At 37.1% G+C, this 57,671-nt stretch carries 45 protein-coding genes, 1 tRNA gene and 1 pseudogene; 29 read left to right on the top strand and 18 right to left on the bottom strand.

Features of this window, described 5'->3' with window-relative positions:
- Positions 1-51 precede the first annotated feature (51 nt).
- Both VL047_RS09905 and VL047_RS09900 read right to left on the bottom strand, forming a co-directional pair.
- On the bottom strand, positions 52-387 hold the full coding sequence (locus tag VL047_RS09905; protein ID WP_325360144.1) for a carboxymuconolactone decarboxylase family protein: 336 nt from the start codon (positions 385-387) through the stop codon (positions 52-54).
- A gap of 197 nt (positions 388-584) precedes the next feature.
- Complete coding sequence (locus VL047_RS09900; RefSeq protein ID WP_325360143.1) at positions 585-1,082, bottom strand: DinB family protein; 498 nt, start codon at positions 1,080-1,082, stop codon at positions 585-587.
- Between the two features lie 204 nt (positions 1,083-1,286).
- Here VL047_RS09900 and VL047_RS09895 point away from each other — a divergent pair, with 204 nt between their 5' ends.
- Positions 1,287-1,727 (top strand): VOC family protein, encoded by a 441-nt coding sequence (locus tag VL047_RS09895; protein ID WP_325360141.1) that lies wholly within the window; start codon positions 1,287-1,289, stop codon positions 1,725-1,727.
- 87 nt (positions 1,728-1,814) lie between these two features.
- Here VL047_RS09895 and VL047_RS09890 read toward each other — a convergent pair whose 3' ends face one another.
- Positions 1,815-2,294, bottom strand: a complete 480-nt coding sequence (locus tag VL047_RS09890; RefSeq protein WP_325360139.1) for a hypothetical protein — start codon at positions 2,292-2,294, stop codon at positions 1,815-1,817.
- 264 nt (positions 2,295-2,558) lie between these two features.
- Between VL047_RS09890 and VL047_RS09885 the strand changes: the two genes are divergently transcribed.
- Positions 2,559-4,373 (top strand): sensor histidine kinase, encoded by a 1,815-nt coding sequence (locus VL047_RS09885; RefSeq protein WP_325360137.1) that lies wholly within the window; start codon positions 2,559-2,561, stop codon positions 4,371-4,373.
- Positions 4,370-4,999: a response regulator transcription factor gene (locus VL047_RS09880; protein ID WP_325360136.1), complete on the top strand. Its 630-nt coding sequence runs from the start codon at positions 4,370-4,372 to the stop codon at positions 4,997-4,999. Before VL047_RS09885 ends, VL047_RS09880 begins: the two co-directional genes overlap by 4 nt.
- A gap of 87 nt (positions 5,000-5,086) precedes the next feature.
- Here the strand turns inward: VL047_RS09880 and VL047_RS09875 are convergent, their stop codons facing one another.
- The 5 genes from VL047_RS09875 to VL047_RS09855 form a co-directional block, all read right to left on the bottom strand.
- A complete protein-coding gene (locus VL047_RS09875; RefSeq protein ID WP_325360135.1) occupies positions 5,087-5,989 on the bottom strand; it encodes a hypothetical protein in 903 nt (300 codons plus the stop codon).
- A 182-nt stretch (positions 5,990-6,171) separates the two neighbouring features.
- Positions 6,172-7,572, bottom strand: coding sequence for a glucoamylase family protein (locus VL047_RS09870; RefSeq protein ID WP_325360133.1), 1,401 nt, complete (start codon positions 7,570-7,572; stop codon positions 6,172-6,174).
- Between the two features lie 65 nt (positions 7,573-7,637).
- Positions 7,638-8,474, bottom strand: a complete 837-nt coding sequence (locus VL047_RS09865) for a LamG domain-containing protein (protein ID WP_325360132.1) — start codon at positions 8,472-8,474, stop codon at positions 7,638-7,640.
- Positions 8,475-8,497: 23 nt separating this feature from the next.
- Positions 8,498-9,991, bottom strand: a complete 1,494-nt coding sequence (locus VL047_RS09860) for a RagB/SusD family nutrient uptake outer membrane protein (protein ID WP_325360130.1) — start codon at positions 9,989-9,991, stop codon at positions 8,498-8,500.
- Between the two features lie 18 nt (positions 9,992-10,009).
- Complete coding sequence (locus tag VL047_RS09855) at positions 10,010-13,006, bottom strand: TonB-dependent receptor (RefSeq protein WP_325360128.1); 2,997 nt, start codon at positions 13,004-13,006, stop codon at positions 10,010-10,012.
- Positions 13,007-13,256: 250 nt separating this feature from the next.
- On the opposite strand from VL047_RS09855, the gene gntA reads away from it, so the two are divergent.
- Both gntA and VL047_RS09845 read left to right on the top strand, forming a co-directional pair.
- Positions 13,257-13,961 carry a guanitoxin biosynthesis heme-dependent pre-guanitoxin N-hydroxylase GntA gene (gene gntA / locus VL047_RS09850; protein ID WP_325360127.1) on the top strand — a complete coding sequence of 235 codons (705 nt, stop codon included), beginning with the start codon at positions 13,257-13,259 and terminating at the stop codon, positions 13,959-13,961.
- Positions 13,962-14,004: 43 nt separating this feature from the next.
- Positions 14,005-14,592: an urea carboxylase-associated family protein gene (locus VL047_RS09845; RefSeq protein ID WP_325360125.1), complete on the top strand. Its 588-nt coding sequence runs from the start codon at positions 14,005-14,007 to the stop codon at positions 14,590-14,592.
- A 7-nt stretch (positions 14,593-14,599) separates the two neighbouring features.
- Here VL047_RS09845 and VL047_RS09840 read toward each other — a convergent pair whose 3' ends face one another.
- The 3 genes from VL047_RS09840 to VL047_RS09830 all read right to left on the bottom strand — a co-directional run bounded on the left by VL047_RS09840 (position 14,600) and on the right by VL047_RS09830 (position 17,334).
- On the bottom strand, positions 14,600-15,073 hold the full coding sequence (locus tag VL047_RS09840; RefSeq protein WP_325360123.1) for a hypothetical protein: 474 nt from the start codon (positions 15,071-15,073) through the stop codon (positions 14,600-14,602).
- A 15-nt stretch (positions 15,074-15,088) separates the two neighbouring features.
- The gene (locus VL047_RS09835) at positions 15,089-16,228 is read right to left on the bottom strand and encodes a zinc-dependent alcohol dehydrogenase (protein WP_325360121.1); all 1,140 of its coding nucleotides are present in this window, start codon (positions 16,226-16,228) and stop codon (positions 15,089-15,091) included.
- A gap of 338 nt (positions 16,229-16,566) precedes the next feature.
- A complete protein-coding gene (locus VL047_RS09830; protein ID WP_325360119.1) occupies positions 16,567-17,334 on the bottom strand; it encodes an SDR family NAD(P)-dependent oxidoreductase in 768 nt (255 codons plus the stop codon).
- Positions 17,335-17,477: 143 nt separating this feature from the next.
- Between VL047_RS09830 and VL047_RS09825 the strand changes: the two genes are divergently transcribed.
- On the top strand, positions 17,478-17,849 hold the full coding sequence (locus VL047_RS09825; protein ID WP_325360117.1) for a helix-turn-helix domain-containing protein: 372 nt from the start codon (positions 17,478-17,480) through the stop codon (positions 17,847-17,849).
- Between the two features lie 48 nt (positions 17,850-17,897).
- On the opposite strand, the gene VL047_RS09820 is transcribed toward VL047_RS09825, so the two are convergent.
- The 3 genes from VL047_RS09820 to VL047_RS09810 all read right to left on the bottom strand — a co-directional run bounded on the left by VL047_RS09820 (position 17,898) and on the right by VL047_RS09810 (position 20,777).
- Positions 17,898-18,323, bottom strand: a complete 426-nt coding sequence (locus VL047_RS09820; RefSeq protein ID WP_325360115.1) for a VOC family protein — start codon at positions 18,321-18,323, stop codon at positions 17,898-17,900.
- Between the two features lie 257 nt (positions 18,324-18,580).
- Positions 18,581-18,667 (bottom strand) — tRNA-Ser (locus VL047_RS09815).
- A 79-nt stretch (positions 18,668-18,746) separates the two neighbouring features.
- A complete protein-coding gene (locus VL047_RS09810; protein WP_325360201.1) occupies positions 18,747-20,777 on the bottom strand; it encodes an HDIG domain-containing metalloprotein in 2,031 nt (676 codons plus the stop codon).
- Positions 20,778-20,955: 178 nt separating this feature from the next.
- Between VL047_RS09810 and VL047_RS09805 the strand changes: the two genes are divergently transcribed.
- The 6 genes from VL047_RS09805 to VL047_RS09780 all read left to right on the top strand — a co-directional run bounded on the left by VL047_RS09805 (position 20,956) and on the right by VL047_RS09780 (position 29,476).
- Positions 20,956-22,137 carry an acetyl-CoA C-acyltransferase gene (locus VL047_RS09805; protein WP_325360113.1) on the top strand — a complete coding sequence of 394 codons (1,182 nt, stop codon included), beginning with the start codon at positions 20,956-20,958 and terminating at the stop codon, positions 22,135-22,137.
- Positions 22,138-22,164: 27 nt separating this feature from the next.
- Positions 22,165-24,360, top strand: coding sequence for a S9 family peptidase (locus VL047_RS09800; protein ID WP_325360111.1), 2,196 nt, complete (start codon positions 22,165-22,167; stop codon positions 24,358-24,360).
- 125 nt (positions 24,361-24,485) lie between these two features.
- The gene (locus tag VL047_RS09795; RefSeq protein ID WP_325360109.1) at positions 24,486-26,087 is read left to right on the top strand and encodes a peptide MFS transporter; all 1,602 of its coding nucleotides are present in this window, start codon (positions 24,486-24,488) and stop codon (positions 26,085-26,087) included.
- An 18-nt stretch (positions 26,088-26,105) separates the two neighbouring features.
- On the top strand, positions 26,106-26,837 hold the full coding sequence (locus VL047_RS09790) for a polyprenol monophosphomannose synthase (RefSeq protein WP_325360107.1): 732 nt from the start codon (positions 26,106-26,108) through the stop codon (positions 26,835-26,837).
- A 54-nt stretch (positions 26,838-26,891) separates the two neighbouring features.
- Positions 26,892-27,911 (top strand): Holliday junction branch migration DNA helicase RuvB, encoded by a 1,020-nt coding sequence (gene ruvB / locus VL047_RS09785; protein ID WP_325360105.1) that lies wholly within the window; start codon positions 26,892-26,894, stop codon positions 27,909-27,911.
- Positions 27,912-27,961: 50 nt separating this feature from the next.
- The gene (locus VL047_RS09780) at positions 27,962-29,476 is read left to right on the top strand and encodes a bifunctional GNAT family N-acetyltransferase/carbon-nitrogen hydrolase family protein (RefSeq protein ID WP_325360103.1); all 1,515 of its coding nucleotides are present in this window, start codon (positions 27,962-27,964) and stop codon (positions 29,474-29,476) included.
- A 2-nt stretch (positions 29,477-29,478) separates the two neighbouring features.
- Here the strand turns inward: VL047_RS09780 and VL047_RS09775 are convergent, their stop codons facing one another.
- On the bottom strand, positions 29,479-30,717 hold the full coding sequence (locus tag VL047_RS09775; RefSeq protein WP_325360101.1) for a PDZ domain-containing protein: 1,239 nt from the start codon (positions 30,715-30,717) through the stop codon (positions 29,479-29,481).
- A gap of 159 nt (positions 30,718-30,876) precedes the next feature.
- Here VL047_RS09775 and VL047_RS09770 point away from each other — a divergent pair, with 159 nt between their 5' ends.
- The 8 genes from VL047_RS09770 (at position 30,877) to VL047_RS09735 (ending at position 38,398) form a co-directional block, all read left to right on the top strand.
- Positions 30,877-32,502: an ABC-F family ATP-binding cassette domain-containing protein gene (locus VL047_RS09770; RefSeq protein ID WP_325360099.1), complete on the top strand. Its 1,626-nt coding sequence runs from the start codon at positions 30,877-30,879 to the stop codon at positions 32,500-32,502.
- A gap of 126 nt (positions 32,503-32,628) precedes the next feature.
- The gene (locus VL047_RS09765) at positions 32,629-33,237 is read left to right on the top strand and encodes an FMN-binding negative transcriptional regulator (protein ID WP_325360097.1); all 609 of its coding nucleotides are present in this window, start codon (positions 32,629-32,631) and stop codon (positions 33,235-33,237) included.
- Between the two features lie 63 nt (positions 33,238-33,300).
- Positions 33,301-33,921 carry a dihydrofolate reductase family protein gene (locus VL047_RS09760; RefSeq protein ID WP_325360095.1) on the top strand — a complete coding sequence of 207 codons (621 nt, stop codon included), beginning with the start codon at positions 33,301-33,303 and terminating at the stop codon, positions 33,919-33,921.
- 3 nt (positions 33,922-33,924) lie between these two features.
- Complete coding sequence (locus VL047_RS09755) at positions 33,925-34,725, top strand: class I SAM-dependent methyltransferase (protein ID WP_325360093.1); 801 nt, start codon at positions 33,925-33,927, stop codon at positions 34,723-34,725.
- Between the two features lie 78 nt (positions 34,726-34,803).
- Complete coding sequence (locus VL047_RS09750; protein ID WP_325360091.1) at positions 34,804-35,502, top strand: DsbA family oxidoreductase; 699 nt, start codon at positions 34,804-34,806, stop codon at positions 35,500-35,502.
- A 98-nt stretch (positions 35,503-35,600) separates the two neighbouring features.
- Complete coding sequence (locus tag VL047_RS09745) at positions 35,601-37,169, top strand: carboxylesterase/lipase family protein (RefSeq protein WP_325360089.1); 1,569 nt, start codon at positions 35,601-35,603, stop codon at positions 37,167-37,169.
- A 68-nt stretch (positions 37,170-37,237) separates the two neighbouring features.
- Positions 37,238-37,900, top strand: coding sequence for a formylglycine-generating enzyme family protein (locus tag VL047_RS09740; protein WP_325360087.1), 663 nt, complete (start codon positions 37,238-37,240; stop codon positions 37,898-37,900).
- 54 nt (positions 37,901-37,954) lie between these two features.
- Entirely contained in the window at positions 37,955-38,398 is a 444-nt protein-coding gene (locus tag VL047_RS09735) for a DinB family protein (protein ID WP_325360086.1), read from the top strand.
- Between the two features lie 435 nt (positions 38,399-38,833).
- Here VL047_RS09735 and trxA read toward each other — a convergent pair whose 3' ends face one another.
- The gene (gene trxA, locus VL047_RS09730; protein WP_325360085.1) at positions 38,834-39,151 is read right to left on the bottom strand and encodes a thioredoxin; all 318 of its coding nucleotides are present in this window, start codon (positions 39,149-39,151) and stop codon (positions 38,834-38,836) included.
- A gap of 98 nt (positions 39,152-39,249) precedes the next feature.
- The gene (dnaE, locus tag VL047_RS09725) at positions 39,250-42,879 is read right to left on the bottom strand and encodes a DNA polymerase III subunit alpha (RefSeq protein ID WP_325360083.1); all 3,630 of its coding nucleotides are present in this window, start codon (positions 42,877-42,879) and stop codon (positions 39,250-39,252) included.
- A gap of 168 nt (positions 42,880-43,047) precedes the next feature.
- Between dnaE and VL047_RS09720 the strand changes: the two genes are divergently transcribed.
- The 4 genes from VL047_RS09720 to VL047_RS09705 all read left to right on the top strand — a co-directional run bounded on the left by VL047_RS09720 (position 43,048) and on the right by VL047_RS09705 (position 51,933).
- Positions 43,048-48,156 (top strand): translocation/assembly module TamB domain-containing protein, encoded by a 5,109-nt coding sequence (locus VL047_RS09720; RefSeq protein ID WP_325360081.1) that lies wholly within the window; start codon positions 43,048-43,050, stop codon positions 48,154-48,156.
- Complete coding sequence (locus tag VL047_RS09715; protein WP_325360079.1) at positions 48,149-50,458, top strand: BamA/TamA family outer membrane protein; 2,310 nt, start codon at positions 48,149-48,151, stop codon at positions 50,456-50,458. The genes VL047_RS09720 and VL047_RS09715 overlap by 8 nt, the downstream gene beginning before the upstream one ends.
- 95 nt (positions 50,459-50,553) lie before the next feature.
- Positions 50,554-51,492 (top strand): malate dehydrogenase, encoded by a 939-nt coding sequence (locus VL047_RS09710; protein ID WP_325360077.1) that lies wholly within the window; start codon positions 50,554-50,556, stop codon positions 51,490-51,492.
- A 3-nt stretch (positions 51,493-51,495) separates the two neighbouring features.
- On the top strand, positions 51,496-51,933 hold the full coding sequence (locus VL047_RS09705; RefSeq protein ID WP_325360075.1) for a retropepsin-like aspartic protease: 438 nt from the start codon (positions 51,496-51,498) through the stop codon (positions 51,931-51,933).
- Here the strand turns inward: VL047_RS09705 and VL047_RS09700 are convergent.
- Positions 51,928-53,865: a KUP/HAK/KT family potassium transporter gene (locus VL047_RS09700; protein ID WP_325360074.1), complete on the bottom strand. Its 1,938-nt coding sequence runs from the start codon at positions 53,863-53,865 to the stop codon at positions 51,928-51,930. The genes VL047_RS09705 and VL047_RS09700 overlap by 6 nt on opposite strands.
- 186 nt (positions 53,866-54,051) lie before the next feature.
- Between VL047_RS09700 and VL047_RS09695 the strand changes: the two genes are divergently transcribed.
- From VL047_RS09695 to VL047_RS09675, 5 genes and pseudogenes are all read left to right on the top strand, one after another.
- Positions 54,052-54,555, top strand: coding sequence for a T9SS type A sorting domain-containing protein (locus VL047_RS09695; RefSeq protein ID WP_325360072.1), 504 nt, complete (start codon positions 54,052-54,054; stop codon positions 54,553-54,555).
- An 81-nt stretch (positions 54,556-54,636) separates the two neighbouring features.
- A complete protein-coding gene (locus VL047_RS09690) occupies positions 54,637-55,248 on the top strand; it encodes a fumarylacetoacetate hydrolase family protein (protein WP_325360070.1) in 612 nt (203 codons plus the stop codon).
- A 26-nt stretch (positions 55,249-55,274) separates the two neighbouring features.
- A complete protein-coding gene (locus VL047_RS09685) occupies positions 55,275-56,981 on the top strand; it encodes a M23 family metallopeptidase (protein ID WP_325360068.1) in 1,707 nt (568 codons plus the stop codon).
- Between the two features lie 12 nt (positions 56,982-56,993).
- On the top strand, positions 56,994-57,461 hold the full coding sequence (bcp, locus tag VL047_RS09680; protein WP_325360066.1) for a thioredoxin-dependent thiol peroxidase: 468 nt from the start codon (positions 56,994-56,996) through the stop codon (positions 57,459-57,461).
- Positions 57,462-57,523: 62 nt separating this feature from the next.
- Positions 57,524-57,671 (top strand): annotated as a pseudogene (locus VL047_RS09675) (transketolase); the annotation flags it as partial.

The following is a 57,671-nucleotide window of genomic DNA, read 5'->3' as shown; positions in this document are numbered from 1 at the left end:
AGTTTTCATGAATGTCGGACGAGTCCCTTAGCAGGTACGTACTAGTTACCTTTATTTGTCATCTCCCATTTCATCGATGGCTAATGCCGAATGTGCTACGGCAGCTCCCGCGCGCATTTCTGAAGCTACCCAAATGGCTTCCATAATTTCCTGTTGAGTGGCTCCCTTGTTAATGGCTTGCTTCGTATGGCTACGAATGCAATAAGGACATTGGGTTACATGAGCTACAGCAATTGCAATTAACTGCTTTGTTTTTTCTGGAAGGGCTCCTTCTTGAAAAACTGTTCTACTAAAGTTACGCCAGGCTTCCATACTGGCAGGAGCAAGTTCTGCTCTCTTTTCATTGGTCTTTAAACTTGGTGTCGGAAACAATTCATTTTGACTCATGATATCGAGGTTTTTATTTATTGAATACAGACAATTTAATCATTATCAATTATACCATTGGCAGAAATGAAAGAATCGTATATTACTATGACAATTAAGGGAGCATTAGAAAAGAGAAAGTGACTGGCTTGTTATCATTGATGATGCTGCAAAAACTATCCAAATCCAAAAGTATCTGATTCTATATTTACACAACCCTAATCGTCGTATTTCAAAGCCGGATAATCTAACAATCTTCGCCATAAGGCAAGTTGTCCTATGATGCTTGCTTCACGATAGATGGTAAAAGCTATTAACTCATAATATGTCATTTTCATAAAACCCATATCCATTTCGCTATCGAGCTTTTTATCATCAATCATAACAAGTGCTTCCCTGGCTATCGGACTAATCATCCTCCAGTCTTTTAAATACTCAGCAAGAGTTGGATATTTCGCATCGTCTTGAATCCCCTTATTGTCTTTGAATAGTTCATCTCCAGTTTGTTTCAATCCGGGATTGGTTTCTGAGGTCATCAAAAAGCGTTGTTGTACCAATGAACCGCTAAGCCATGCAATATGGTTTGCCTTAGTATTTAAACGCTTATAAGCATCTTCTTCAGTTATTCCATCAATAGCTCTTTCAAAAAAGGTTGTCTGCATATCAAACAATGTCAATAACCCTTCTATTCTACTACTAGCTGTCTTCGTTTCCATAATTTTATAATTTTAAACACCCCTATTCTAATTAGGTTTGCTTAGTAAATTTACATCAATGAATAATTAAAGCAACTGTCTTATTGCGACAATCTAAAGGGGTAATAACGCCAAGATAATATAGTCTGCCAATGGGTATGTTTGCAAAATTTAGTGGAAAGTATTACCTTTTAAAGTCAATTAACTAAACAAAATGATTTACATATGGAACAAAGACTAAGTGTACTATCTATCGGAGCAGACGACCTGGCTTCTATGAGAAATTTCTACGAAGATACTTTGGGGTGGAGACCAATTGCCGAAAATAAAGATATTGTCTTTTATAAAATGAATGGCTTTTTGTTTAGTATCGGCAAAAGAAAGGATTTAGCAAACTTTATAGGCGTTAATCCAGATGGAAGTGGTTTTCGGGGACTTACCTTTGGCTATAATGTTTCGACAGAAAGTGAGGTACGGGAATTATACAAACAGCTTAAAGCTAAAGGAGTGAAACTATTAAACGAACCTACAGCACCACCCTTTGGCGGATTGTTTTTTTACTTTGAGGATGTAGAAGGTAACATCCTTGAAATTGCATGCAATACATTTGTTTCTCTAGATGGAGAGAAGAATGCGGTTGATCATAAATCAATTGATCATCTATAATTCAAACATTCAGAAGTATATATAGCTAAAATGCTGTGAGAATAATAACATCTCACAGCATTCTTGCACTATGGCCTTTTGTAGATACTATTTAAAGACAAATCGCAAACCAATTCCAAAACGCCCGGGCATAAATTCACTGTCACCGTCGTAGAATATCATTCTTGGTCGCCAATCAAAAGACAGGGCCAGAGGAGCATTGGTAATTTTATAATCTAAACCCAAGCTGGATACAAGGGATACTTCTGTATCTGAATTCTCGGCAAAAATAAATGAAGGTCCAGCACCAAGATACCATTGCAAACCATCTGCATTAGCAATGCTTTGATGATATTGATATTGAGCCTGCAATACCGTTAAATCACTTCCAAAAAGAAGTGCAGCTTCCCCACCATGATTTGCTGTAAAGAAATTCTTTATATGCGGACCCACAAGTGTTGTACCATCTCCCACATCAATTAAAAGGCCTGCTCCGGTTTTATATTGTGCTTGTGCATTTGTTGAGAACAATAAAATGCTTGAGCAAAATATCGCGGTTAATACATAAGTGAGTTTTAATTTTTTCATGATTAAAATAGTTAAAGTGTTTATTTATTTGTTATCAAAATGTTCTAACAAAATTAACACGAGCTTCGCATCACTACAATCCTCCTAATTAAGGAATTCCTTCTACCGCTTTTAGGGTATTTTTAGTTCTAATGGTACGCTTATTAAAAAACGTTCCTAAATTTACTGGATAAACAGGTTTCTATTTTGACGAGATTTCTTATTTTCATATTCATTTTTAGCTGCTTAAGCGCCGCGGCACAAGAAATTGACAGCCTTCAAAACTTGGCCGCTAAAGAAAAATCTGTCACTAAAAAAGCACGACTGCTGTTTGAGATTAGTGATCATTGGTCTTATACAGATAGCAGCAAGGCGATACAATTCCTAAACGAAGCAAAAGCACTGTCTAATAAAAACGATTTTCTGCAAGCTCTTGCTGTCTATTATGAAGCCGGTATTTACTTTGATCATGATATTGAACGCAGCCAAATGCTCTATATGCAGAGTGTAAGACTATTAGAGCCTTTTAACACTCCTGAAGCGAATGAGTATAAAGCCCGAGTATGGCATAATTATGCTGTACTTGACCAACTGAAAGGAAAGGATAAATCTTTCCTGGATATTACGCTAAAGTACTGCATCCCTTATGCCCAAGAATCGGGTAATAAAGAACTGCTGTCGGCTTACCTTTCCGATGTTGGAATGATTTTCCATAATCATAAAGCATATGATAAATCAATCGACTACTATCAGCAAGCTATTGACGTATTAAGTACTGAAGAAAATAATGGAGAGCATTTAATGAATGCGTACATCAATATGTCGCAATCTCTATTGTACCAGGACGACTTGGTTAAAGCGAAAGAGGCATTGAACAAAGCACAAAGCTTTCTTAAACACTTACCAGAATCGAAATTTGCGGCTTTCTTTTATATAGTTAAATCCATCTATCATCGTGCAGCCAATGAGCCGGACAGTTCGCTGGCGAGCATCAACGAGGGTATTATCCGTGCAACAAAACTAAACGCAGATTACGATCTGCTTAGACTTCACTACGAGAAATATCAGCTATACAAATTACAAGGGAACTTGCAGGCAGCAAAAGAAGAACTGGAAAGCCTTCTCGACAATAAAAAATATGAGGGATTAACTAAAAACCGACTATCTTTTTTAATTGAACTTGCCGATACGCACAATGCCTTGGGTAATTACCAACGAGCGTATGAACTTCTTGAAGAGCATCGGGTATTGAACGATAGCGTATATGCGGAGAATATCAGATCGCAGATTGCTAACATGGAAGCTCAATATAGAATGTCTGAAAAGGAAAAGGAAATATTGAACTTGCAGAACAAGCGAAAAATAGAGTATATGTTGCTTTGGAGCAGTATTGCATTTATTGCTTTATTAAGCTCCATCTTTATTTATGCGCTGAAGCAAAGAAAAAAGAGGAGTCAGCAACAGGTTCTTTCGCTTGAGCAGCAACGAGAAATTGAGGTATCCAAGGCTTTAATGAAAGGTGAGGAACAAGAACGTTTACGCCTCGCCCGCGACCTGCACGATGGTTTGGGAGGCATGATAACCGGCATCAAAATGAAGCTGGATGCCAAAACCCGACTAATGGGCGATGAGGATCTATTGAAGATTGTTGGCCAACTAGACACGGTTCTTACGGAACTAAGGAGGACAGCCCGAAACCTGATTCCGGAAAATTTGATGAAGTATGGCCTGGAAGATGCATTGAGAGATTTCTGCCAGTCGGTTAATACGGATGAAACGCAAATCTCTTTTTATTGCAATGACTTATCCGATATTACGGATAAAAACATTCAGCTTATTTTGTACCATATCATGCTTGAATTGGTGAATAATGCGACCCGTCATGCGGAGGCGACAAATATTTTACTACAATGTACATTGGAAGATGGACTACTCTTAATTGATGTAGAGGATAATGGTAAGGGTTTTGATGTGGATACTACCAAGCGTAATATGGGTCTTAATAACATTGAGATGAGAGTAAAATACCTGGAGGGAAAAATGACTATTGATTCTCGAGCCGGCAAAGGCACGACGATAACCATTGAGTGTGAACTATGAAGAGAATTAGAATCATCATTTGTGACGACCACCCTTTAATTACTGAAGGGATCCATAGTTTCATTACTCAAAAGGAGGATATGGAAGTAGTTGCCACTGCAGGTAGCGCTGCTGAATTGATGGATATTCTACCAGTGACAATGGCTGATGTTTTATTGTTGGACGTAAACCTTCCTGATGAAAATGGCATCGATGTTTGCATGGAGGTAAAGAAGAAATATCCCGACATCAGAATTCTAGGCTTAAGTAACTTTAATGAACGCAGTGTTATTGTAAGAATGCTCAATAATGGTGCTTCCGGTTATCTGGTAAAAAGTGAATCCGTAAACGTTGTAGAACAAGCAATACGTCATATTTATGAAGGGGGACTTTATTTTGGTAAAGAAGCTCAAAGTACGCTTACCTCTCTTACTAAAACAGAATTGATGGAGATTCCACCGATTACTAAAAGGGAAAAGGAGGTTTTGCAATACCTGGATGAAGGATTAACCTCAACCATGGTTGCAGAAAAAATGTTTATCAGTTCTCTAACGGTCGACAGCCATCGTAAAAATCTGTTACGCAAGTTTAATGTCAGCAAAACAATTAATCTTCTGCAAAAAGCAAAAGAATTAGGAATAATATAATTTTCCATCCCTACTCCATGCAGCATCGGTTTCGCGAAAAGCAGAAGCATATATAAATTTTTTCTTTTTCATTCGTTTTTGTTTAAATCAGCGCCAGACCATTCTACCATCACCTGCCTCGGGCTGACTTTTTCCGTTCAATATCAACGGTATAACGCCTTCGCTCTCTGCATCATCATCTACTTGGTATTGCCTACCATCTGCAGGAATTACTTTGAGATAGAAAATACTTCCAAAGGGCCCGGTAATGTGAAAGTCAGTTCCGATCAATAGGTATTTCCCATCAGGGGAAAATTGAGGAGACGTTTCCGCTGTGCTACTTTTGGTCACCTGTTTCAGGTCAGTGCCATCTGCATTCATTAACCATATGTGTTTTGAGGCCGAAAAAGCAATCTTTTTCCCATCTCTGCTTACCGCGGGCGATCCCCAATCCTGAAAATCAAATTCCTTTATAAGACTTACTTGAGTAAAATCAGCATTGCTCTTCAGTAAAAATTGTTTATGTGTAATAAGTAATGTATTGTCAGACATCCACACTGGGTCTTCAGTAATCTTCTCGTTATTTACTGTCAGGATATGTTTCACTTCATTGCCGTCCAGATCGGTGATGACAATACCATCATGGAATGTTGGGTCAATAGCGATGAGCTGCCCGTTGGGTGAAAGGGTTCCTGTGGCGATATCTCCTTCTGAGGCATAATACTTAAATTGTTTGACAATGGTGCCGTCCGATATATTGGAAAGGGTAAATTGACTAGCTTGATAATCACCCTGAACATCCGAACACTCTAAAACATATTTGTTATCAAAACTGATATCCCAATCATTTCGTCGAATTTTGTCCTGTAATAATAAACTCTGGCTGGCTGAAGGTAGATTTAATACGAAAATCCCCTCATCCGCCCATTTATAATAAATATTACCGGGTAATTTCTTCAATTCACTACCCGCTGGACTTCCTAAGTCATCCTTATCTTTGTTACAGGCCATCAATATGATGGATAAACAAAATAGTAGAATAGTTATCTTTTTCATAGTAAATACTTTTGATAGAACAATTGTACTGTAAAGTTACTTCTTCACGATGTAGTGAACAATCCCAGAAAATGGGGATTTTTAGAAGAATGTTATCTATACGGCAGTTTGGAAGGCACAATAAATGAAATTCTTCATCATTGTACTTCCTCTGCGATTGCTTGATTTGCTGTAAGTGTATGTTGTGTACTTGTAAAACCAAGTTTTAAAAGACCGGCTTGTATTTCAGGTGCACTCATAAATAAATTCCATAATAAACCACTCCGATAATTCTCAATCATTACCGGAATGGTTCCCTGGTCAATTGCTAAATAACGTTTTGGAAACCAATTATCAGTTTCACTAAAAGCATCGTAAAAGCCATACTTTCCCCAGAGTTTATCACCCAAATCATTGTATAGATGGCGAATAACCTCCATACTATACTCCGGCGTATATGGGATGGATGAGATGGCAGCTGTAGGAGTTATAACACCCAGATCATTTTTAGGACTGTGAGCTGAATAGCCATCCACAGAATAGCTGGCTGTGAGGCCCCAGGTATTTGCACCATAGCCTTTAAAGTTTTTTGGATTTTCAATGGCATACTCCCGATTAATCAAAGCATGATTTCTATTTAATGTCCAATAATCGGCATAATGATCTTTCAATCCGCGCGGATCAAGAGCTAAATAAGAATATTGCGACCAAAAAAGCGGTCCAACCGTCCCTTCATGTCCATTATGAGCAAGTATTAATTGATATCCGTACTGTTCTGCACTTGATTTTATTGCTCCATTCCTTGCCCAGCCTTCATGATATACTTCGGCAGGCACTCCATGTGTTGGTGAGGAAGCAGCTAATACATAAGTAATTAAACATTCATCGTACCCTCTGATTGGAAAATTAATAGTCCATTCATAATTAGGACTCCAATGCCAATAAAGCACATTTTGATCACCATTACGGTAGAAATTCCAATCAATTCCTTTCCAAAGCTCGTCTGCTTTCTTAGCCAAGCTCTTTTCTTCAATATTACCATCATTAAAATATTGTCGGACGCATAGTAAAGCCTGAGCCATAAATGCCGTTTCTACCAGGTCGCCACCATTATCCTTTTCTCCAAATGGCTTAACTTTTCCAGTCGGGCCATACAACCAATGTGGCCACGCCCCATGAAATCTGTCGGCTTTCCCTAAATAATCCACAATTCTATTCAATCGATTATAACCTTCCGAACGTGTGATAAATCCTCGCTCAATTCCCACCAGAATAGTCATTATACCAAAACCACTTCCTCCGGTTGTGACAACATCCTGATCATTCTGCGGATAGTCTCCATCGATATGAATTCGCTCACGAGCTAGTCCTGATATATTTTCCGCACCTTCCCAGAAGTATTGAAAAGTTTGCTTTTGGGCAAGGGTAAGTAAGGAGTCATCGCTGAGGTTCGTTTGTTCGGCAGGCGGATTAGACTCTGCTGATTTCGGAGTGCTACATCCTGTAATGCCAATAAAACCAACCATCAAAAAAATCTGAACGAAGCTTATATTCGCCATAATCCTCTTTAAATTCAACATATTATAAAGATATCCAATTTTCATTAACCTATTTTTCTATTAGCTTATTCTTTCTTAGTAAATAATGCTTTTACCTCTTCGTCATTTAGAGCCTTTGTATATACCCGAAATTGATCAAGCATACCAGTATAATGCAACATCCAATCTTGAGGATCTCCCTGGATTCCGATATGTTGCTGATAAGCACCGATAGCAAACTGAGATGCATCTTTAAAGCTTAATTTACCCAAAGGCGCATTATCTTTTTTCCGATCACTGATATTTGCCGGTAAATTCATCTTTTCCCCATCTAAGTAGGCAGCGAATTTTGAAGTATTTTCATCGTAGCTAAAAGCCAAATGATGCCACTTACCATACATATCAGGCAGTCGGTCGAGACCATTATTGCCGCTAAATTCAACCCAGTTTCCGGCGAAATTAAATTTAAAAAGCATCGAGTTATCGTCCGGATTGTCGTTCCCTTCAATAATTGCGAATAAGTTTCCCCAGAAATCACTCGTATTGGGCATCATAAATACCGATTGCCCTCCCCCGCTATGCTTTTCTGTATTCATCCAGAAGGCCACTGTAAAGCTGGTCATTTCAGCTAATTTCCCGGCATTGGAATATTGAATTTGTCCGGTAGTTGACCCTTTATATGCTTTACCTTTAATGCCTTCAACATAGCTATTCCCTTTTGCATTACCTTTAGCATCATGTATGCTATCAATTGGACTGTCTTCAAAGGAAAGGAACAATTGAAGCGGACCATTTAATCGCGCAGTATCGTCGGGTATGATATTCATTGCCGGTCTTTCCATTTTCTGACAAGCACTGAAGCTTGCAACAATAAGGAGAATAAAGAGCCCTCCATATATTGATTTTGAAAGTATATTTTTCATCTTTATCAATTTTGATGTCTTAATTAATAATCTGGATTTTGCACTAAAACACCTCCTGCTTTATCTATTTCCGGTTGAGGTATTGGTAGGAAACGATTTTTATGCTGATAACCTGCATCAGCAAGAACATCGTCTGCAATTCCCCAACGAACTAAATCAAAGAATCGTTCATTCTCCATTCCCAATTCCACCTGTCTTTCATGTCGAATGGCTTGGCGAAGTGCTGCCTGATCGGTCGTTGTTACTTCTGGCAATACCGCAGGATTACTTCCCCGGGCTCTGGCGCGTACCATTTCTAAATACTCTAAGGATTTTTCAATATTTGCTGTTCCTCCTAATTCATTTGCTGCTTCTGCTGCCATAAGAATAACATCTGCATACCTAATGATACGCATATTGAACCATTGACCTTGTAAGCTACCGGTTGACCTTCGGATATCTGGATTGGTATATACTTTTTTACTCCAATAAGGTCTTGGAAGACCTGCAGGAAGAAATTCGCCATAAGGAGAGTTTACTTGACCGGTATACAGCAACGTTTCATCCTTTCTCGGGTCGCCGGGTTCAAAAGCATCTGCCATTTTCTGATTCGGTACATTCCATCCCCATCCTAAGTTCCAATCTCCCGATCCTCTTACCCCTTGTCGGCTGGCATAGGTAATACCAACTGAGGTGTTGCTTTGTGAATAAAATGCCTGAATTTCAAAAACAGACTCTTTTCCATTTTCCTGCGACTCCCTGAATATCTGATTATAGGGAGTACTTAAATCATATTCTCCCAACATAATAACCGCTTCGGAAGAAGCCAATGCCCTTGACCACATATTACGCGCTAAAAATGTTTTAGCCTGCAGGGCCAAAGCTGCTCCTTTGGTTACTCTACCAACAAACTGACTGCTCCAGCTTGGAGGTAAGGCAGCTACTGCTTCCTGCAAATCGGCATCAATCAATTGATAGATATCTGCAATCGGAGATTTGGGTACAATGGCCTGCGATGGATCAGTAATTCGAAAATCAATTTTTGGCACCTCTCCGAAAGCTCGTACTAAATTAAAATACGCAAATGCCCGAAAGAACTTAGCTTCACCCAAGTTGATTAAAGTAGTAGGCGTATTCTCAATGGAATCAGCTGCTGAAATCACATTATTAGACAGGTTTATCAGGTTATATTGCCCTGTCCAGTATGAATTTATCAACCAAAAATCCTTAACATATTGAAATTTATCAAAAATATTTGCAGCGTCTTCCCCATCGCCGGGTGCGCTACCTTTATCTGCATCGTCTGCTCGCATATTATGGACAGCTATATAGGGAAGGCCACTAATACCTTCATTTCGAAGTCCGCCACCGTAAATTGCAAACACCTGTCCTTCAAGAGAACCGGGATCTAAATCTTCCTCCGTTAATTGTCCCAGAGGTTTTCTATCCAGAAAATCTTTTTTACATCCTGCGGCGATTATCATCACCATAACCATTAAAGCAGATATTTTAGTATATATATTATTTAAGTTTTTCATAACCGAATTCTTTAACAATTAGAAATTTAAATTCACACCGAATGTATAAATCGCCGGCACCGGATAGGTACCATCATCAACTCCAAAAGAAGTAGCGCTTCCTCCTATCTCTGGAGTGTAGCCTGTACTATTTCGAAGGGTAAATACATTTTGCGCATTCACAAAAATTCGCAGAGATTTTAGATGCAAACGATCTAATATTTTTTGATCAAAATTATATCCTAATTGTAAGTTTCTAAGTCGGAAAAAACTTCCATCTTCAATGTAATAGGTAGATGCTAATCGGTTATTTGCTCTTCCGGAATCCATAATTGGCTCCCAATTGGAAGTTCCTTCACCATGCCATCTTTCGAGCCGATCTTCCAGGAAGTTAAATTGAGCAAAAGCATTTCGATTCCAATTTCTGAAGATCTCATTGCCATATACACCCATAAAATCAGTTCCTATATCAAAGTTCTTATATGTAAAGTTGAGTGAAATACCGTAGGTAAGGTCTGGAGTCGGATTACCGATAATGGTTCGATCGGCATCATTAATTTCACCATTTCCATCTACATCGCGAAATTTAATATCTCCCAATTTTGCACCTGCATGTACGGGTGATACCCGCAGTTCCTCATTTGTTTGATAAATACCATCAGAGATATAACCGTAAAAATAACCAATTGGGTAATCAACACTTGTTCTGGAAACACCATCAACAATATCATAACCTTCATCTAGAAGACGATTTACTTTATTGTCCATCGTAGTAAGATTTCCCCCAATAGTTAAAGACATATCATCGCCGAAAGACTGGTTCCATGAAGTTGACAGTTCAATTCCTTTGTTGCTCACTTCTCCCGGATTGGAAAGTCCTGCTTTTACACCCAATGAGGCAGGAACCGTAACAATGATTCCCTTGGTATCTTTATGATAGTAAACGGCATCAAGAGAAAAACGGTTATCAAATGCATCTAATTCAAAGCCTCCCTCCCAGGCATAAACTCGTTCCCATCTTAAATCACGATAGGGTATATAAGATGGTTCGTAAGCCGGAATAATGTTATCTCCAAAAACAGCTGAATTACCGGCAACTAGCAAAGGATACAGTGGATATTGATTTCCTCCCGTATTTTGGTTTCCTAGTATACCCCATGATCCTTTTAACTTCAATCTGTTGATAGCAGACCGATCTTGCATAAATTCTTCGTCAGAAATTACCCAACCTGCTCCTATTGCACCAAAGTTTTGCCATTGATTTCCGTATTTATAAAAGCCGGAAGTTCCGTCACGTCTGAATGAACCATTCAGTAAATACTTGCCTTTGTAGTTATAAAGTGCACGTGCTAAGAAAGATAAAGTTGTCCGCTCCCAGGCGGATCCGTCTCCTTGCTGAGTATCGGAAGATCCGATTCCTACATACCATTTATCAGGATCGTTTGGAATGGGAGCCCCGCTACCTTGCGTTCTGCTGGCATTTGTTGTTTCATAAGAATTATAATAGGTCGTCCACCCTGCTGTTGCCGTTAGATTATGATCGCCAAAACTGTTTTTATATGTCAGCAACCAGTCTGATTGAACTTTAGTAAAGATATTTTGATTTTGAGAAACCGACGTGATTCTATTCAGTTGATCAATTTTACTCTCACCTTCAATCTCCGGATTATAAACATTGATCAAAGGAGAATAAGATCTTCCTTGATTAAAGCCATAATCTGCCAGGAAGTTAGCTTTGAAAGAAAAATTCTCTAGAAATTTAACTTCACCAAATACACTGGCAACAGCTCTGTATTCGCGGTTAATTGCTGTATTTCTGCGATCATAAATATCAACTAAAGGATTCCATATTTGGGCACGTTGAAAATCTGGAAGAGTATGGTATAATCCATATTCATCATTATATACAGGGGCAATTGGTGCAGCTCTTACGGCAGAAGCTACACTCCTTTCTTGAGGTAACTGAGCTCTGTAACCATTAAAATTCACACCAAACTTTAAATTATCGGTAACTTGAAGTTCATCATTAAGCGATAAAGTGATTTTATTAAGCTTTTCATAATGAATTACGCCTTCTTCCTGCGTATAGCCTAAACCCATGTAGAACTTATTATTTTCTGACGCACCACTTACACTGAGGTTGTTGTAATTTAAGATGCCGCGTTGAAATATTTGATCTTGCCAATCGGTGTTTGCTGTCCAGTTTGTATAGTCGTAAGCAGCAATCCCTTCATTGGCGCGCTGCTCATCGTATAATAGTTTAAATCCGGCAGCATCGGTGAGTTTCATACGATCAGAAACGTCCTTAAATCCGACGGTTGAGTTAAAATTAAAATTCAATTGGCCGGCTTTTGCTTGTTTCGTTGTAATGATAATTACTCCATTGGCTCCTCTAACTCCGAAAATAGCCAAAGACGACGGATCCTTTAACACTTCCATTGTCTCGATGTCGGCCGGATTGATAAAATTGATATTATCATTTAATATCCCATCAACCACATACAATGGTTTTACACTATTAATAGAGTTGGTTCCTCTAATTCGAATATCCGGATCCGCACCCGGTCTTCCTGAATTAACAATTTGCACACCGGCTACTTTTCCTTGGATAGAAGCAACAGGATTAGAAGATGGTTTATCAGCAACTTCACTTCCTTTGACGGTTGATATTGAGCCCGTTAAATCGCGACGAGCAGCAGAACCATACCCAATTACAACAACCTGCTCTAACTCTTGAGTAGAGGTTACTAATTCTACATCTATTTGCTGCTGGTTATTAACCGGGATTTCCTGAGTGCCGTAGCTGATAAAACTAAACACCAAAGTTGCTGTGGGATTTACCTGGATTGAGTAATTCCCATCCATATCTGTTTGAGTTCCTGAAGTAGTTCCCTTAACCTGAACCGTAACTCCCGGAACAGTTTCTCCAGTCTCAGCATCGTGAACAACGCCTTTTACGGTAATGGATTCTTGAGCCAATAAATTGGTTGCGAAAAGAAATAATGATACCGTTAGACAATAGGTAATAATTTTCATACGCTTAATAATTAGATTAACGAATTCGATATAACAAAGTCAACATCTCACATCCATCTTATCGAAGGAATACATTTTTGATAACCATTAAAACAGATTAAAGTTTTTATCTATAGGCATTTGAGTAGAGGAGGTTACTGACTGTCTTAAACAAAACTGAAACTATTCTGTTAGTTCTTATATCGGTTATCATTTGAATCGATATAAAGGGACAAAAAATAGATTTGAGCCAAAAACGAGTTAATTGAACATGGGAGCAAAAAGAATAGAAACATACTTCACACCTGATAAAATAAATTCAGATTTAAACAATCGCGTACTGAAAGTCACTCAAAATTTCATAAAGAAAATAGATGCTGCAGATTATCCCTGTGTAGGTGCAAAATCGGCTATGCATACTGATCAATATAGATTTGGGATCTATGATCAAATGGGCACCAAGGAAACTACCAAAGCATTGGCAAATGACCTGAAAACATATATAAAAGAAACAGTAGATTCGAATAGTCAATATATGTCTATGATTGCAGTGTTTACTGATAAGGTGGAATCGGAGCTTGATTTTGAGAAGCGGCTTTGGCAACAATTACAAAAACTTCATGATAGTGAAGAAGATAAGCCTTGGGACCATGCTGTAGGCAGTAATCCTGAAAAGAAAGATTTTAGTTTCAGTTTTAATGGCACTGCCTTTTTTATAGTTGGCCTACACCCACATGCCAGTAGAAAATCGAGAAGGTTTGGCTATACTGCACTTGCCTTCAACCTTCATCGACAATTTGAACAACTTCGTGATCATGACATCTATGAAAAGATGAAAAACACGATCCGTGACCGGGAAATAAATTATGACGGTTCTATCAATCCGATGCTTAGCGATCATGGAGAAGGTTTAGAGGCTCCTCAATACAGTGGGCGTAAAGTTGATAAAAACTGGAAATGTCCTTTTCATACCTAGTAAGATACTATCAAACAATTATAAATTAGAGTTTAATTAGCAGATGATTAATACAATAGAAAAACAAACAGGTGCAGCTTTTCAATTAAAGGCAGGCGATAAACTGAGAGTAATTGACCCCCAAGGAGAACAAGTAAGCGATATGGTTCTCTTTAATGCGAACGATAAGCGAGAAAAAATTTCTTCAGGAAAAACCCTTGATTTTGAAAATACAATCCTGATTACTAAAGGACACCATTTATGGAGTAATCGGAGTCATAAAATGATGGAAATACTGGAAGACACCAATGGGCGTAACGATTTTCTCCTGGCTCCATGCAGCCCTGAAACATTTCAGATTCTTTATCAGAACCCTGACTATCACCCAAGCTGTTTTGAAAACCTTTATACGAACCTTTCTAACTTTGGAATAGAACCTGATGATATACCAACTGCTTTTAATATTTTTATGAATGTTCAATTTGCACAGGATGGAGAGCTTTCAGTAGATCCACCCCAAAGTAAAGCAGGTGATTATCTTCTTTTCGAAGCAAAAATGGATCTAATTGTTGGCCTTACAGCCTGCTCTGCAGAACAATCAAACAACTATTCGTTTAAGCCTATTCAATACGAGATTCTTACTAGTGGCTAATCTTTGTCTATTTCTTTTTTCCGGATAGCATACTTACAATTGCCAGTGTTACTACTGTGCATATCACAACTTTCTTGACTAATCCTACCGGATTATATTTCAGTTCAGCCTTCCAGCCTTTTTCTGCAAAGATATTAGGTATATGGCCTTGCTTGAAATCGTCTACTATACCTTCAATAACATTAACCCGATCAGCTAAAAGTAAGGGCAGCCAATGGAGATAACTTGACTCGCTGTATTTAAAAGCATACCTACGCAAATTGCCACTCAGCCCCGAGGGAGGTAAAGTTGAGCCAAAGACGGCTGTTAAATTTGGTCTTTCAATTGAATGAAGCACTTCAACTTCTTGCAGCTGTAATGGAGGTCTCTCCCAATTTAACCTATTGTGATCATCGCCTGTATAATTTTTCATAGGGTAGGTAGGCTCATTTCTCGGATCAGCATCTACTCCCCAACCTTTAATATGTGAATAATCTTTCATGGTAACTAGTTAATTCTAAGGAATAAGAATGGGTTTAATACAATTATCTAACTTGGCAGAAAATATATGATACGCATCAGATATTTCTTTTAAAGGTATCCGATGTGTAATAATTTCTTTAGGATTAATGATTCCCGCTTGAACATGATTTATTAACTTAGGAAGAAGTCGTTTTACAGAAGTCTGATTAGCACGAATGGTAATACCTTTATTAACAACATTACCAATCGGTATAAAATTATCTGTTGGACCGTAAACGCCGACAATTGAAACAATCCCTCCTTTTTTAACAGAATTGATCGCCCAATGAAGTGCTGTAGCTGCACCGGCCTGAAGCATTAATTTTTTCCCTGTTATGGTTTGCATGGCACTTCCGGCTGCATCTCCACCTACCGCATCAATACATACATCAGCGCCAAACCATCCTGTTGTTTTCTTAATAAACATTACCGGGTCTTCAAGTGATTTAAAGTTATAGGCCTCACATTGTGCATAATTTCGCACAAATTCAAGACGGTATTCTAAATGATCTATAACGATTACTCTTCCTGCACCAAAAAGCCAGGCACACTTTGCTGCCATAATACCAACTGGCCCTGCTCCAAAAATAACCACAGTATCTCCAGTCTTAATTCCACCCATTTCCGCTGCTTGATATCCGGTAGGAAGAACATCAGTTAAAAGAACTGCATCATCCGGATCCATGTCACTGGGAATTACCGTAGGGCCAACATCAGCATAAGGTACCCGCACATATTCTGCCTGTCCACCATCAAAACCACCCGCAATATGAGAATAACCAAAAATGCCGCCTGCTGCAGTTGCCATAGAATTTGATTCATGACAATTCCCGTATAATTCCTGTTTGCAAAATGCACACTTTCCACAGGCAATATTAAATGGTACTAAAACATGGTCTCCTACTGTTAACCTTTCAACAGAAGGACCAATTTCTTCTACAATACCAACGAATTCATGACCAAATGTTGAACCTACCCGCGTATCAGGCACCAAGCCATGGTAAAGGTGTAAGTCGGATCCGCAAATACAGGATCTTGTTACTCTAACAATAGCATCGTTTGGGTGCTCAATTTCTGGCATAGGCTTGTGGTCAGCTCTGACTCTAAATGGCCCTCTATAATTCATTGCTATCATAGTCCGGTTTTTTATTATTCGTAATTATGTCAACTTTATCCTTGCCATTAATAACTATACTATCAAAATTTGGTTTTCTATTCAATGATTTCAAGTATAATCCTCCTTTTTACAGTTATTTATACGTTGAACATCATTAATTCACTTTTCGATAATTTTAGATGCACCCCTTTTGATCACATTGTATGGAAGTTATTTATACTCAACTTAAAACAAAACACCTGTGCTGCCTTATACTGTTTTTTACAACCGAATTGAATGACACAGTTTATTGCAGCAAAAAATAACCCCTGCTTCCGAAAGGAAACAAGGGTTTAATAAGGCACTACAGATTTCTATTAATTTGGCGACAAATAGGTTAAACCACCATCAACAAGAATCTCAGTACCAAGTATAAAGGAAGAATCATCCGAAGCTAAGAAAACCGCTGTTTTTCCAATATCGGATGGTTGTCCAATTCTACCTATCGGCATCGCATCTGACCAGTATTGTTTTACTGCATCAAGTTGTTCTGCAGGAACAAATCTTTCAAATACTGGTGTATCTGTTGTACCTGGGGATATCACATTCGCTCTGATTTTTCTACTTAAAAGATCGTTTGAAAATCCTTTTGCAAAATGGATCACAGCTGACTTGGTTGCACCATAAAGCGTGAAAGATGCATAGGCACGATGCGCCGCATTTGAACCGATAAGGATAATAGAACCTCCATCATTCATATAAGGTAATCCTTTATGGACAGTGAAATAAACACTCTTTAAGTTTAAAGCTATTGTCTTATCAAAATCGGCTTCACCAATTTCTGCCACAGAACCAAATGTTGATCCGTTAACTGCGCCACCTGCATTGGCCACGATTACATCTATTTTACCAAACTTTTCTGATGTTTCTTTAAACACTCTTTCCAAATCGTCAAGATTAGTTACATCCGCGTTGATAGCTATAAAACCTTCTCCAAGTTGAGCCACAGAACTATCTAAAGTTTCTTGGTTCTTACCAACAATAGCTCCTACTGCACCTTCTTTTTTAAATTCTTGGGCAATACCAAACCCAATTCCACTATTTCCACCTGTAATAACTGTTACTTTGTTCTTTAATCTGCTCATAACTAAGTGTTTTTAATTCATTTTTAAATTTATTTTGCATTTGTTTCACAAAGATATTATCAATAGTTTATATTTGTAACAGTAATAGTCTATTCTGGTTACCAGCGGGTAACTGCAATTTTTACTACTAATTTTTAAATATTATGAGAGACGAAAGATTTTGTAATTCAAATTGCCCCTTTACAAGAGCTATTGGTACAATTAGTAATAAATGGAAACCAATTATCATGAATGTTATGGGTACTCGTACTATTCGTTTTGGTCAATTAGCTTCTATCATACCACTCATTTCAAGAAAGGTACTGACTGAGCAGTTAAAGGAAATGGAAGAAGACGGCATATTGGAAAGAATAGCTTATAAGGAATTACCACCGAGAGTAGATTATAAGTTATCTGAAAAAGGCTTAGCTTTTCTACCGATTCTAGAAAGCATAAAAGAATGGAATATTGAATATGAGGTAGTGTCAATGTCAGAAGATGCTGATATAAAAAGCAGGGTAAAATATGCCGGATAGAAAGCGGCTGTAGGGTAATATCTGGGTTTCTTAGGTTACACTTGTCCGTTAGTTTGGATCATACTCTATAATCCATTCAATACCATATTTATCTCTAAACATTCCGGCGTATGTACCCCAAGGACTTTCGCCCATAGGACCTTCAATATCTCCGCCTGCAGATAGTCCGTCAAATAGTCTATCTGCTTCTTGACGACTGTCTGCACTGATTGATATTTTGGATCGGTTCTCGTTTTCATTTACTCGTCCCATGAACTCAGGGACGTCGTTGGCCTTTAATACGTTGTTTTTGCCAATCGGCAATGCAATGTGCATTATTTTTTGAGCTTCCTTTTCTGCAACCTGAAATTCATCACTCGATAGGTCAACAAAGCGGATGACCTGCCTGAACTCACCACCAAAAACTGATTTGTAAAAAGTAAAAGCTTCCTCAGCATTTCCATTGAAGTTGATCCATGGGTTAATTGCTTTCATAATTTTTATTTTTATGTCTTTATAAGTTAATTCTCCACAAAAAGCTATTTGGAAAACAGATTTAAGATAAAGTTATTTACTTATTATAGCAAGAGGCACTTTTGTTTTTTGTTGAGAGATGTTAGTGATTATACGAGCTCAGAAAAGCAGTATTCAGATTATACTTTGCCGAATTATATTAGCACTAATCTTATGTAAAACGAACGAATTGCCTTTAAAAGAAAAAGAGCGACTTTTTCAAGTCGCTCTTCAGGCTGCGGAGAGAGAGGGATTCGAACCCTCGGTACCGTTTCCAGTACGACAGTTTAGCAAACTGTTCCTTTCGGCCACTCAGGCATCTCTCCTTATTTTGGAATGCAAATATAGCAATTCAATCTACTCCACAAAAATAATTTGAACATTCGTCAGAGTTAATTTTAAGAACTAAATTATCTCGGTTTTTTTCTCTTTCTTAATATCATAATCTACCCTGACATGATAGATACTCATAAGCATGGTCTTAAATATTTCGCGAATAGTTTCGATCTCTTGTAAAGTAATATTACTATTCTTCATCTGATTTTGAGAAAGCTTATAATCAATGATTTTATCAACCAAACCACTTATACTTTCCGCATTAGGCTCTTTAAGACTTCGAGAAGCTGCTTCAACTGAATCGGCAAGCATGAGTACTGCAGTTTCTTTAGAGAAAGGTATTGGACCCGGATAGTGGAAAAGATCTTCATCAACAAACTTTTCGGGGAAAGTTTTGATATAAGACTGGTAAAAATAATCTACACGGGTGGTTCCATGATGTGTTTTAATGAAATCAATAATCTCTTCAGGCAGTCCGGCTTTTCTGGCCATCTCCATACCTTTAGAAACATGGGCAATGATAATTTGTGCGCTTTGCTCAAAGGTAAGTCCATCATGAGGATTGTATCCTTTAGTTTGGTTCTCTATAAAATATTGAGGATTTGTAACCTTCCCAATGTCATGATACAATGCGCCTGCTCTGATTAACAACGTATTCCCTCCTATTTTATACATTGCTGCCTCTGCTAAGTTAGCTACTTGCAGAGAATGCTGAAAGGTACCTGGTGCTTTATATGACATCTCACGCAATAGATGAGAATTTGTATTGGTTAATTCCATCAAGGTTACGTCAGAAGTAATTCCAAAAAAGCGTTCAAATGCATAAATTAATGGATAAGCAAGTAAAGTAAGGAGAACACTTACTGCAAAGGGAACAAAGTCTAACCAGCGCACATCATCCAATGATCCATTTCGTATTAGTACCATACCTAAATAGGCAATAAAATAGGTACCCAAAATAAATATAGATGAGAGCAAAAATTGCTCGCGTTTAACCAATGTTTTGATACTATAAATAGCAACCATACCAGCAGTTAATTGCAGAAAAACAAATTCAAAACTATTAGGCACAAAATAGGCAGCAACCAACACCATTAACAAGTGAATATTAAGTGCCATTCTGGTATCAAACAATACACGGATAATAATGGGAACAATACAAAAAGGTATAAAATACAAGTTAGGAAGCCTAATATTTACCGACCACGATAATAAAACCAACATTGAGGTTACCACAAGCAGTATTAAAGTTAACAAGTGATTATCATCAAAAATATCCTTCCTGAATAAATATAAGAAGGTCATTAAAAGGGTAATAATAAGCCCGACAATTAACACTTGCCCTAATACTACCACTGCAATATCACCACCTATGCGCGCCTCCTCTTCATAGGCTATCCGTAAAGATTCAATTTTCTGATAAGCCTCATTATTAATTGTAGAACCTTGAGCGATAATCAACTCTCCTTTCTGCACCATCCCGCGCGTTGTAGAAATGTTTGCTAAAGCATCAGTTTCAAGCTTATTGGTAAGCTGCTCATTAAAGATATAATTATTCTGTATGTAATCAGGAATAAGCTTCTTTAACCATTCTTTCTCTTCAATCCTATTATTCTCATTGATTGCTTCATCAATATATAGCAATGCTTTTTCCTGTGTAAAAACATCTGCAGTATTCTTAGCAGAAGAAACATTGTCTGTAAGCAAAGTGAAATTATAATTATCGCCCTCAATTTGGAATTTCTTGGTAGGCGCCATCACTCCCTCTGAGTAGATCTTTTGAAGAATATCTGTTGCAAATTTGTTATAAACGGGTTCCAGTTCAGGATCAAAGGTGGTATTCGGCCATTTAGCATCAATATCAGCTTGCATTCTGGCAATCTGATTTTCAGCTACCTGCGATTGAAAATTATAGATCGGGTTGATGGATTGCAAAACATCATCCCGGTCCTTATTAATCTCCTCTTGGGTTTTTAGAATAGCGAAGTTGTACGGTGAAACAAGATCTTCGTGCATCCAAACCTTTCCTTTTTCAAATTCAAAGCGAAACCTTGGGTGTTTAGGCAAGAAAAATGCAATCACGCCAATGCATAGAATCATTAATCCGTACTTGAAAAATTGCGGATATTGGCTAAATAAATTAATTCGATATGTTGATTCAGAACGATTCACAGGCTATTGTTTTCATTCAAAATTAAGATTTCTAAAGAGAATCCACCATTTTCAAAGAAAATAATAGATTTTTGTTAACTTGCTCTTATACCAATTTAATAATAACATGTTGAATCAAGAAGTGTTTATTGTATCTGCTGTACGAACTCCTATTGGGAGTTTTGGTGGAAAGCTCTCTGCTTTATCCGCCACAGAATTAGCAGGCAAAGCAATTGCCGAAGCAGTTAAACGCGCTAATATCAATCAGAACCAAGTCGAGGAAGTTTATTTAGGAAATGTATTATCAGCAAGTTTGGGTCAGGCACCGGCCACACAGGCAGCAAAATTTGCAGGCTTGTCTGATATTCCGGCAACTACCGTAAATAAAGTTTGTGCGTCGGGCATGAAAGCCATTATGTTGGCCGCTCAAAGTATCTCACTTGGATTAAATGATATTGTAGTAGCTGCAGGAGCAGAAAGCATGAGCAATGTTCCTTATTACTTAGATAAGGCGAGAACAGGCTATCGTTTGGGAAATGGGGAATTAATAGACGGATTGGTAAAGGACGGTTTATGGGATGTTTATAACGACTATCACATGGGATCAGCTGCCGAATTGTGTGCAAACGAATGTAGTATATCTCGGGAAGATCAAGATGCCTATGCTATCGAGTCTTATAAACGTGCACAGCATGCTTCCAATAATGGCAGGTTTAAAAATGAAATCATTCCTATTGAAATTGTTGGACGCAAAGGTGAGGTTACTATCATTGATGAGGATGAAGAAATATACAATGTTAACTTTGAAAAGATTCCCGGGCTAAAAACAGTTTTTCAAAAAGAAGGTACTGTTACCGCGGCCAATGCATCGACATTAAATGACGGAGCCGCAGCTTTGATATTAATGAGTAAATCAAAGTTAGAAGAATTAGGTTTAAAGCCTATTGCAAAAATCTTAAGCTATGCAGATGCTCAACAAGCACCGGAATGGTTTACTACTGCACCAGCCAAGGCGATACCGAAAGCATTAGAGTTAGCAAATATTGAGAGTAAAGATGTTGATTATTATGAAATCAACGAAGCTTTCTCTGTGGTTTCTTTAGCTAATAACAAATTGTTAAATTTACCGGCTGAGAAAGTCAATATCAATGGAGGTGCAGTTGCATTGGGGCATCCTTTAGGTGCTTCGGGTGCAAGAATAGTTGTTACATTATTAAATGTACTTGAACAGAATAAAGGCCGAATAGGTGTCGCAGGAATCTGCAATGGTGGCGGTGGTGCCAGCTCAATTGTAATTGAGAAACTATAAAAGATCAATCCTTATATTATTTAATAGATGAATAAACTCATTCTTATTTTCTTCCTATTGGGGAATTATGCATTTGCACAAACACCAGAAAAGACAACTTTGGAAATTTCTAAAAAAATAACCCTTGAGGATATTTACAAAAACAATACGTTTAGAACCAATGCCGTTTCTGGCTTTCGTTCAATGAATGATGGAAAAAGCTATGTATCCATTGAAACCAATCCGGTTAGCAAAGAACGCTCTATAGCAAGAAGGAACTACAGCGATGGCAAAATCTCCGAAGAGCTATTTTCAGAAAGCGATCTCGTTTATAACGACATCAAACTTCCAATCGGAACTGACTTTAGTTCGGATGAGAAAAAAGTATTGATAGCATATCAAAGCGAACCAATCTATCGTCATTCAACCAAAGCATTCTATTATGTATTAGATCTTCAAACAAAGAAGATAAGTCCTGTTTCTGACAAGAAGGAAAAACAAATGTATGCTACTTTCTCACCCGATGGATCAAAGGTGGGTTTCATAAGAGACAACAACCTTTTTTATACGGATCTCAGTTCAGGCGAAGAAGTTCAAGTAACGTACGACGGCAAATACAATCAGATAATTAATGGTGGAACTGATTGGGTATATCAGGAAGAATTCTCCTTTACCAGTGCATTTTTCTGGAGCCCAGACAGTAAGCAAATCGCTTTCTATCGCTTTGATGAAACTGAAGTGAAGGAATTTTCTATGACCATGTTCACAGGCCTCTATCCTACTGAATATAAATTCAAATACCCAAAGGCGGGAGAAAAGAACTCTATTATAAGCATCCATGTTTATACCCTGGCAAATAAAAACACATCAACCGTGGATATCGGACCTGAAAAGGACCAATACATCCCTCGGGTAAAATGGACTCAAGACTCTAATATACTTTCTGTGTTGCGCATGAACAGGCATCAGAATAAACTGGAATACCTGCTTTGGAATGAGAAGACGCAAAGTACAAACACCATATTAACAGAAACTGATCCATACTACATTGATATCAATGATGATTTGACATTCCTAAAAGACAATAAACGCTTTTTAATTACCAGTGAACATAATGGATATAATCATATCTATTTATATAACATCGATGGAAAGCTGATAAGTCAAATAACAAAAGGCAACTGGGAGGTTACAAAGCTATACGGAGTTAATGAAGAAACAGGTAATTTATATTTTCAATCGACAGAAAGTTCTCCCTTACAGCGGGATATTTACTCTATCAACCTTTCAGGTAATAAAAAAGAAAAGATCAGCTTATCGGAAGGTACAAACTCTGCAACTTTCAGCGCAGATTTCAGTTACTACATTCTAAATTATTCAAGTGTAAATACTCCTCCTTATATAACTCTAAACAATAGCAAAGGTATTATACGCGTATTAGAAGACAACCATACAAGCAAAAAAGTTAGCGAAGAATACGGAATATCTCCTCGTGAATTTTTCAATTTTACTACCTCAGAAGGAACTGCCTTAAACGGTTATATGATTAAACCTGCAAACTTTAAAAAAGATACTAAATATCCTGTTTTGATGTTTGTTTATGGTGGGCCCGGAAGCCAAAACGTTGTTAATTCATGGACGCATAATTATTGGTTCGATTATTTAGCCCAAAATGGTTACTTAATAGTTTGCGTTGATAATCGAGGTACAGGTTTCCGTGGTGCTGAATTTAAGAAGATGACCTACCTGGAATTAGGAAAATATGAGACCATTGATCAGATAGAGGCTGCAAAATGGCTTGGCGAACAAAGCTATGTTGATAAAGATCGGATTGGAATATGGGGATGGAGTTATGGAGGCTATATGGCGTCTCTTGCCATCACGAAAGGAGCAGATGTTTTCAAGGCTGCTATTGCTGTCGCCCCTGTAACAAATTGGCGTTTTTACGATAGCATTTATACAGAAAGATATATGCGTACGCCTCAGGAAAATCCAAGTGGCTATGATAATAATTCACCTATAAATTCTGCAGAAAAATTAAAAGGCAGCTTCCTGCTTATCCATGGAACTGCCGACGATAATGTTCATTTTCAAAACAGTGTGATGTTTTCAGAGGCATTAATAAATGCAAACAAACCCTTTGACCAAGCGTATTATCCTAATAAAAATCACAGTATAAATGGTGGAAATACAAGCTTACATCTGTATACAAAGATGTCTGATTTTGTCTTTAACGAGCTCTAGGAATCTATATAAATTGAATATTTCTAAAGCTTCTTTCAGATAATTGTTGCATTTTTGACATTTATATTGTTACTATATTTTATTATTACACTATAAGCAGATATTAATACACTAATTCTATTTATATGAAACCATCTGAACAAGACGAAATTCTATCCACGCATCTCATCAAAAACGGGGTAGATATACACACTACTCTTGGGCATCCAGTAGGGCTGTTTGTCTTATTCTTCACAGAAATGTGGGAACGTTTTAGTTACTATGGAATGCGTGCATTATTAACACTTTTCCTGGTAAGCGAAATATCAAAAAATGGTTGGGCATGGACACGCGAAGAAGCTGCTCAATTATATGCTGTTTATACCTTCTTAGTATATTTAACACCTCTTCTAGGAGGAATAATAGCTGACAAAATAACCGGCTATCGAAAGGCTGTTTTATGGGGTGCCTTAATCATGACGCTAGGACATGTTTCCATGGCCCTTGAAGGTATTGGAGCGAGTTTCTTTTATTTAGGTTTGATTCTTCTTATTCTGGGTAACGGTATGTTTAAACCAAATATATCATCTATTGTAGGTCAATTATATCCGGATAACAGCATTAAAAAAGATTCAGCATTTACCATATTCTATATGGGTATCAATGCCGGTGCATTCTTAGGAATTATGCTTTGTGGATATATAGGTGAGAAAATAGGCTGGCATTGGGGCTTCGGATTAGCAGGTATATTTATGTTTTTCGGCATGCTTCAATTCTATTACGGACAACATATATTTGGAAAATTAGGTGAAACTGTTAAAAAAGCGAAAGAACGCAAAGACACGCTTGAACTTACAAACACTAAACCTACAGATGAAGAAGAGCAACTTCCAAAAAATATTATTAGAGATCGTTTAATAGTTATTGGTATTTTAACCTTCTTCAGTATCTTTTTCTGGATGGCTTTTGAACAGGCAGGGAGTTCCATGACCTTCTTTGCCAATGATTATACACAACGTATTTTAGTCGGAAATCAAGCAATAGCTTTTAAATGGGTTGATGCGGCATTAACTATTTTCCCATTAATATTATTAACATGGGTACTGACTTTACTGGCTAAACAAATCATCAAAAAATATCCTTTAACTATCTTCTTTACTGCTCTAAGTTTCTTCATTATATGGGGAATTGCTATATGGAAAGTTCTTAGAGAATTTAATGCCCTAGAGACAGAAGTTACCGCTTCCTGGTTTCAGATATTAAACTCCTTTTTCATTATAACCCTGGCTACCCTATTTGCAAAAATGTGGGAAAAAGTATTCAACCCAAGCGGGCCGGCCAAATTTGCGATTGGATTGGTTTTATTAGGCATCGGTTTTGGTATATTAGCTTATGGTAGTCGCAGCATTCCACAAGGTGCTCTTACTGCTCAGGTAAGTATGATTTGGTTGATACTGGCCTATCTTTTCCATACAATGGGCGAATTATGCTTGTCACCTGTCGGACTTTCTTATGTAAGTAAGCTATCTCCAAAACATTTGGTTGGATTAATCTTCGGATTCTGGTTCTTATCAAGTGCGGTTGCTAATTTACTTGCCGGACTATCTGCCAGCTACATTGATAAAATAACCGCAGCCTACTCAATCTCAACATTCTTTATGATCTTTACTTTAATACCAATCGTTGCCGGAGTAATCTTATTGGCACTATCGCCTTGGTTAAAGAAAATGATGCATGGAATTCATTAAAAAAAGAATATTTAATTGATGGCCGAAAGTCTGGTTATAATACCCACTTACAATGAAAAGGAAAATATTGAGAAGATAATCCGGAAGGTCTTCTCATTACCACAACCTTTCGATATTTTAATTGTAGATGATGGCTCGCCAGACGGAACTGCACAAATTGTAAAATCTCTTCAAGAAGAGCATTTAGGTGGTTTATATATCGAAGAACGTAAGGGAAAGTTGGGTCTCGGCACGGCATATATTCATGGATTCAACTGGTCATTAGAAAACCAATACGAATTCATTTTTGAAATGGATGCAGACTTCTCTCACAACCCCGAAGATCTGATTCACCTCTTAGATGCTTGTAAGAATGGAGCAGATATGGTTATCGGTTCCCGCTATATTAAAGGTGTCAACGTAGTTAACTGGCCAATGAACAGAGTATTAATGTCGTATTTCGCATCAGGATATGTGCGTCTCGTTACTGGCATTAAGATTCAGGATGCAACTGCAGGCTTTATTTGCTACCGCAGAAAGGTATTAGAAACAATCCCGCTCAATAAAATAAAATTCGTTGGCTATGCATTTCAGATCGAAATGAAATTTACAGCCATTCAATATGGTTTTAAGGTAGTCGAAATACCAATCATATTTACTGACCGTACGGCAGGTGTATCTAAAATGAGTACCCGAATATTTCGTGAGGCTTTTTTCGGCGTCATCCAAATGAAATTAAATAGTCTCTTCAGAAACTATAAGACTTCTTAAACCGGAATTTCTTAATCCTAAAAATCCTATCTTTGTTCATATTTACCTTAAAGAATGAACGAGCATTTAGACCCCAATCAAGATCGGCTAACAGAACCTGAACGAGATATCGAAAGAGTATTGAGGCCTCAGCTTTTCGAAGACTTTACCGGACAGTTTAAAATTCTCGAGAATCTTAAAGTATTTGTAAAGGCCGCAAAACTACGCGGAGAATCATTAGATCATGTTTTACTTCACGGCCCCCCGGGCTTGGGTAAAACAACTCTTTCTCATATTATTGCAAATGAAATGGGAACAGGTATCAAAATAACATCGGGTCCGGTTCTGGACAAAGCAGGTGACTTAGCAGGTTTATTAACTAATCTTGACGAAGGAGATATCCTTTTTATTGATGAAATTCACAGGCTCAGTCCAATTGTTGAAGAGTATCTATACTCAGCAATGGAAGATTTCAAAATTGATATCATGCTGGAAACAGGGCCGAATGCACGGTCTGTACAGATTACTCTAAATCCCTTTACCCTTATTGGTGCAACCACCCGTTCAGGTTTATTAACTGCACCTTTACGTGCGCGATTCGGTATAAACTCCAGATTACAATATTACGATGCCAAACTATTAACAGATATCGTTTTACGTTCTGCACAGATCTTAAATACAGAAATAAGTGAGGAAGGCGCATACGAAATAGCCAGAAGAAGTCGCGGCACACCCAGAATAGCCAATGCTCTTCTACGAAGAACAAGAGATTTTGCTCAAATCAAAGGAACTGGCAAAATAGACACAAAGATTGCAAAATATGCTTTAGATGCTTTAAACGTCGATGAATATGGTCTGGATGAAATGGACAACCGTATCTTAACAACCATAATTGATAAGTTTAAAGGTGGCCCGGTTGGTTTAAAAACAATTGCAACTGCCGTAGGAGAAGATGAAGGAACCATTGAAGAAGTATATGAACCTTTTCTAATCCAGGAGGGATTTCTTATGAGGACCAGCCGAGGCCGGGAATGCACAGAACTTGCTTTTAAACATCTTGGAAAAACAAACTTCAAGGGCAATACCTTGTTTTAAAAGGTAAAGCAACATTTATCAAAACACATCAATAACAACCAATTCCAGATATGAATATAGAAGTAAGACAACTTAATATAAACGATTATCACGATCTAAAGAAATCAATGATTGAAGCCTATCATGGTTCTGCAGGTGGTATCTGGACAAAAACAAATATCAGTGACCTAATTGGTATCTTCCCTGAAGGTCAGCTTTGTGTTGAAGTTGACGGAAAAGTTGTTGCTTGTGCGCTTGCCATTATTACAAATGCAAAAGATGTATATTCTGGCCATACCTACAAAGAAATTATTGATAATGGGAAATTTACCACCCATACTCCAGAAGGAAATATACTATATGGAATTGAAGTATTTGTTCATCCGGAATATCGTTCACTTCGCCTAGGAAGAAGGTTATACGATGCGCGGAAAGAAATGTGCGAGGAGATGAACCTAAAAAGCATCGTTGCAGGTGGCCGTATTCCAAAATATCATGAACACTCTGACACATTATCTCCAAGACAGTATATTCAGAAAGTAAAACAAAAAGAAATCTATGATCCAGCTTTAACCTTTCAGCTCTCAAACGATTTCCACGTTAGAAAAATTCTTAAGAATTATCTTCCTGAAGATGAGGAATCAAGAGAATATGCTACACTTCTTGAATGGAACAATATTTACTACGATGCAGATACCAAAGCTTCATCACCATCGAAACAAACTATTAGGCTTGGACTCGTTCAATGGCAAATGCGTGCTTTCAGTGATATCGACGCTTTCTATGATCAGGTTGAATTCTTTGTAGACGCCGTAAGTGGATATAATGCTGATTTTGCGGTCTTTCCTGAATTTTTCAATACCCCTTTAATGGGCCCCTTCAATCACTTGCCAGAAAGAGAAGCCATGCATAAGCTTGCAGAACTGACTAGCGAAATCAGAGAGCGAATTCAAAAATTTGCAGTTTCTTACAATGTAAACATCATTTCAGGATCGATGCCTATAGTTGACAAAGATGGGAAACTCTATAACATTTCTTATCTATGCCATAGAAACGGAAGCTATGATGAATACAGGAAAGTCCACATTACACCAAACGAAGTAAAGTATTACGGTATGTATGGTGGCGATAAAGTCAAAGTATTTGATACCGATTGCGGAAAAGTAGGGATACTAATCTGTTACGATGTAGAATTTCCGGAATTAAGCAGAATCTTAGCAGATCAAGGAATGCAGATTTTATTCGTACCATTTTTAACTGATACCCAAAACGGCTATACACGTGTAAGAAGCTGTGCACAAGCAAGAGCCATTGAAAATGAGTGCTATGTAGCCATCGCCGGTTCTGTTGGAAACCTTCCTAAGGTAAACAACATGGATATTCAATACGCTCAATCGGCCGTATTCACACCTTCCGATTTTGCCTTCCCTACCAATGGTATTAAAGCTGAAGCAACGCCCAATACAGAAATGTTAGTTCTTGCCGATGTGGATCTCTATTTATTAAAAGAGGTACATGAATACGGAACGGTAAAAACCATGAAAGACAGAAGAAAAGACCTATATCAATTAAATCTTTTGAAATAGCTTTAAATTCTTCTTTTTAACTTAAGCAATTTAACCAGAACCCGGTCATCATCTCTCAATATCTGAAAGATCAGACCAGTGGTCGATTCTTCTTGTAAGAGATTATTAATCTCATCTAATGTGTATCTGGAAGCATCCCTAAAGTTAATAGACAGAATTTCATCTCCAACCATGAAGCCTTCCTCTTCAGCCGGAGTATCATTATCTATCTGACCAATAAAAAACCGGCGGTCATTCTCTTCACCATTCGAAACATATACTTCCATTCCCGACATATTATATTCAAAAGGATTTCTATATTGTCTGTTCTTTTTGAGATAAATTTCCCCTCTTGAATAATCAAATAACACGTTAAACCTCTTCAACAATTCCCCACCTATTGATCCACTCCTTTCCGTCATAAGCGAACGTACTGCATCATCTTCATACATTGGAAAAGCCACCACTACATTTTTAATAGAAAACTCTCCCAATTGAATCTCAGGCAAGCGTCCTACCAAACCAAAAATTGCTCCTCCCAAACCTTTACCCAGATTTCCGGCTACTGTTTTAGTTGGATGTATCCGTTCTTGATTATCCCTTAAATCTAATGAAAAAGCATGTCCGGCTCCAGAATCAATTAGCAACAACAAAGAATCCTGTGTACCATCTTCACTGCTGACTAAAACATTCACATATGGCTTTTCATCAATCAATTGAATAGGAATCCGATCACCTCTTTTCCGAATCTTCACTTCCGGATAGTATAAGGTTATCTTCTTACTTAAATAATTCACCTTAACCATAAAGCTATTGAAGACATCTGACCCAATAATCCCATGGACAGGTATACCTACATATGCAGAAAGATGAAAGGGATCATCTTTTAATAAAATCGCCGATAATTTCTCTCCTGAAGCAGCTCCGACATCAATTTTCAAGTTCGTCATTACATAAGCTTCCAGCTCCGGACCAATCCCTCGTCCACGAATCCGGGAAAGAAACAAGCTATTAGTATCCAGCGGACTAACTATTGAGGAATCAGTAATAATAAGAGGTTTAACCCCACTATCTAATATAAAATTAAAAGGCCCTTTATCATTTACAAACACAGGAATAACAATCAGATTATGAATAAGCTCAAAACGCATTTTATCCTTACGATGTCCGTTATTAAAGCTCAATTTTTGACTAAATGCTGGCGAGATCAGACCGAAGGATCCAATTAAGATAATGAGTCGAATTAAAAAATATCTTTCCATAAAAGAAAACCACAATTATTTTAAAACGAATAACATATTCAACAGCAATATAAATTTATGAAATATTAACTGATAGTCAATGTTTTATTAAATCTGTACGCGTAACAATGAAGTGATAAAAACTTACATAATTCATATCAAATCCTTACCTTTGCGCCCATGATTACAGTTTCTAATTTATCCCTTCGTTTTGGGAAACGCGTACTTTTTGAAGATGTTAACCTTAAATTCACACAGGGCAATTGCTATGGCATTATTGGGGCCAACGGTGCGGGAAAATCCACTTTCTTAAAGATTTTATCAGGCGAGGTTGATCCTTCTACCGGCTCGGTAAGCTTTACTCCCGGAGAGCGGATGGCTGTGCTAACCCAAAATCACTATCAATTTGATGAATTTCCGGTAATAGAAACCGTTATGATGGGGCATCAGGATCTCTATCGGATCATGAAAGAGAAAGATGCCATTTATGCCAAAGAAGATTTTACCGATGCCGATGGCGAACGCGCCGGAGAATTAGAAAATCTTTTCGCAGAAATGGATGGTTGGAATGCAGAAAGCGATGCTGCTACCCTCCTAAGCAACTTAGGAATTACAGAAGATTTGCATTTTAAATTACTTAAAGAAATCGACGGTAATCAAAAAGTTAGGGTCCTATTAGCACAAGCCTTATTTGGAAAACCTGACATTTTATTACTGGATGAGCCTACCAACGATTTAGATATTGATACCATCGCCTGGTTAGAGGATTTCCTTGCCGGCTATGAAGCGATCGTTTTGGTAGTTTCTCACGACCGTCACTTCTTAGATACGGTTTGTACGCATGTTGTCGATATCGACTTTGCTAAAATGTCTATCTACTCCGGAAATTACTCATTCTGGTATGAGTCAAGCCAATTAGCTTTAAAGCAACGTACCGATCAGAATAAAAAGATGGAAGATAAAGTGAAGGAACTTCAAGACTTTATCCGCCGCTTTAGTGCCAATGCTTCCAAGTCTAAACAGGCTACTAGTCGTAAAAAAGCACTCGATAAGATCAATCTGGATGAGATTAAACCATCAAACAGAAAATACCCTGCAATCATGTTTAATAACATGGAACGTGAAGCAGGAGATCAGATCCTAACCATCGAGAATCTGGGTAAAACTGTTGATGGCACCGTCTTATTTAAAGACTTAAACTTAATGGTTAATAAAGGCGACAAAATAGCCGTATTATCCAGAAACAGTCTTGCCACTACCGCCTTCTATGAAGTATTAGCTGGTAGAGATACAGATTTTACAGGATCATTTAAATGGGGTATCACAATTAAGATAGCTGATATGCCAATGGATAACAGTAAATTCTTTGGAGGCAAAAATGATAACCTGATCGAGTGGCTAAGAGACTTCTCTGATACCGATCAAGACGATCAATTCATTCGCGGTTTCTTAGGCAGAATGCTTTTCTCAGGAGAAGAAGTATTAAAGAAATGCTCTGTTCTTTCAGGAGGTGAAAAAATGAGGTGTATGTTCTCGAGAATGATGCTTCAGCAAGCGAACCTATTATTGCTTGATGAGCCTACGAATCACCTTGATTTGGAATCTATTACTGCATTAAACAACGGATTGAATGATTTCAAAGGAACCCTCCTATTTACTTCCCGTGACCATGAGTTAACCCAAACCGTTGCTAACAGAATCATTGAAATAACACCCAGAGGATATATCGATAAGTTGATGACTTATGACGAATATATTCACGACGAAGGCGTTAAACAATTACAACAAGAACTCTACAAAGACTAAAAAAAGAATTAGTCAAACATATTAAGCCTGGAGATAAAGGATAGTCTTTTAATCTGCAGGCTTTTTTTATGGCAGTAACTTTATGTAGCTCAATATTTTAATATATTTACATAAACGAATTATACAATGTACATTCCAAAAATGAACTTAACGACAGACAAAACTGAAATTGTAGCATTTATGAAACAGTTTAGCTTTGCAACTCTTATCACAGCAAAAGACAATTTTCCAATCGCAACACATTTGCCTTTCCTTATAACTACCAAAAACGACAATATTGTTTTGACTTCACATTTTGCAAAAGCAAATGACCATTGGCAAGACATTGTAAATAATAAGATTTTAGTGATTTTCAGCGAACCTCACGCCTATATTTCGACAAAAAATTATGATAAAGAACTTAATGTGCCGACTTGGAACTACATTTCAATCCACGCCTATGGACAAGGGGAATTAATAACAGAAACAGAAAAGACTTTTAAAGTACTTGAAAGGACAATCGATAATTATGAAACCTCGTACAGAAAAGAATGGGACAATTTTCCTGAAGACTATAAATTGAGAATGTCAAAAGGGATTGTAGCATTTGAAATTCTTGTAACGGATTTACAAGCCAAGAAAAAGTTGAGCCAAAATAGGTCAGACACAGAAAAGAGAAAAATCATAGAAACTTTATCAAAAAGCAACGACACAAATGATAAACTAATAGCTGAATATATGAAAGCTTCTAAATAATTATAGAGCGACAATAGTTGAACTTACAACAACCATCCACTTAACAAACAACCGATTAAAATTATGAGCAAAATTATATTTGATAGCGGAATATCGCTTGATGGCTTTTTTGCAGGCGACAATAGAAGTCCAAGCAACCCTATGGGTGGTGTTTCAGGGAAGTTACACCAGTGGATGTTTAAACAAAAAGCATTTTGGAAAAACATTAAAATGGAAGGTGGAGAAGAATATGGTGCAGACAGTAAATTAATTGATGATGTATTTGCAAGAACGGGTTCCTACATTATGGGAAAACGAATGTTTGAAGAAGGTGAAGTCTCTTGGGCAGAAAATTTATATGAAGCAGATGTTTATGTGCTGACACACGAAAAACGAGAACCTTGGGTTCAAAAAGGGACTACAACTTTTTATTTCATTAATGACGGAATACAAAGTGCATTGGAAAAAGCAAAACAATCAGCCAAAGGAAAGGATATAAGAATACAAGGTGGTGCGAATACTATTCAACAATATCTCAACGCAGGACTTGTGAATGAATTTTTCATTCATATTAGCCCTGTTTTTTTAGGAAGTGGCATTAGGTTATTTGATGGAATTGATAAAGACAAATATGATCTCCAAATTGTAGAAGTAATTCCATCAAACTTGACAACACATTTGAGATACAAATTGACAAAGAAATAGAAAATGAAAGACAATAAACACATTAAAAGAGAAGGACAGTCAGCAACACACATATTCGACAATAGGAGTTTAAAAGTTGATTACAGAACCTTGGAGCTAATACTCAAAAAAGGCATGGTGGTATTGGATGTAGGTTGTGGAACTGGTGCAATTTCTAAAGATATAGCAGCAATTGTTGGTAATTCAGGAAGCGTTACTGGTATTGATAACACAGAAAGATTTATAGAAAGCGGAAAAGTAACTTATAAAAGTGTTGAAAATTTAGAATTAATACACTGTGATTTATTTGACTTTGAGCCTAATCAAAAATTTGATTTAATAGTAGCAGCAAGAATGCTTCAGTGGTTGAGTAATCCTAAAGAAGCTTTACTAAAAATGAAATCTTTACTAAAACCTAATGGCCAAATTTCTATTCTTGACTACAACCATAATAATTTAGAATGGAACCCTGAACCGCCAGAAAGTATGCAGACCTTTTATAAAACATTTTTAAAATGGAGAAATGATGCTGGAATGAATAATGGAATTGCGGACGATCTACCAGAACTAATGAAAGAAATCGGGATGGAAGGCATTGAAAAAATAAATTCAGATGAACATTATGAAAGACATAGAAATGACTTTGATTCAAAGGTCGGAATTTGGTCTCAAGTAGCCAGATCAAAACAAATGGTAGAAGAAGGCTATTTAGATGATAGTTTAAGGTTGAAAGCAATCGAAGAATATGATGAATGGGTTGAAAACAAGTCCATTTCCATGACTATGAAATTGAATGAAGTAAGAGGAACTAATAACGGCCAGTAAAATTCTTTATCTACCGTATTTGGCGGTGATCAATCGCATCAATTTTTAGTAAATTTAAAATAACTATAAATCATACAAATGGAAAATACACAAAATTTAAATACAAGTACTCCCAAGATGAAAATAGAGGTATGGAGCGATATTATGTGTCCTTTTTGCTATATCGGAAAACGTCAATATGAAACAGCCTTGAATAAATTTGCAAATAGCAAGCAAGTAGAAATTGAGTGGAAAAGCTTTCAGCTTGATCCCTCTGCTCCTGAAGTGGCAAGCGAAAGCCATGTAGATTATCTTGTGAAGCGCAAAGGAATGAGTGCAGAAAAGGTACATGAAATGCTTGCAAGTGTTACCGAATATGCCAAACAGGTAGGCTTAGAATATGACTTATACAATACAGTAACTGTTAATTCGATGAAAGCACATCAACTAATACAGTTTGCAAAAACAAAAGGTTTGGGAGATCAAGCGGAGGAAAGTTTATTCCGTGCTTTCTTTATAGAAAATAAAAACGTAGCAGATTTAACCACTCTAACACAATTAGGAAAAGAAATCGGTTTGGATGAGACTGAATTGCAGGCGGCTTTCAATGACGACAAGTATGCCTATTTGGTAAAACAAGATATTCAAGAAGCACAACAAATAGGTGTTACAGGTGTTCCGTTTTTCGTGTTTAACCGCAAATATGCCATATCTGGAGCACAACCCGCAGAAGTATTCTTGGAAACATTGGAAAAAACATTTGCCGAATGGCAAAAAGATAGCCCTGAAACAAATTAAATTTTGCCAGCAAAGGTTATATTAGGAGAAGGTGCGAGTGAAACAAAATAAAATTTAGCATATTTGTTTACCATTTATAAACCTAAATAATCTTTACTATGAGACTATCAAAAAACTCTATTTTCCTTTTTTTAATCGCAGGCGGATTATCTTTCACTGGCTGCAGCACACAAACCAATCAAAATCAAGAACCAATTGTAAAAACTACCTTTGGCACCGTTTCAGGTACCGTTGAGGATAGTGTATTTATTTTTAAAGGCATCCCCTATGCGAAAGCAGAAAGGTTTATGCCACCTCAAGATCCCGATTCTTGGGAAGATGTTCGTGAAACTACTGAATTCGGACCGGTAGCTAAGCAAATAGTAAGCTGGATCGACGATTCTAAAATGAATGAAGAAGAACTATTCAGTGTAAACGTATGGACACAAGGATTGAATGATGGAAAGAAACGCCCTGTAATGTTTTGGCTACATGGTGGAGGTTTCCATGTTGGTAGCAGCAGTGACCCTATGACCGATGGAAAAGCATTGGCTAAAAAAGGAGATGTCGTGATGGTATCTATAAATCACAGATTAAACATTCTTGGCTTTCTTGACTTGTCTGGAGTTGATCCGAAATATGCACAATCAGCTAATGTTGGCATGCTTGACGTTGTAAAAGCATTGGAGTGGGTTAAAGATAATATTGAAGACTTTGGAGGCGATCCTTCGAACGTAACTATTTTTGGTGAATCTGGTGGTGGTGGCAAAGTGGGCACACTCTTAAATATGCCTTCAGCAAATGGTTTGTTTAATAAGGCAATCATTCAAAGTGGAACGCTTGTAAATGTAATGACCAAAGAAAAATCACAAGCATTAGGTTCAGCTGTACTTGCAAAATTAGGAGTTACCCCTGATAATGTAGAAAAGCTAGATACAATATCATACCAAGCTCTTGTAGATGCTGGAAATGCAGCCATAGAAGAGATATCAGGCCCAAGAAAACCAGGATCATCAACCATGTTTGGCTTTGCTCCTTCTGCTGATGGCGAAGTTCTATTACAACAACCATTCAGCCCGGCATTTGCAGATATTTCAAATAATATACCGCTGATGATAGGGTCAACTCTAAATGAGCTAATGAATGTTGCCTATGATGAAAAAGATCTGACTATCGAACAGGCAAAAGAACAGCTGGAAAAGAATTATAAAGGTGGAGCTGATCAATTTGTTTCATTATATGAAAAAGCATACCCTGATTTTACACCTCAAGATCTACTCTCTATTGATACTGTTTTCAGACCTAATACCATTGCGACAGCTGATTCTTGGGTTAAACAATCCAAAGCCCCAGTATATAGCTATTTATTAGCATGGAAGAGTCCGGTTGATAGTGCAACAAGAGGTTCTTTCCATGGTTTAGATATTCCTTTGGCTTTCAACAATGTTGATTTTAGATCAGACTGGACAGGAACTTCAAAAGAAGCCTATGAATTGGCAGACGTAATGAGTTCTGTATGGTTAAACTTTGCTAAAACAGGCAACCCCAATGTAGAAGGGAAATTGCCTAAGTGGGAACCCTATACACAAGAAAATGGTATCACTATGTACTTCGACAATCAAAGTAAAATTGTAAAAAACCACGACCGTGAATTAATGCATTTCATTAATCCATTGGTAAATCAGTAACCAAACAGTAGATTTGTTCTATAGCAGTCAATCAGAGCTTAGTGGACAAATCAAAAATTAATAGCCAAATGGTAGAAATACCGAGCGGACAAATTGAGTTAAGAGACGACAGGACAAATCAAAAATGGACTGTTGTCCTTAACTCTTTTTTGCTTAGTAAATTCCCAGTTACCCAAGATTTATACACCTCCATTACAAAGGAAAATCCAAGCAACTTTAAAGATCTCGACAAGCCTGTAGAAACCGTAACCTGGAAAGAAGCAGTAACTTTCTGTAATCAACTTTCGGAACAGTCTGGTTTAAAACCCTGCTACAAAATCCCTATCGAGGGTGAAACTATAACTTTCGATTCTTTAGCAAATGGATACAGGCTGCCAACCGAAGCAGAATGGCAATTTTCTTGTCAAGCCGGGACCAAAGAGATTAGATATGGCGAATTAGACAAGATAGCATGGTATAAAACCAATTCTGAAAACAGCAGTCAAAAAGTTGGACGGAAAGAGCCTAATTCATTCGGAGTTTATGACATGCTGGGTAATGTTTGGGAGTGGTGTAATGATATTTATGATGAAACGGTTTATGGTTCCTATCGGATTTTTAGAGGTGGTGGCTGGTGCGATGAAGAAAGAAGTGTTATGGCAACTACCCGAAGAAGAAGTCACCCAATTTCATTTAAAATAGACGATCTCGGTTTTAGGGTAGCGAGAAACCTTGAGAACGAAAAAACATAGAGCTGGATTAACTAAATTGTATTCGCTAATATTGAAAAACAAAAACCGAGATAGATGAAACAATTTTTCAAAGAACTATTTGAGTATAATCATCATTTCAATCAAAAGTTGTATGAGGTTTTTAACGATAGTCCAGACAAAACTTCTGAGAAAGCAGTAAAACTCTTTAACCACATTTTAAATGCTCATCAAATCTGGAATAACAGAATCTTTCCCCAACAAGCAACTTTCGGCGTTTGGGAACTTCACGTTCTACAAGACTTAAAGAATATAGACCAAACAAACTACGAACAATCTTTGCAAATTCTTGACAAGTTGAACCTGAATGAAGTCATTAATTATTCAAATAGTAAAGGTCAAACTTTCAGCAACAGTAGACGCGACATATTATTTCACGTCATCAACCATTCAACATACCACAGAGGACAAATTGCAACAGAATTTAGGCAACACGGCCTTGAACCTTTAGTTACTGACTATTCTTTTTACAAGCTATAAAACGAATTTATTAATAGCGTCGAACGACTAAAGAATATTTTCAAAAATTAACTTCCTAATAATGTGATTTTCCAGGCTGGTCCGCGAATAATTAAGAAACAGCTAATCTTAAATATTTCAAACAAATGGGAAAGACAAAAATCTTATCGCAATTCTTTGAATATAAAACTGAAGGCAAAAGATGAACAAAATTGCTAGTAACTAACACCTTTTAAAATACAAGGAACATTCTAGGGACATCCTAGGGACTTTCTAGGGACTTCGTAGGGGCAAACCCCTATCATGTCCGAACAATGTCCCTGGAATATTCGAAGTAAATTACAAGAAAGATACATACCACTATAATACGAGGGGAATTGATGGCTATGAGGAGAAAAAAAGAAAGGCCGGCTAATTAATTAGCCGGCCTTTCTTACAAGAATATATTAGAGTATATTATAGTTGTTTTTCGAGTTTTTCTGCAAGAACCGATTTCGGAACTGCACCAATTTGTTTATCGACAATCTCTCCATCTTTGAAAAACAATAATGCAGGAATATTACGAATTCCAAATTTCATCGATACTTCAGGATTATTGTCAACATCAACTTTGCCGATAACTGCTTTTCCTTGATATTCATTCGATAGCTCTTCTACAACAGGACCTACCATACGGCAAGGACCACACCATTCAGCCCAAAAATCCACTAATACAGGCTTGTCTGCTTTCAATACAACTTCCTCGAAGTTGCTGTCTGTGATTTCAATAGTCATACTTTTTTATTTACGTGGTGATATATCTTATAATATAAACAAGATACAAATATACTTCTTCAAATACCTTACCAAAGTATAAATCTGCAATTCTGACACTAGTTCAACCTAACGTTATTTAAATTCATCTTTTTCAATCCATCAAGAAATTCATTATCCGGATTAACACGAATGCTTTTAGAAGGCATATCCAGCCTAATTCTATCTTCATGATCTTTAATCTCAAACTTTAATTCGCAGTTCTTCACCCCTTCACTCTCAGCATTTCGCTCTACTAATTCTTTTAACCCTAGTAAAAAGCCTGGCGATATTTCATTGAGTGACAGTTTAATTACAACATGCTTGGCTAACTTATCACGCAATTCATCTAATAATTGGATTTGCAATAACTTTAGCTCCCAATTGCCTTTTTGTCCGAATCGTTCTCTTACTGTTGCGCGCAATTGCAAGAAATAACCCTCATGTAAGAATTCTCTAAACTTGACATAGTCTTCGCCAAATACAGCAATCTCGTAAGAATCAGCATAGTCTTCAAATACGAATATACCAAATGGTTTACCATTACGCGTAGTACGATGTTGCACGGAAGAAACCAATCCACCGATTAACATTTCCTTATTCTTTATCTTATTAAATCCTTCTACTACTTCCTCATCTACTGCTTCTCCTTTTATTTTCTCAATCAAATGCAACAGTTCTACTTTATCCGGACAGAAATGTTCCATTTCAACCCGGTAATTATCCAAAGGATGTCCCGTTAAATAAATACCGATCACATCCTTCTCGTATTTTAATTTAACAATCAGATCCCAATCCGGACATTCTGATAAGGTTGGTTCAGGAATATCTGCATCGCTAGTCCCACCAAAAAGAGACATGGCAGAATTATCTTTATTATTTTGATAGTCGCTTGTATACTTCACCAAACGGTCGATACCTGTCTGCGTAGCACCCGGTGGGATAAAAAAGAACTGTGCACGGTGTAAGTTAAAACAGTCAAAAGCACCGCTGTATACCAAGTTCTCATATACTTTTTTACTCACTGTCCGGGAGTTTACTCTTCTGGCAAAATCGTAAATACTGGTATAGGGTCCATTCTCTTTCCTCTCCTCAATAATACTTTCAACTGCCTTATCTCCTACTCCTTTAATACCAGAAAGACCAAAACGGATCTCCTTCTTCTTGTTTACGTTAAAACGTAAATCAGACTCATTTACATCCGGTCCTAAAACCATAACCCCAATCTTACGGCACTCTTCCATAAAGAATGAAATCTTCTCAAGGTTATTTTGGTTATTAAGTACGGCTGCCATATACTCAGATGGGTAATGGGCTTTTAAATAAGCAGTCTGATAGGCTACAAAAGCATAACAGGTAGAATGCGATTTATTAAAAGCGTAAGACGCAAAAGCTTCCCAGTCGGTCCATACTTTTTCTAAAACCTTAACATCATGCCCTTTCTTCTTAGCATTTTCAACAAATTGAGGCTTTAACTTATCCAGGGTATGACGATCCTTCTTACCCATTGCTTTTCTCAGAACATCCGCATCACCCTTAGAGAAGTCAGCTAGTTTCTGCGATAAAAGCATCACCTGTTCCTGATAAACTGTAATTCCATAGGTATCTGCCAAGTATTCTTCCATGTCAGCCAAATCATAGCTAACATCCTCTCGGCCATGTTTCCTCTTGATATAACTAGGAATATAATCCATCGGACCCGGCCGATACAGAGCATTCATGGCAATTAAATCCTCAAACTTATCCGGCTTCAGCTCTCTGAGGTATTTCTGCATACCATCACTTTCAAACTGGAAAGTACCATTCGTGTCTCCACGTTGATAAAGTTCGAAGGTAGCCAGATCATCCAAAGGAATATCATCAATAATAATGTCCTCATTATAATTCTGCTTAATTAAAGAAAGTGCATTCTTAATAATGGTTAGGGTTTTTAAACCCAAGAAATCCATTTTTATAACGCCCGCATCTTCAATTACACGTCCATCATATTGGGTAATTAATAGATTAGATTCTTTGGAAGTGGAGACCGGAATAATATTGGTTAAGTCTTCTGGTGCAATTATAATACCGGCTGCATGAATTCCCACATTTCGAACAGACCCTTCTAAAATAAGTGCCTCTTTTAAAACCTTACCAGGCATGCTGTTCGTACTCGTATGAAACTCTTGAAGCTTTTGTATATTCTCAAAGTCCTGACCATAGTGCTGTTTAATTTCCTGGGTAGACAAGGATATGACTTTATTCAAATTTGTGCCCGGTCTGTCGGGTACAAGTTTCGCAAGAGCATTTGATTCACTTAAAGGAAGATCCAACACTCTGGCAACATCTTTTATACTACTTTTGGCCGCCATTGAGCCATAGGTAATGATTTGAGCAACTTGATTCTTACCATATTTATCAACTACATAATCAATCACCTTTTGCCTGCCTTCATCATCAAAATCCGTATCAATATCGGGCATAGACTTCCGATCTGGATTTAGAAAACGTTCGAAAAGGAGATTATACTTAATCGGATCGATATTCGTGATACCTGTACAATAGGCTACCACAGAGCCGGCGGCAGATCCTCTGCCGGGTCCAATAAAAACTCCAAGGTCTCTTCCTGCTTTTATAAAATCTGCAACAATTAAGAAGTAACCGGCGAAACCCATTGTTTTGATCGTAAAAAGTTCAAAATCAATCCGCTCCTGAACTTCCGGAACAATATCCTTATAACGTTCTTTTGCTCCTAAATAGGTTAAATGCTTTAAATATTCCCATTGGTTCTCCTTATCAGCTTCAGGTCCTTTATGAATTTTATACTCATCAGGAATAGGGAAATTAGGAAGCATAATATCCCTCTTAAGTTGAAGAGTTTCAATCTTATCTACAATTTCATTGGTATTATCTACAGCTTCGGGGATATCGTGAAACAGGCTCGACATTTCTGCCTGGGTTTTGAAGAAAAACTGATCGTTTGGAAATCCAAAACGGTATCCTTTTCCACCCTCTTCATCAGTAGCAATGGGAGTGCTTTGCAAATCGCCGGTATTAACACAGAGCAAAATATCGTGCGCATTTGAATCTTCTTGATCTACATAATGTGAATCATTGGAGCAAATCATTTTCACTTGATATTTTTTTGCAAACTTTAAAAGAACTGCGTTTACCTTTTCTTGCTCAGGAAGATTATGCCTTTGAAGCTCGATATAAAAGTCTTCACCAAACAGATCTAACCACCACTTAAATTCTTCTTCGGCCTCCTCTTCAGATTTGTTTAGAATATATTGCGGAACAACTGCTCCAAGGCAGCAGGTAGTGGCTATCAGTCCTTCATGATACTTTAAAATCAGCTCTTTATCGATACGGGGCCACTTGCTGTATATGCCTTCCATATAACCCAGCGAGCATAATTTAATTAGGTTTTTATATCCCTGAGGGTTCTTTGCTAACATTAATTGATGGTAGCGCTTGTCTCTTTTTTCTTTTGTAAACTGCTTGATGTGTCGGTCTTCAACCACATAGAATTCACAACCAACAATGGGCTTTACTCCATGTTTCGCAGCCTCAGCAACAAACTTAAAGACTCCAAACATATTGCCATGGTCTGTAATGGCCATTGCTTTCATACCATCATTTGCAGCTTTTTTAAACATTCTGCCTATATCAGCAGCACCATCTAATAGAGAGAATTGAGTATGAACATGTAAGTGAGAAAAATCGGGCATAACTAAGAAATTGTTGAAAATCAAAGATACGGAATTACTATCTGTGTCTAAACCTTAGTTTTCCACCAATTAATTATATTTGCTGCTAATCTTGATTCCGAAATATTTAAAACTATTTTTGAAAATATTCGTTTAATTTAATGTTATAACATAATAAGGCCACATCCATTGAAGAGATTTACGAGGATTTCACTGAAAATAGTTTTATGGTTATTGGGATCTATTATCGGATTGATCTTACTTGTCTTTGTATTAATTAATATTCCTGCAGTTCAGAATTTTGTTGTTCAAAAAGTAGTTTCTTACCTCGAAACTAAGATTGAAACTCAAGTAGATATAAAGAAAATCTCTTTAAAACTTCCGAAGTTATTGGTTTTAGAAGGTGTTTATTTTGAAGATCAAAGCAGGGATACTTTAATTGCAGGAGATACCCTGTTGGTTGATATCAGTTTGTTGAAATTATTGAATAACAAAGTAGAAATAAACGAATTAGATTTCAGAGGTATTACTGCAAATATCAATCGGACTCTTCCAGACAGTGCTTTCAATTTCGACTATATAATCCGGGCATTTACAAGTGAGCAGGTAGAAGAAGAATCGCAAGATTCTACATCAGCTATGGCTTTTTCAATTGATAAAATCAATCTGGATAGAATTCACTTGCGCTATAACGATGAAATTGTAGGAACAGATGCGGATTTTTATCTAGGTCATTTAGATACCAGGATTAAGACATTCGATCTGCAAAACATGGCATTCGAAATACCCAAATTAGTCATAAACGGTATTAGAACCAGAGTAAAACAATGGGAAGTAGCTACCGCAGAAGACATTCCATCGACTGATGACTTAGGCGTCGAGAGAGCAGCCGGTGCAGAAGTAGGATTACCCGATCTTAAACTTGGAGATATTGAGCTTAGCAATATCAACGTGGTGTATGAAGATGAAGCCTCTGCAATAAATGCACAGGTTAAATTTAACCACATGGCGGTTAATTTTAAAAATCTTGATCTCAAGAATGAAATTATCGAGATTAATAAGATCACTTTAAAAGACTCCGAGTCCAAATTACTTTTTGAAAAACCTGGTTCAGACAATACCAGTTCCGAGGCAGATACAAGTCAGGAAGAATCTATGAATTGGGTAGTTTCTGCAGCTACCATTGATTTAAAAAACACGAATGTTAAATATGATGATAATGCTACTCCCAAAATAAACAAAGGATTAGATTACGCACATTTAGATATTTCAAACCTGAATCTGGATCTTAAAGAACTTTATTTTTCCATGGATTCAATTCAGGGAAATCTAGAGCAATTAAACTTTAAAGATCAAAGTGGCCTGGAGATCAATAAACTTGAAACCGAGTTTACCTATACAGATACTGGAATTCTCTTGAATGACTTGTTTCTTGAAACACCCAATACAGTTTTAAATGACTATGCTGAAATCGGATATCCATCATTAGCAGCCTTAAGCGAAAAGCCGGAGCTAATGACCCTTAAGGTGAATTTAAACAACAGTACGCTGGGAATGAAAGATATTGCTCTTTTGGTACCCACCCTTGATACCATGGAGGTAATGAAACCTTTACTTGATAAATCATTTAAAATTGACGGTGATTTATCGGGCTCATTAAGCGATCTAAATACTTCGGGCCTAGTAGTACGTACACTAAACGATACCTATCTAAATCTTTCAGGAAACATCAAAAATTTGATGGATCCGGATAATCTTTTTGTTAATCTTAATATTGTCAATCTTCGGACTAGCAACCGTGATATCAGTCGTTTAGTTGCGAAAACTATGCTCCCTCCTGATATTGATATTCCATCATCTATTCAGATGAAAGGTAAAATTAAAGGTGACCTGAATAATATCAGCACAAATATGGTCCTAAATTCCTCAGTAGGAAGTGCAAGTCTGGTTGCAGATTATAAAGCTGGCAGAGATACCAGCTATCAGGCTAAGATCAATATTCAAAATCTGAATGTAGGGAGCTTCCTTAAAAATGATACAACCTTTGGTAAGGTAAACTTTTCTGCCGATTTAAAAGGAGTAGGTTTAGACCCAAAAAATATGATTGCTGAAGGAAAAGCACATTTAATAAGTGCGGAAGTTATGGGCTATACCTATCGTGATATTAACCTTGATTTTAAAGCGGATAAAGGTGATATACTTGCAAACTTAACAAGCGTAGATTCAAATTTAGCATTGACAATGGATGCTCAGGCAACTTGGACTGAGAAATATCCTGCATTAAAAATGACTATCAATGCCGACAGCATCAACCTAAAGAATTTGAAGCTAACGGATGATGATATACGCTATCACGGACAACTAAAAGCTGATCTGGCTACTGCTGATCCGGATTACTTAAACGGAGATATAAACATTGTTAACTCTCTGTTTTCATATAATGGTGATCGTTATGCATTGGATAGCATAAGCCTTTCTTCTGAGGCGACAGATTCATTGAAAATCATCGGTCTGGAATCTGAATTTTTAAATGCCAATATCTATGGACAGTATAAATTAACACAACTATCTACTGCCATTCAAGATGTAATCCGGACTTATTATAATCCTACAAACATAACAGATACCACTACCTACGATCCTCAAAGTTTTGAATTTAATGCTGAACTAACACGATCACCATTGATTCAGAAAATCGCACCTGAATTAATCGAAATGGAACCGATAACTCTTTTCGGTAACTTCACAAGTGAGGAAAGATCAATCAATGCACGTATTGGTGCTTCGCATATCTTATACGAAGGCACTTTAATTGATGGGGTTAGTTTTGATATTAATACCGCAGATTCAACCTTATTCTATGCTGGGACTATAGGAGAAATTAACATCTCAAACATTGAGCTTATTAACACGTTAATCAGCGGAAATGTAAAAGATAGCAAGGTAGATGCCGGCTTATGGATTAAGGATTCATTAGATAAAGAGCAGTACCATTTGGGTGCGCAAATGCTTGCAGAGAACGATAATTTTATATTTAACTTAAAACCTGATGGTCTGATCCTTAATTATGACCAATGGGATATCAATCCGGAAAATAGTATTCTTTTCGGTGATCAGGGAATTTTAGCACATCACTTCATTTTACAAAACGAGAATCAACAATTAAGTCTAACATCGAAAGATTCGGTACTTAACTCACCTATCGACGTTCAATTTTCTGATTTCCGCATCGAAACGTTTACTAAATTTATAGAAAGCAGTACATTTAAATTAGGAGGTGGTATTAATGGAGAAGCTACGATAGATCGCCTTGAAAGCTCCCCTACTTTTGTGTCCGACATCACCGTAAACGACTTCTATTTTGCAAATGATACAATAGGAGATATAAACCTTAAAGTAAATAATTTGCAAGAAAACACCTTTGCAACCGATATTACAATCAGTGGTTTTGGCAATGATGTAAACTTAAAAGGCGATTACATATCGCCACCAGATCAAAAATCGACAATGGACTTCGTATTAAACATGAATCAGCTTAATATGAGTACACTGGAAGCTTTTTCTTTTGGTTCCATACGACGAGCTGATGGATTCATAAATGGCCAGTTGGCTATTACAGGGTCTCCTGATGCGCCTCGTATTAATGGTGAATTATTATTTAATGATGCTGAACTGAACGTTTCGATGTTGAATGCTGATTTTATCTTGGATAATGATGCAATAACTTTTAACGATAGCGGCATACAGCTTTCTAATTTCTCTATTTCTGATAGCGTTGGTAACCATGCAACAATTGATGGAATGGTACGCACACAAACGTATACAGATTTTACATTTGACCTCGACTTAGATGCTGATAATTTCCAGGTGTTGAATTCAACAAATAAAGACAATGACCTATTCTATGGCCAACTGTTTTTGAACAGCGATTTACGCATTACAGGCAACATGGACAGTCCACAAGTCAATGGATCTTTAAAGGTGAATGATAATACCAAAATGAGTATTGTTGTTCCTGACGATAATCCGGGAATAACAGAGCGGGAAGGAATTGTTGAATTTGTGAATAAAAAAGATCTTGATAGTGAGAAATTATTTGCACAGCGGGATTCAGTACTTACAAAAACGGTTGCCGGATTAGATGTTTCTGTAAACATTGATGTTGACCCAGATGCTGAATTTACTATTATAATCGATCCGGGAACAGGAGACGCCTTATTCATTAAAGGTACGGCACAATTAAATGCAGGGATTGATCCGGGTGGCAATATCTCCTTATCAGGAACCTATGAAGTTGAAGAAGGAAGCTATGAATTATCATTCAATATGTTGAAAAGGAAATTTTACTTCAAGAAAGGAAGTACAATTACCTGGAATGGCGAAATGATGGCAGCTGACTTGAATATAACCGCAGCCTATGATATCAATGCAGCGCCCATCGATTTATTAGAGAATCAGCTAGGTGGTAGAAACTCCAATTACTATAAACAAAAAATACCTTTTGAGGTCAACCTAATTCTCACCGGCGAAATGTTGAAACCAAACATTGCATTTGACATAAATTTACAGGAAGAAAATAGTGGAGTTTCTCAAGATGTTACGAGCCTTGTAAACACCCGCTTATCGCAAGTAAGAGAGAATGAATCTGAACTGAACAAGCAGGTATTTGCTTTAATTGTACTAGGAAGATTTGTAGCAGAAAACCCGTTTGCAAGTGCAGCCGGAGGAAGCGTTGAATCGATGGCTAGAAACTCTGTCAGTCAACTATTAAGTGCACAGCTTAATAATTTAGCGGGAGATCTGATTGCCGGTGTTGAGTTAAATTTTGATCTTCAATCAACAGATGATTATAGTACAGGAAGTTTACAAAACCGGACTGACTTAAATGTTGGAGTCTCAAAACGTCTCTTAAATGATCGTTTAAAAGTTACGGTAGGTTCCAATTTTGAAATTGAAGGCGGTGGCCAACCTGGTAGAAAACCAAGTAATATTGCAGGAGACATTGCCGTAGAATATCAACTATCCAAAGATGGCAGATACTTTTTACGGGCTTTCCGAAAGAATGATTATGAAGTAACTCTTCAGGGACAAGTAATTGAAACCGGAATTGGCTTTAACATTAATATGGATTATGATAAATTTAAAGAGCTATTTATGAATGCAGACAAGCTACAAGAATATCATAAGCAAATTGAAGAAAGAAAACGCAAGGAATTATTAAAATTGTCTGAACCGAGTAATGGAAAAGATAACTCTGGCATTATAGAGTTTAAGGAGAAAGGGGAATCTAATGACTAATAAAATAGCAGTTTATTTTCTTTTTTCTATGTGCTTGCTTGCCCTATTGAGTTCTTGCAGCAACATAAAATATTTGAAAGAAGGTGAAATACTTTACGTAAAGGGGAAAGTTGAATTACAACCCGATACGTCCTTTCCAAAGAAATACATCAAGCCTCTGGAAGAGAATTTAGAAGGTTATTTAAGACCTCAACCAAATTCAAGCTTCCTAGGACTCCGTCCAAAATTATTTTTTTATAACATCGCAGGAGATTCTGTAAGTGAAAAAGGCCTGAAAGGTTGGTTAAAATATAAACTTGGTGAGCCACCGGTTTTACTAAGCGATGTAAATAGGCCATACAATGAAGATCTGCTTAGGAATCGGCTCGAAAACTTTGGATTCTTTAATGCAGAAGTCCGCTCAGATACAACCATTAAAAACAAAAAGGCGACGGTGACCTATTTCGCTAAACCGAATACCAATTATAAGATTAAGGAAGTGTTCTTTGAGCTGGACAGTACTGATTTCGGGAAAATAATTGCAGGTTCTAAGGAGAAATCTCTTTTACAACCCGGCAATCCTTATAATTTGGATGTTATCATCAGTGAAAGGAACCGCATTGACAATGAGCTAAAAGAACAGGGCTATTATTACTTTAATCCAGACCATTTATTGGTTCAAGTAGACAGTACCATCGGCAACCATGAGGTTAATCTATATGTAACGGTGAAAGATGAGGCTCCGGATATGGCTCTTCATCCCTATTATATTAACAACATCTATATATTCCCGGATTATAGTTTGCAACAAGGTGACTATCAGCTTGGTAATCCTACAGACAGCACCTACAGAGGTTATCATATCATAGACCCCGAACATACATATAGAAAGCGTGCAATTATTCGACCGATGTCTTTTAATAAGGGAGATCTTTATAGTCGGACGCAGCATACACGATCTATTTCGCAGCTTATAGGTATGGGGACTTTCAAATTTGTTAAGAATAATTTCATACCTGTTGACTCCGCAAATAGTAATTTACTAGATGTTTATTACTATTTAACTCCACAGCCGGTAAAATCCATACACTTCGAAATACTTGGAAAAACAGCTTCTGTATATAATGGCTCAGATGTAAGTGTAAGTTGGCTTCATCGCAATGCTTTTAAAGGAGCAGAACAGTTGCGACTGTCAGTTTTTGGTGGTTATGAGTTTCAAACAGGTGGGAATGTAAATTTAAACTCAAGCTTTTATCGCTATGGTGCTGAAGCAAGTATTACGTTTCCACAAATAGTTTCTCCATTTAATTGGAGTCCGACGAAGCGCTTCGTGCCCCATACAACCATTAAAACAAGGTACGAATTATTGAATCGTACGAATGCATACAACCTGAACTCAATGACGTTTAACTTTAGCTATGCCTGGCGGGAGAGTATCAGAAAGGAACATGCCTTAGACTTGCTAGAAGTTGCTTATGTACGCTCTGGAGGTATAAGTGATGAATACCAATTAGAATTGGATCAAAATCCAAACTTAAGACATGCTATCGAGAAACAGTTTATTATAGGTCCTAATTACGTTTTTACGTTTACCAATACGATGGAACAGCAACGTAAAAATACAATGTACTTAAGAGCAGGACTAGATTTATCGGGAAATATTCTAGGATTGATCAATGGCGCTAATTACAAAGAAGGCAAGGTTTATAATTTCCTGAATGCGCCAATTGCACAATATGTGAGAACAGAAGCAGACTTTCGGAACTATACGAAAGTAGGAATGAGTTCAGAAATTGCCGCGCGTGCAATGGTCGGCTTCGGCTATGCTTATGGCAACTCCAGAGCCATGCCTTATATCAAACAATTCTATGTTGGCGGGCCTAATAGCCTGAGGGCATTCAGAGCTCGTACCGTTGGTCCAGGCTCCTATCAGGCAGAGTCGATTGGAGAAGAGAATTTTATTCCCGATATGACCGGCGATATAAAAATAGAATTAAATGCAGAGTATCGTAAAAAGTTAGTGAGCATTGTTCATGGTGCCGCATTTGTTGATGTCGGAAATATTTGGCTTGTAAATGAGGATGAAAATAAACCAGGAGCGAAATTCAGTAAAAACTTCTTAAGTGAAATGGCAGTTGGTGCTGGTGTAGGACTCCGATTTGATTTAACTTTCCTTGTTTTAAGAACTGACTTAGCTATCCCCCTTCGTATACCTTACCTTCCAAAAGGAGATCGATGGGTAATGGATAAAATCGATTTGGGAGATAAAGAATGGAGAAAAAACAATTTAATCTTTAATCTGGCAATAGGTTATCCTTTTTAACGCTCAGTTGATTAATTCTACTTTTATTTTTAACTTGCCTAAATAACCAAACAGGTTATTGCAAATAATAAAACTATTATAATCATTAGACAATTATGAAAATAACCGTAGTAGGTGCTGGAGCTGTTGGAGCAACCACAGCAGACAACATTGTAAGAAAAGAATTAGCAGAAGAAGTTATCCTTTTAGACATTAAAGAAGGGTTTTCAGAAGGTAAAGCACAAGATATTTCTCAGTCAGCAGCCCTCTTGGGATTTGATACCCGTATTCATGGTGTAACAAATGATTATAGCAAAACTGCGGGTTCTGCAGTAGCTGTTATTACATCCGGAATTCCTCGTAAGCCCGGTATGACACGAGAAGAATTAATTGGAACAAATGCCAACATTGTTAAAAACGTAGCTGAAAACTTATTAAAATACTCACCTGATATTATCTTGGTTATTGTATCTAACCCGATGGATACAATGACCTATTTGGCATTAAAATCGACAGGTATCCCTAAGAATCGGATCATTGGTATGGGAGGAACGTTGGATTCAGCTCGTTTCCGCTATCAGTTAAGCCAAAAACTCTCGGCTTCACCGGCTGATTTAAATGCAATTGTTATTGGCGGACATGGTGATACAACCATGATTCCTCTCATTAAACATGCAACCTGGAATAGCCTTCCGGTAACTGATTTCCTAACTCAAGAGCAGCAAGACGAAATAGTTAGTGCTACTATGGTTGGAGGTGCTACCTTAACAAAACTTATCGGAACATCAGCCTGGTATGCCCCAGGAGCCTCAGGTGCTGCCATTGTAGAAAGTATTGTAAGAGATGAAAAGAAACTATTTACAGCGTCAGTATATCTTGAAGGAGAGTATGACCAACACGATATTAGTATTGGAGTTCCTATCATTATCGGCAAAAACGGAGTAGAAAGAATCTTGCCTTTGAAACTGGATGCAGAAGAAAAAGCGGCTTTTGAAAAAAGTGCAGAAGCTGTAAGAACAATGAATAAAGTTTTAAAAGATACCGAGGTTCTTTAGGAAATGATACAAATACCCTTGACTTTACTGAATTTACAAGACGATGGCTTCCATTTACTTATGGAAGTCATTGTTTTTAATCAGCCCTTTAAGGCTGTTTTAGATACAGGTGCTTCCAAAACGGTTTTCGATAAAACAAGCATAGAAAGGCATATTAACCCTGAACTGTTAAAACTTTCGGATCAGCTATCAACTGGTTTAGGCACAAAATCGATGGAAAGCTATGTTCTGAATATTCCGGACCTTCAGATCGGAGACCTACACCTCAAAGATTATAATGCTGCGGTTTTAGATTTATCGACAATCAATTTTGCCTACGAACAAATTGAACAAGAACCAATAATTGGAGTGATTGGAGGCGATTTACTTTTTAAGTATCAAGCAATCATCGACTATAAGAAAAGCAGCTTAATCTTCAATAGAGAGATAACCGATTTATAGAATACGTTTCATAGTAATCTCCTTTGTTTGAGCAACAACCAAAGGCACTCGCTCTACAGTTACAAAACTGGAATCGAGCCCAAAACCTTTTTCATCCGAAAGGCTGAGTCTTCTTAAAACATTATAAATATCGATTACAATTCTTTTAATGAAGCTTAGATCGTTGGATCTGGAGATTACCTTCTGCAATACAACGAATTTAAAATCCCCCACAAGTCCATACTTCTTTAAAGTTGGATACTGGCTTGTAATATCGATCTCTTTATTCTTAACCATATCCTCAATAACTTTTCTCAGTAATAAGCTAATGCGTTGCTCAACACGGAATCCAAGTCTAAAATCAATTCGTATTAATTTCTTATCAATAAGCTGCGTTACCTTATATTCATTGGTAAATGGTTCATCTGTTACATCAACGTGAGCCAGCCAATAAACATCTGCACGTTTAGGCTTTTTCTGCAATATTGAATACATGATCTTTGATTCGATTTCAGAACTAAAATTGGCAGAAGTTAAATAAACCAATTGCGATGCATATCTGGGTACCGAATCATCTTCACTTAACTCCTTTAAAATCGGGTAATAATGCTCAATATCAACAAAGCGAACAAAATCATTCTTGATCTTTCTAGCCCACCACCAGCTTACCATAATAATAAACAAGAAGGCACTTAATATAATTGTTAACCAGCCACCGTGAACGATCTTAACGCCATTACTTATGAGCAAGATTAATTCCATGCTTAAAAAAATTCCAAAGAAAGAAAGGACAAGGTATTTTGGCAAATGCTTTTTTAGCAAATAAAAAGTCATTAGAATGGTCGTCATCAAAAACGTAATATTAATAGCCAGGCCATAGGCTGCCTCCATATTCCGGGACTCTTTAAATATAAGAACTACAATCATACAGCCAATCCAAAGAATAAAATTAATGGATGGCACATACAGTTGTCCCTTTTGATTACTTGGATAATTAATCTTAACCTTTGGCCAGATGTTGAGTCTGACAGCCTCCGATATCAACGTAAACGATCCGGAAATCATAGCCTGACTTGCTATAATTGCAGCTATTGTTGCAATACCAATTCCAAACATTAAGAACCACTCAGGCATAATCAGATAGAACGGATTCTGATAATTTAATTTTAAACCCTGATGCTGTAAAAGCCACGCTCCTTGTCCAAAATAGTTCAGAATTAAACAAGATTTAACGAATATCCAGCTAACACGAATATTCGAACGTCCACAATGTCCTAAATCAGAATATAAAGCTTCAGCACCTGTAGTACATAGAAAAACAGCCCCCAAAATCAACCAAGCATTAGGATAGTTAATTAATATATTATAGGCATAATAAGGGTTAATTGCTTTAAATATATCAGGCTGATCCAATACGTATGCCAGACCCAGAACTCCCATTGTACTAAACCATATAAACATGAGAGGACCAAAAATCCGACCAACAATGGAGGTTCCAAAGCGTTGGATAAGAAATAAGAATGAAATTATAACAATTACTATGGGAACAGTAGGAAGATTTGGGAAATAAATGTTCAACCCTTCAATTGCAGAAGACACTGTAATTGGAGGTGTAATCATCCCATCTGCCAGAAGGGAGGCGCCACCAATCATTGCAGGGAATATTAACCAGGCAGCCTTTCTTTTTACTAAGGTATAAAGAGAAAATATCCCTCCTTCACCCTTATTATCAGCTCTTAATACGATTAGGACATACTTAACAGAAGTTTGAAGCGTCAGTATCCAGAAAATACAGGAAAGTCCGCCTAATATTAAATCAGAAGAAATAATATTATCACCGACAATTGCCTTAAAAACATATAATGGAGAAGTACCAATGTCTCCAAAAATTATTCCTAAGCTAATTAGCAGTCCCGCTGAACTTAGTTTATGCAAACCTCTAGATTTCTCCAAAATTTCTTTATATTTCCTGCAAATGTAGGTAATCCTAAAATAAATGCAATATTATTTTGCTTACATAGACTAACGTAATAAACCACCAACGTATAGAGTTGTTAAAAATTGTTAAAAGACGTATCTTTATTGTAAATTATGGTATATTCAAATAATAAAATTATACTTTTGTTGTAACAATAGCTTATGAAGAAGAACATCTACTTTTTTCTTGTAATCGTTTTAAGTATCAGTACCCTGCTAGGTAGTGCAAGCAATAGTTTTGCTTGGGTGCCGGCATCGATTGCTGATACCCTTAAAACAAAAGAAGTAGGTACTACTAAGCTATCAGACACACGCGCTGATAAACCAAAAGACAATTTGATTGTCTTTAAACCATTTGCACCTTATACCCCCATTCTTAAGGCAAACAATACGGAAAACATTAAAACACTGAGTAATGTTAAAGTTTTCCCCAATCCTGTATCTGGTCAGATTAACCTATCCTTCAAACTTGGCAAAGATGTCAATGTTTCCATTAAGATTATGGATGCTTTAGGAAATGAAATTAGCACCTTACTTTCTCAGCGATTAGCAGAAGGCGATCAGACACAAACATTCAATTTAAACAGCGGCCTTAAGGGCGGATTCTATTTTATTCGCATAATGGCAGGTACTGAAACGATTGTAAAAAGAATACAAATTTTATAATAATCCTTGTTCAACTTTAATTAATTAGTTGAATATCCTTATTATTTAGCTAAATGTTAAATTCTCCGTAAATCCTATTTTATGAAAATTATTGCAGTAGGCCGCAATTATATTGAGCATGCAAATGAATTAAAAAATGAAATTCCCAGCGAACCTTTAATTTTTCTAAAACCTGACACTGCACTCCTAAAAAATAACGAGGCGTTTTATTATCCTGATTTTTCTAAAGACATCCATTACGAATTGGAATTAGTTTTACGGGTTTGTAAAGAAGGCAAGCATATATCAGAAAAATTTGCCACCAATTATTATGATCAAATCGGTTTAGGCATTGATTTTACCGCACGTGACATTCAGGAGAAACATAAACAAAATGGATTACCATGGGAACTGGCGAAAGCTTTCGATCACTCTGCCTCTATTTCTAAAATGATTCCAAAAGAAGAGATTTCCTACCTTTATAATCTTAACTTCTTTCTGGATAAAAATAATGAGCGAGTGCAGCATGGGAATACCAGTAAATTAATATTCTCTTTTGAAAAAGTAATTACCTTTGTTTCTCAATATATTACCCTAAAAAAGGGAGATCTTATCTTTACAGGAACACCAGCTGGTGTAGGGCCTGTAAAAGTTGGAGATCATTTGGTCGGATATCTTGAAGAGGAAAAACTACTGGACTTCCATATCAAATAGCTCCCATATCAAAATAAAATATTCATATGAAAGGATTACTAACCTTATTTTTAACATTAACCATATCCTTCGCCTCTGCACAGAATTCTGAAAGAACATTTCCTCAAAACTACTTTCGACCACCCCTTGATTTGGCACCTCAAGCTTCCGGCAGCTTTGGAGAACTTCGCTCCAACCATTTCCATACAGGAACAGATTATCGGACAAATCAACGTGAAGGCTATCCTGTTTATGCAGTTGCAGATGGTTTTATTTCAAGAGCACGAGTTCAAATTGGCGGTGGAGGAAATGCTTTATATATAGACCACCCAAATGGATATACGAGTGTATATATGCATTTGCAAAAATTTAATAATACAATTGCAGCAGTCGTCAAAAACAAACAGTATGAAGTTCAGCAGTTCGATGTAGACTTTCCACCTGGAAAAAATGTTATCCGGGTAAAAAAAGGTGATATCATTGCTTACTCAGGAAATACAGGTGGCTCTGGTGGTCCGCATCTTCATTTCGAACTCAGAGATACTAAAACTGAGGAAACAATCAATCCCCAGTTATTTGGTTTAACAATTCCGGACGCCATCCCTCCTACTATTAGTGGCTTTACAGTATTCCGACTTGGAGATGCTCCATTCTCAGAAAACACTCCTCGTGAACATCTTCAACTTACGGGAAGTAATGGAAAATACCGTTTGGCTTCTAACAATGTAATCAGTGTTAATGGAAATACAGGATTTGGTATTGTAGCGGTAGATAGGAATTCCGCATCTGCAAATCAAAATGGAATATATTCGGTTGAACTCTTATTAGATGGCAAAACGATCTACCATTCAGTATTTACGGGTCTCTTCTTTCATCATAATCGTGCATTAAACTCTTACATCGATTATGCAACCTATATATTCAAAAGTCAGCGAATACAAAAAAGCTTTGTTGAACCTGGTAATCCGCTAACTATTTATAGCAACTTAGTCAATAATGGACTAATAGACATAAAAGATGATAAAGTCCACGAAATGCTTTATCAAATAAAAGATATAAAGGGAAATACAAGCTCAATCGCTTTTTCAGTACGCTATGATCCTTCGCTAATAATTAATCAACACTTAAAAAGTGGGACATCCCTTCTCCCCTACAACAAGGTCAATATTATTAAAAAGGAAGACGTTCTTATTGATATCCCCGCCAATTCTTTATATAGTGACTTGAATTTCCTATATTCCAAATCACCTAAGCCCGCAAAAGGTTTTTCTGAAGTTCATCACATACACAATCGGATGACACCTCTTCATAGTGCGTATAGCTTAAGTATAAAGGCTGATCCGGAACTCACTCCGGCACTTCAAAGCAAAGCATTATTTATTAACAGTCGTGGTTTCTCTGCCGGAGGTACTTATAAGGATGGGTATGTAACAGGAAACGTTTTGGAATTGGGAAGCTTTTATATTGGTGTTGATACAGAAGCACCGTTTATTCGCCCCGTGAATATTAGTGCAAACAAGGTTATGTCGGGCGTTTCTCAGATTAATCTAAAAATATCTGATAATCTATCAGGAATAAAATCCTTTAACGGATATATTGACGACCAATGGGTTTTAATGGAATATGATTCCAAGACCGCTTCACTCTGGCATACCTTTGAATCAGATTTACCAAAAGGAAAACATACATTCAAACTGGTAGTGAAGGATGCAAAAGACAATGAACGTATTTATGAAGTAAACTTTAGTCGCTAAATTTTAAACAATATGGAAGAATTAAAAGCAGGAGATAAAGCTCCGGACTTTACAGGCAAAAATCAGAAAGGTGAGAGTATTTCATTAGCTGATTTCAGTGGCAAAAAATTAATCTTGTATTTCTACCCAAAAGATAATACACCGGGATGTACAACCGAATCTTGTAACTTTCGGGACAATTATCAAAGCTTACTTCATAAAGGCTTTGAAGTGGTTGGTGTTAGTATTGACAGCGAGGCTTCCCACCAACGCTTTTCAAATAAACATAATCTACCCTTCAACTTATTAGTTGATGAAGACAAAAAAATTGTTCAGGACTATCAGGTATGGGGAGAAAAGAACCTATATGGAATGAAGTATATGGGTACAAAAAGAACCACTTTTGTAATCAATGAATCCGGAATTATAGAACATATCATTAAAAAAGTAAAGAATAAGGAAGCGAGTCAACAGATACTAGATCTTTACGAATCTGTTTAATTTTTGCCATTCCGTTAACAATACTTAAATTAGCCCACATAAATTTGAATAATCCAATCTAAATGAGTGCAGATATTAAAAAATTAGAGAGCATCGCCTCCCAAGTCAGAAGAGACGTTGTTCGCATGGTACACGGTTGCAGTTCAGGCCATCCGGGAGGATCATTGGGATGTGCCGATTATTTTACGGCCCTTTACTTTCATGCTCTGA

Source organism: Albibacterium sp. (genome assembly GCF_035514885.1).
Lineage (GTDB): Bacteria > Bacteroidota > Bacteroidia > Sphingobacteriales > Sphingobacteriaceae > Albibacterium.
This window is presented reverse-complemented; position numbering and strand designations above follow the sequence as displayed.

What these genes read in the sequence shown, in the direction of transcription:
- VL047_RS09860 (WP_325360130.1), bottom strand. Translation starts at nt 9,991, where the DNA reads ATGAAAAACTTAAATAATATATATACTAAAATATCTGCTTTAATGGTT.
- ruvB (WP_325360105.1), top strand. Translation starts at nt 26,892, where the DNA reads ATGAACGAGCATTTAGACCCCAATCAAGATCGGCTAACAGAACCTGAA.
- VL047_RS09710 (WP_325360077.1), top strand. Translation starts at nt 50,554, where the DNA reads ATGAAAATAACCGTAGTAGGTGCTGGAGCTGTTGGAGCAACCACAGCA.
- VL047_RS09745 (WP_325360089.1), top strand. Translation starts at nt 35,601, where the DNA reads ATGAGACTATCAAAAAACTCTATTTTCCTTTTTTTAATCGCAGGCGGA.
- VL047_RS09875 (WP_325360135.1), bottom strand. Translation starts at nt 5,989, where the DNA reads ATGGCCTGTAACAAAGATAAGGATGACTTAGGAAGTCCAGCGGGTAGT.
- VL047_RS09755 (WP_325360093.1), top strand. Translation starts at nt 33,925, where the DNA reads ATGAAAGACAATAAACACATTAAAAGAGAAGGACAGTCAGCAACACAC.
- VL047_RS09825 (WP_325360117.1), top strand. Translation starts at nt 17,478, where the DNA reads ATGAGAGACGAAAGATTTTGTAATTCAAATTGCCCCTTTACAAGAGCT.
- VL047_RS09795 (WP_325360109.1), top strand. Translation starts at nt 24,486, where the DNA reads ATGAAACCATCTGAACAAGACGAAATTCTATCCACGCATCTCATCAAA.
- VL047_RS09780 (WP_325360103.1), top strand. Translation starts at nt 27,962, where the DNA reads ATGAATATAGAAGTAAGACAACTTAATATAAACGATTATCACGATCTA.
- VL047_RS09870 (WP_325360133.1), bottom strand. Translation starts at nt 7,572, where the DNA reads ATGGCGAATATAAGCTTCGTTCAGATTTTTTTGATGGTTGGTTTTATT.
- bcp (WP_325360066.1), top strand. Translation starts at nt 56,994, where the DNA reads ATGGAAGAATTAAAAGCAGGAGATAAAGCTCCGGACTTTACAGGCAAA.
- VL047_RS09890 (WP_325360139.1), bottom strand. Translation starts at nt 2,294, where the DNA reads ATGAAAAAATTAAAACTCACTTATGTATTAACCGCGATATTTTGCTCA.
- VL047_RS09690 (WP_325360070.1), top strand. Translation starts at nt 54,637, where the DNA reads ATGAAAATTATTGCAGTAGGCCGCAATTATATTGAGCATGCAAATGAA.
- VL047_RS09770 (WP_325360099.1), top strand. Translation starts at nt 30,877, where the DNA reads ATGATTACAGTTTCTAATTTATCCCTTCGTTTTGGGAAACGCGTACTT.
- VL047_RS09905 (WP_325360144.1), bottom strand. Translation starts at nt 387, where the DNA reads ATGAGTCAAAATGAATTGTTTCCGACACCAAGTTTAAAGACCAATGAA.
- dnaE (WP_325360083.1), bottom strand. Translation starts at nt 42,879, where the DNA reads ATGCCCGATTTTTCTCACTTACATGTTCATACTCAATTCTCTCTATTA.
- gntA (WP_325360127.1), top strand. Translation starts at nt 13,257, where the DNA reads ATGGGAGCAAAAAGAATAGAAACATACTTCACACCTGATAAAATAAAT.
- VL047_RS09865 (WP_325360132.1), bottom strand. Translation starts at nt 8,474, where the DNA reads ATGAAAAATATACTTTCAAAATCAATATATGGAGGGCTCTTTATTCTC.
- VL047_RS09775 (WP_325360101.1), bottom strand. Translation starts at nt 30,717, where the DNA reads ATGGAAAGATATTTTTTAATTCGACTCATTATCTTAATTGGATCCTTC.
- VL047_RS09805 (WP_325360113.1), top strand. Translation starts at nt 20,956, where the DNA reads ATGTTGAATCAAGAAGTGTTTATTGTATCTGCTGTACGAACTCCTATT.
- VL047_RS09760 (WP_325360095.1), top strand. Translation starts at nt 33,301, where the DNA reads ATGAGCAAAATTATATTTGATAGCGGAATATCGCTTGATGGCTTTTTT.
- VL047_RS09695 (WP_325360072.1), top strand. Translation starts at nt 54,052, where the DNA reads ATGAAGAAGAACATCTACTTTTTTCTTGTAATCGTTTTAAGTATCAGT.
- VL047_RS09810 (WP_325360201.1), bottom strand. Translation starts at nt 20,777, where the DNA reads ATGATTCTATGCATTGGCGTGATTGCATTTTTCTTGCCTAAACACCCA.
- VL047_RS09855 (WP_325360128.1), bottom strand. Translation starts at nt 13,006, where the DNA reads ATGAAAATTATTACCTATTGTCTAACGGTATCATTATTTCTTTTCGCA.
- VL047_RS09845 (WP_325360125.1), top strand. Translation starts at nt 14,005, where the DNA reads ATGATTAATACAATAGAAAAACAAACAGGTGCAGCTTTTCAATTAAAG.
- VL047_RS09765 (WP_325360097.1), top strand. Translation starts at nt 32,629, where the DNA reads ATGTACATTCCAAAAATGAACTTAACGACAGACAAAACTGAAATTGTA.
- VL047_RS09750 (WP_325360091.1), top strand. Translation starts at nt 34,804, where the DNA reads ATGGAAAATACACAAAATTTAAATACAAGTACTCCCAAGATGAAAATA.
- VL047_RS09735 (WP_325360086.1), top strand. Translation starts at nt 37,955, where the DNA reads ATGAAACAATTTTTCAAAGAACTATTTGAGTATAATCATCATTTCAAT.
- VL047_RS09705 (WP_325360075.1), top strand. Translation starts at nt 51,496, where the DNA reads ATGATACAAATACCCTTGACTTTACTGAATTTACAAGACGATGGCTTC.
- VL047_RS09800 (WP_325360111.1), top strand. Translation starts at nt 22,165, where the DNA reads ATGAATAAACTCATTCTTATTTTCTTCCTATTGGGGAATTATGCATTT.
- VL047_RS09900 (WP_325360143.1), bottom strand. Translation starts at nt 1,082, where the DNA reads ATGGAAACGAAGACAGCTAGTAGTAGAATAGAAGGGTTATTGACATTG.
- VL047_RS09880 (WP_325360136.1), top strand. Translation starts at nt 4,370, where the DNA reads ATGAAGAGAATTAGAATCATCATTTGTGACGACCACCCTTTAATTACT.
- VL047_RS09715 (WP_325360079.1), top strand. Translation starts at nt 48,149, where the DNA reads ATGACTAATAAAATAGCAGTTTATTTTCTTTTTTCTATGTGCTTGCTT.
- VL047_RS09835 (WP_325360121.1), bottom strand. Translation starts at nt 16,228, where the DNA reads ATGATAGCAATGAATTATAGAGGGCCATTTAGAGTCAGAGCTGACCAC.
- trxA (WP_325360085.1), bottom strand. Translation starts at nt 39,151, where the DNA reads ATGACTATTGAAATCACAGACAGCAACTTCGAGGAAGTTGTATTGAAA.
- VL047_RS09895 (WP_325360141.1), top strand. Translation starts at nt 1,287, where the DNA reads ATGGAACAAAGACTAAGTGTACTATCTATCGGAGCAGACGACCTGGCT.
- VL047_RS09830 (WP_325360119.1), bottom strand. Translation starts at nt 17,334, where the DNA reads ATGAGCAGATTAAAGAACAAAGTAACAGTTATTACAGGTGGAAATAGT.
- VL047_RS09840 (WP_325360123.1), bottom strand. Translation starts at nt 15,073, where the DNA reads ATGAAAGATTATTCACATATTAAAGGTTGGGGAGTAGATGCTGATCCG.
- VL047_RS09685 (WP_325360068.1), top strand. Translation starts at nt 55,275, where the DNA reads ATGAAAGGATTACTAACCTTATTTTTAACATTAACCATATCCTTCGCC.
- VL047_RS09790 (WP_325360107.1), top strand. Translation starts at nt 26,106, where the DNA reads ATGGCCGAAAGTCTGGTTATAATACCCACTTACAATGAAAAGGAAAAT.
- VL047_RS09820 (WP_325360115.1), bottom strand. Translation starts at nt 18,323, where the DNA reads ATGAAAGCAATTAACCCATGGATCAACTTCAATGGAAATGCTGAGGAA.
- VL047_RS09740 (WP_325360087.1), top strand. Translation starts at nt 37,238, where the DNA reads ATGGTAGAAATACCGAGCGGACAAATTGAGTTAAGAGACGACAGGACA.